The following is a 55,663-nucleotide window of genomic DNA, read 5'->3' on the forward strand; positions in this document are numbered from 1 at the left end:
GAGGCAGCGGTGCGCGGCGTGCGCCAGAACGGCGCCGTCAAATGGCGGGGCACCGAGATCTATGTCTCGGCCACGTTGGCCGGCGAACCGATTGCCATTGAAGAGACCGAGGATGGCGAGTGGACGATGCGCTTCCACACCCATCCGCTCGGCTTCATCGATGAGAAGCACATGAAACTGGTTCGCCGCAGCGCCGCGCCAAGACGACCGCTTGGCGCTGCGGCGACCGCATCATAGGGGGAGAAAACTGTTACCTATGTATCCGGTTCAAAGTGTTACCCATCTATCCCCTGGACACACCCTCACCCACCCTTTCTTAAGGTGTTTCGGATAGACCCGAACGCTGGAAAAAGGCGGAAAACGGAGGGTTTTGGGTGCGCTTTTCCGCGGCAACGACTGCCGGGCGGATCTTGCCGCAGCGCTGGGCGCTGCGCATGCGGCCGTTGCTTGGCCGCGTCGATGCCATCCTCTTCACCGCCGATGCGCGCGGCGAGGCCGGGCGCATGTCGCTGATTGCCTTTTCCATCCGCATCATCAGCGCCTTCATCGCCTTTGTCAGCCAGGTGCTGATGGCGCGCTGGATGGGGTCGTTCGAGTACGGCATCTCGGTGCTGGTCTGGGTGACGATGGTCATCGTCGGCAATCTCGCCTGCCTTGGCTTCCACACCTCCGTCATCCGTTTCATTCCGGAGTATCGCGAGCGCGGCATGCTGGCCGAGCTGCGCGGCATCGTGCTTGCCAGCCGCCTGTTCGTGCTCGTCGCCTCGACGCTGATCGCCGGCCTCGGCGCCCTTGGCGTATGGCTGGCCTCGGACTGGATTGAGAGTTACTACGTCATCCCTTTCATCCTCGGCGTCATCTGCCTGCCGATGATCGCGCTCGGCGATCTCCTGCAAGGGCTGGCGCGTGCCAATTCCTGGGCGCTGCTGGCGCTGTCGCCGACCTATCTGGTGCGCCCGGTGCTGATCCTGGCGTTCATGGCGCTGTTGCTTGGCCTGCACTATTTGCCGGACGCCAAGACCGCCATCTTCGCCTCGATCGCCGCGACCTATGTCACGACGCTCGGCCAGTTGATGGCCGTCACCTCGCGCATGGACAAGAAAGTCCCGCCCGGGCCGATGACGGTGCATTTCGGCCAGTGGATCCTCGTCTCGCTGCCGATCTTCCTGGTCGAGAGCTTCTTCTTCCTGCTGACCAATGCCGACGTGCTGATGGTGGGCGCCTACCTCCCGCCCAACGACGTCGCCGTCTATTTCGCTACGGTGAAGACGCTGGCGCTGGTGCATTTCGTCTATTTCGCCGTCAAGGCCGGCGTTGCCCAGCGCTATGCGCAATTCACCCATGGCGAGCCGGACAGGCTTGCCGCCTTTGCCCGCGAAACCGTCTCCTGGACCTTCTGGCCTTCGCTTTTGATGGCGCTGCTGGTGCTGGCGCTGGGCGAACCGATGCTGGTGCTGTTCGGTCCCGAATTCACCGCAGGCTATCCACTGCTCTTCCTGCTTGTGCTGGGCGTCGTGGCGCGCGCCGCCGTCGGCCCCTGCGAAAGCCTGCTCACCATGAGCGGCAACCAGAACATCTGCGCTGCCGTCTATGCCATGACGCTCGCCCTTAACATCGGCCTCAACGTGCTGCTGATCCCGCTGTTCGGCCTCTGGGGCGCGGCGATGGCAACGAGCCTTGCCATGGTCTTTGAGGCCAGCGCGCTCTCCTTCACCGTCTGGCGCAAGCTCGGCATAGTGATGGCGATCTTCGTGCCCGCAAGAAAGGAAGTCGCCTGATGGCCGCCGTCCCGTTGCTTGAAGAGACCAGCGGCGGCCCCGCCGGTGCCATGGTCTCCAACCTTGCCGGCCTGGCTCGCGAGGCCGACCCGGCCCATATCGAGCTCTTCGCCAGCAACAGGCCGGAACGCAAGCTCGCCATCTACCCTGCCTCGGCCGGCTTCGACCTCGTCGAGGAACTCGACTACCTCAGCGCCCGCACGGTCGAGCCGAATGTCTTCTTCAACCCGCGCTTCCTGGCGCCGGCGATGCCCCGGCTGGAGGACCGCGAGGTACGCCTGGCCGTCATCCGCGACGGCGACGAATACCGCAACCGGCTGCGCCTTCTGGTGCCGTTCTCGGTCGAGCGGCCGGCGATCCCGCTCGGCGTTCCCGTGATGCGCACATGGTCAAGCCCGTTCGGCCCGCTCGGCACGCCGCTGGTCGACCGCGACGATCCCATCGGCGTCATCGAGGATTTCTTCTCGATGCTGTCGCGGCCGCATCTCAAGCTGCCAAAAGTCTTCGTGCTGCCCGACATGCGCCTCGACGGTCCGGTGGCGAGCCTGCTCACCTCCTTCGCCGACAGCCGCAGCCTGACGCTGGTGACCACCGGGAAGGTCGAGCGTCCGGTGCTTGAAAGCGATGCCGACGGCGAGGATTACCTCAAGGCGTCGCTGCGTTCGCATCACTATCGCGAATTTCGTCGGCTGAAGCGGCGCCTTGCCGACCTCGGCAAGCTCGAGCACATCGTGGCCCGCGGGCCGGACGAGATCCGCCATGCCATCGAAAGCTTCCTGACGTTGGAGGCCGCCGGCTGGAAGGGTCGCGAGCGCACTGCCATGGCGATCGACCGCTACCGCGCCGCCTTCGCCCGCGAGGCCGTGCACCGGCTGGCCGAGCAGGACATGTGCCGCATCCACATGCTGACGCTCGACGGCCGCGCCATCGCCTGCCTGGTGGTTTTCGTCGAGGCCGGCGTCGCCTACACCTGGAAGACAGCCTATGACGAGACGCTTTCCGCGTATTCGCCGGGTACGCTGCTGATGATCGAGGTGACCAAGCAGCATCTCGACGATCCCAACATCGTCATGACCGATTCCTGCGCGGTTCCGGACCATCCAGTGATGAGCCGCCTGTGGAGCGAGCGCAAGCCGATGGGCACGCTGGTGGTCGGGGTGACGCCGGACGCAGACCGGCTGGCCCGCCAGGCGGCCTCGCAGCTGCACCTCTATCGCGAGACCCGCAACATGGCGCGCATCCTGCGCAATCGCATGCGGAGCCTGCTGAAGCGTCGCTAGGGCAATCCCGGGAAAAGTGCATATGCTTGTCGAGATCGGAAGGGGCGCGCTGCGGCGCATCTTGGCTGGTGCCGGGGTGCTGCTGTTCTTGCAGGCCGCTAGCCCGGCCTGCGCTTCGGTCTTCCTGGAAGACCAGACCTGGACCGAGCTGCGCGACCTCGTCGCGGCGGGGACGACCACGATCATCATTCCGATCGGCGGCACCGAGCAGAGCGGTCCGGCGGTGGCTCTGGGCAAGCACAATGTGCGAGTGAAGTTCCTTGCTGAAAAAATCGCCGGGAAACTGGGCAATACGCTTGTCGCTCCGGTCATTTCCTATGTGCCGGAAGGCAACATCGATCCGCCGACCTCGCATATGCGTTTTCCGGGAACCATCTCCATCGGCGACAAGGTTTTCGAGCAATTGCTCGAATCTGCGGCGCGCAGCTTCAGGCATGCCGGCTTCACGACCATCGTGCTGATCGGCGACCACGGCGGCTATCAGGGCGACGAACGGCAAATGGCCGACCGGCTCAATGCCGAATGGAAAAGGACACCGGTGCGGGTCTTTGCCGATGTTGATTACTATCAGCTCTCGCGAAGGCCCTACACCGACAAGCTGCTGGCCGCCGGTGCCAGCCGCGCTGAAATCGGATCGCATGCCGGCTTGGCCGATACCTCGCTGATGCTCGCCGTCGACCCATCCCTGGTGCGCAAGGATCGTCTTGCAGGACCGCCAAAGCTTGGTGCCGGGGATGGCGTCTACGGCGGCGATCCGGCAAGGTCTTCCGCACAATTCGGGCAACTCGGCGTGGATCTCATCGTCAACGGGACGACGGATGCGATCCGCGCATTCATCGCAAGTCAGCCAAAATGATCGGGACTTTTCTGCGCTTCATCCGTCTTTGCGTGCCGCTTGCGCTGCTCGCGCCGCTGCAGGCCGGCGCGGCGTATGCCGACTCCTGTCCCGAAGACTGCAGCGAGCCCCCGCCGCCCGCCGTCAACATCTACAAACACACCGCCGCCGGTCATCTGAGCCCGGTGACGACCGGGACACTGCCGCGCGTCTATGTGCCCAATCGCTCCTCCAACAGCGTCTCGGTGATCGACAGCGTAACGCTCAAGGAAGTCGACCGCTTCAACGTCGGCAGCAAGCCGCAGCATGTCGTGCCGTCCTGGGATTTGAAGACGCTGTGGGTCGCCAACAACGGCACCGGCAAAAACGGCAGCCTGACGCCGATCGACCCGATGACGGCCAAACCCGGCCAGCAGGTCCCGGTCGACGACCCCTACAACCTCTATTTCATGCCGGACGGCAGCGCCGCCATCGTCGTCGACGAAGCATTGCAGCAGCTCGATTTCCGCGACCCGCACACCATGGCGCTGAAATCGAGCCTGCCGACGCCGACCTGTCCCGGCATCAACCATGCCGATTTTGCGGTCGACGGCTCCTATGCGATCTTCACCTGCGAATATGGCGATGGCGGCCTGGCCAAGATCGACCTGAAGAACCAGAAGGTGCTCGGCCATCTCGACCTCTCCAGGATGGGCATGCCGCAGGACGTCCGCCTCTCGCCCGACGGCAAGGTCTTTTACGTGGCCGACATGATGAATGACGGCGTGTTCCTGATCGACGGCGACAGTTTCAAGGAAATCGGCTTCATCCCGACCGGCATCGGCACGCATGGTTTCGTCGTCAGCCGCGACGGCAAGCGGCTCTACGTCTCGAACCGGGGCTCGCACAAGATGGAGCAGGGCAAGGCCAAGGGTCCGGGCAGCGTGACAGTGATCGACTTCGCCACCCGCGCCGTGGTCGCGCAATGGCCGATTCCCGGCGGCGGCAGTCCCGACATGGGCAATGTCAGCGCCGACGGCAGGCAGCTGTGGCTCTCCGGCCGCTTCGACAGCGAGGTCTACATGATCGACACGGCGAACGGCGCCGTGACGAAAATCCGCGTCGGCGTCGAGCCGCACGGCCTCACCGTGTGGCCGCAGCCCGGGCGATATTCGCAGGGGCATACCGGGAATATGCGGTAGGATCGTTTGGAATGGCCCGCCATGGGAAGCTCGCGAAGGATGGCCTGCCACCCGAAGCTCGCAGAGCGAAGGGTGGTGCCCCTAGCCGGGATCGAACCAGCACTCCTTGCGGAACTCGATTTTGAGTCGAGCGCGTCTACCAATTCCGCCATAGGGGCTCAGGCCGGGCGGCCTGGATGGGCGCGGACTATACGGGCGGATGGGTGTTCGTCAACTGGCCTGTTGCGGATTTGCCCGCTCAAACGCCGGCATTGCCCCACCCTTCGGCCTCCTGGCAACGCAGACATTGTGCGTCGCGGAAAATCTTTCTAGACAGGCGAAACGTAGAGCGCCGCGCATCCGCAAGCTGGATGCGGCGCTTTGGGTCCTTGTCTTCCTGCCAGCCGTTGCCCAAAACCGCAAAGCGTCTCGGGTGACATTGATCAGAGCAATTCCAGGAAAAGTGCGCTGCGGTTTTCCGCCCGGAATTGCGTCGACTGCATTAGGAGAGCCGATGCTTCGCGGACTTTACGACTGGACGCTGTCGCTGGCGGCGCGCAAATCCGCCGAATGGTGGCTGGCCTTCATCGCCTTCGTCGAAAGCTCGGTGTTCTTCATACCCGCCGACGTGCTGTTCCTGCCCATGGCGCTGTCGCGGCCCGAGCGCAGCTATCGCTACGCGCTGACCGCCACTGTCGCGTCCGTGCTGGGCGGCATTGCCGGCTGGCTGATCGGCTACTATGCCTACGACACGATAGCGCGGCCGATCCTGGAGCATTTCGGCGGCCTTGATACGTTCGAGAGGTGGCAGTCGTCGGGCGCCGAGCTGATGCTGCTGCTGCTCGTCACATCCGGCGCGGCGCACTTGCCGCCGATCAAGGTGGTCACCATTCTGGCCGGCGCGCTTCACGTCAACATTCTTGTCTTCATCGTCTCGGCCATCGTGGCGCGCGGCGCGCGCTTCCTGCTGCTTGCCTGGCTGCTGCGTCGCTATGGTGAAGAGATCCGGGAGTTCATCGAAAAGCGCTTGGGATTGATTGTCGGCGCAGGCGCGGCTGCCCTGATTTTGCTCTATATCCTCGTCAGATACGCCCACGGATAGCGACGCAACGAACGGACCCGATCGATGACAGCGACCATGAATACCGATGCCGGACGCCAGCGCACGCGCGCGGCGCTGTTTCTCGCCGTCGCCATGGCGGCGACCGTCGGCTCGGCACTCGCCTTCCAATATATCGGCGGCTACATCCCTTGCCATCTCTGCCTCGAGCAACGCACGCCCTATTATATCGGCGTGCCGCTGATGGTGCTGGCGGCGATCGCTTCGATGCTGCGCGCGCCGGCCTGGGTGACGCGCGGGCTGCTGGCAATCGGCGGGCTGTTGATGCTCTACGGCCTCTATCTCGGCGTCTACCATTCCGGCGTCGAATGGCATTGGTGGGCCGGCCCGACCGACTGCACCGCCGGCGCCGGTCCGGTCGACACCGGCGGCAAGGGCGTGCTCGACGCGCTCGACAAATTCGTGCCGCCGTCCTGCGACAAGGCAGCGCTGCGCATCCTCGGCCTGTCGCTCGCCGGCTGGAACGCCATCGCCAGCCTCGTTCTGGCCGCCGTCGCCTTCCGCAGCGCGCTCGCACGGGATTGAGCCAAGTTCGCTTGAGCGGCACGGCGCAGAGTTCGGACAAAAAATTCGGCAGGCTGAGTCGAATGGTGCGGTTTTCGAGAACCGGAGCGGAGCGTACTTAAGTACGTGAGTACCGGAAGCGCAGAAAACCGCGGCAGTCGGCCAGCATGGCGGATTTGTGCCGAACTCTACGGTTCCAGTTCGACATCCCAGTACAGGTAATCCATCCAGCTTTCATGCAGATGGTTGGGTGGGAACAGCCGTCCGTTGTTGTGCAGGTCGTGCACCGTCGGCTGGTAGGGTTTCTGCAGCGGCCACATCTTGGCCTGCGCCGGCATCATGCCGCCCTTGCGAAGATTGCAAGGCGAGCAGGCGGCGACGACATTCTCCCAAGTCGTCGCCCCGCCGCGATGGCGCGGGATGACGTGGTCGAAGGTCAAATCCTCCGGCGTGCCGCAATATTGGCACTGGAAGCGATCGCGCAGGAACACGTTGAAGCGGGTGAAGGCGGGATGCCTCGACGGCTTCACATAAGCCTTGAGGCTGACCACGCTCGGCAGCTTCATCGAGAAGGTCGGCGAGGAGACCGCGTGCTCGTATTCGGCGACGATGTTGACACGGTCGAGGAACACAGCCTTGATGGCGTCCTGCCACGACCAGAGCGACAGGGGATAATAGCTGAGCGGGCGGTAGTCCGCATTCAGCACCAGCGCGGGAAGCCCATCCGGAGATACGGCAACCGTCACGTCCTTCGCCTCCTTCGTTCCAAACCGAACGGCGCGGATACTGTAAGCCCGACATGACAGGGATGTGAAGCGGATTGTCTCTCGTCGAAACTCTCAAAAACGCATGATTTTCATGCTTTTTTGGCGATTTCGACCGGGGGCGCCGCGTCCCTGCCCTTCAGTTCACGATAGTAGGCCCAAAAAAGCCGCGACGCGACACCCCGCCAGGGGCTCCATGATTCGGCCAGCCGGATAAGCATTTTCTCCGGCGGACGCGGGTCTATGCCGAGCGCATGGCCGACCGCCGTCTGCAGCGCGACGTCGCGCGCGGGGAACACATCGGGGTGGCCGGCGGCAAACAGCAGGTAGCATTCGGCCGTCCATGGGCCGATGCCGGGCACGGCCGTCATCGCCGCGATCGCCTCGCCGGCGTCCAGCGTGCACAGGTGATCGAGATCGAGCCCGCCGGCCACCGCTTCAGCAACGGCGAGCAGTCCGCGCTGCTTCGGCCGCGACAGCCCGGCCTCGCGGAATATGCCCTCGCCGGCAGCCAGGATTGCCTGCGGCGTCAGCGGATCAACCAACTTGACCAGCCGCCCGAAGATGGCGTCGGCGCTGGCGCGGGAAACCTGCTGCGAAACGATAATCGAGGCCAGGCTTTGAAAGCCTGGCTCCGATAGCCGAAGCGGCACTTCACCCGCCTTGCCGCGCACCGCCTCCAGCCGTGGATCGATCCGGCAGAGGGCGTCGAGCCCAGCCGCAATGTCGTCGAGCGAGGCGATGCGTTGCACGTTCTTTGTTCCCAGGGCGCCCGCGAAATGGCAATGGATGGCTAAATACCAACCGGCAAAAGCGCCTTTCAACCCGAATGCCGTCTCCAAGATGACGCTCCTGACATTCCGCTTCGCGCCGAGCCCCAACGGCGAACTGCATCTCGGCCATGCCTACTCGGCGCTGCTCAACCAACGGATGTCGGCGCAGGCGGGCGGACGGCTGCTGCTGCGCATCGAGGATATCGACATCACCCGCTGCACGCCGCAATTCGAGGCCGGCATTTTTCGCGACCTCGACTGGCTGGGATTGCGCTGGGAAGAACCGGTGCGCCGGCAGTCGGAACATTTTGCCGAATACCGGGTGGTGCTCGACCGGCTGATCGCCGAGGACCTGGTCTATCCGGCCTTCATGAGCCGCGGTGAGATCCGTGCCTTCATCGCCGAGAGAGGCGGCCGCGACTGGCCGCGCGATCCCGACGGCGTGCCGCTCTACCCGCCGCTCGACAAGGCCTTGCCGGCCAGGGAGCGCAAGCGGCGGATCGCTGACAACATGCCCTTTGCCTGGCGGCTCGACGTCGAGGCGGCCATGGCGCGCGTCTCAAGCGCCATGTCATGGGCCGAATTCACCGACGAGACGATGTCGGTGACGCGAACCGTCGAAGCGCAACCGCAGGCCTGGGGCGACGTCATCGTCGCCCGCCGCGACATCCCGACCAGCTACCATCTCGCCGTCGTCGTCGATGACGGGCTGCAGGGCGTTAGCCATGTCGTACGCGGACAGGACCTCTATGCGGCGACCGGCGTGCAGTGCCTGCTGCAGGAACTGCTCGGCCTGCCCCAGCCGCGCTATTTCCACCACCGCCTGATCCTTGGTCCGGACGGCCGTAAACTATCCAAGAGTTACAAGGACACCGGTCTGGCCGCGCTTCGCGAGGCGGGCATGTCACCGCAAGACGTCGCGCGGTTGCTCGGGCTTTGATTACAGACGCGCCATCCCGGCCTTGATCAGCGCCAGCGCGCTTATGAAGGCAAAGGCGCCGCCCAGCCCCCAGGCAACCGCCAGCTTGAGATCGCTCAAGCTGATGCCATGCTTGTTGGCTATCACCACCGCGGCAAAAAAACCGAAGATGAACAGCAGCGTGTTGCCGGTCGGGCCGAATCCGCTCTCCCTCATGATCGCGTCGAGCGCCGTGCCGAAGAAGAAGCCGAAGCCGGCGATGACCAAGAAGGCGAACAACAGCCAGGTCGTGTCGAGATGCAAAAACATGCCTGCCCATGGCGCGCCCACGCGCCATGCCCCTCTTGGCACGGTTTGTTGAATTCGATTTAGCTTATGGATCAATCGTTTCGTTTTGCTTGCCGGATTGATCGGCATTAGAGCAATTGCCGTCATCAACCGTTCACCCCGGCAGCCTCCCACCCATGCAGAGCATCAAGCGGTTCATTCCCGCCTCCTTCGTCGTTCTGTGGGCGACAGGCTTCATCGGCGCGCGCTACGCCATGCCCTGGGCGGAGCCCTTTACCTTCCTTGCCATCCGCTTCGTGATAGCGGCGATCCTGTTTGCCGGCCTCGCCATGCTGCTCGGCTCACGCAAGGCGACGCGCGACGAGGCGCTGCACGCCACGGGGGCGGGCGTCCTCATGCACGGCATCTATCTTGGCGCCGTCTTCTGGGCGATCCACCGGGGCATGCCGGCAGGGTTTTCGGCATTGATCGTCGGCCTGCAGCCGCTGATCACCGCCGTGCTTGCGGGCAAGTTCCTCGGCGAGGCCATCCTGCCCCGCCATTGGGCCGGGCTCGCTGTCGGGCTTGTGGGCGTCGTCATTGTGCTGTGGCCGAAGCTCGGAGCCGTCGGCGGCGGGGTGACCGCGGCAACATTGACCGCCTCGCTCGTCTCGGTGCTCGGCATGAGCGCCGGCACCATCTGGCAGAAGCGCTACGCCTCCGGCGGCGATCTGGTGTCGGCGACGATGTGGCAGTATGTCGGCGGCTCCATCGTGATGATCCTGGGCTCGCTCGCCTTCGAGACCCGCGCCGTCACCGTCAATGGCGAGTTGATCTTTGCCATGGCCTGGCTGGTGCTGGTGCTGTCGGTCGGCGCCATCTTCCTGTTGATGGTGATGATCAGGGACGGCGAGATGTCGAAGGTAGCCTCGCTCTTCTACCTGGTGCCCGCCGTGACCGCGGTCATCGCCTGGATGCTTTTCGACGAGCAGCTCAACCTGCTGCAGATCGCCGGCATGGCGATCGCCACGCTCGGCGTCGCCCTGGCGACGGCGGGGCAGCGAGGGAAAGAGGAACTGAGGAACTGAGGAACTGGAGAACTGAAGAAAACACAGCGCCAGTTATTGCCGCCTTTTCCTCAGTTCCTCAGTTCTTCAGTTCCCCAGTTCCCGCCGCCATCTCAGCCGACGCGCGCCCGCGCCTCCAGATACCGGCTGATCGCGGCATTGAGCTCGCCGCCGAGGATGAAGATCGCCGAGATGATGTAGAGGAAAACCACCGCGATCATGATCGAGGCGAGCCCCGCATAGGTCGTCACGTAGGACGAGAAATGATCGAGATAGGTGGCGAAGATGGTCGAGCCGGCGAGCCAGGCGATCAGCGTGAAGACGATGCCCGGTATGATCGAGACGAAGCGTCGCTTGCCGGCCGGCAGCCAGATATGCACGGAGAACAGCCCAATGACGATGACGGTGGAAGCGACGACGTAACGCCACAGCGTGATGGTGCCCATATAAGGCTTGATCCATTCGAGATGCGCCTCCGCCAGCCTGGCCAACAGAGGGGCGAACACCAGAAGCACGCTGACGGCCAGGAAGCAGGCCGTGGCGATCAGCACGAAAATGATGCTTTGCACCCTGCGGTGGATGATGCCGCGCGTTTCGGTGACACGATAGGCACGGTTGAGCGAGGTGCGCAGCGCCTCGATGCCGTTCGACGCGAAATAGGCGGCAAGCACGACGCCGTAGGTCAAAAGGTCGGTTCGCCTGACGGTGAGAACATTCTGCACCTCGCGCGCGATGGGCTTGGCGATCTGCTCCGGCCAGGTGTCGAAGACGAGATGCACCGCCGTATCCGAGAACGCCTGCGCGCCGAGGAAGCTGGCCAGTGTCGTGGCGAAGATCAGGAACGGAAACAGCGCCATCAGCGAGGTGATGGCGAGATGGCTGGCCATCGCCCAGCCGTCGTCATTGGTGAAATGGCCGATCGCATCGTAGAGCACGCGCTTGACGGCGACGATATTCCTGAGCAAGGACCCGCGCTCCGCTCGATTGTGTCGACGCCGCGAATATGGGAAGTGATTGCGGCAAATGGCAACCCCAGGTCAGACAACGTCCACCGTCGCGAAAGAGTTGCGCACCGTCATCGTCACCGGGGCCTCCTCCGGCATCGGCGCCTATTGCGCGCGGGCGCTGAAGGCGGAGGGCTGGCGGGTCTTTGCGACGGCGCGCAAGCCGGCAGACATCGCCGTGCTCGAGGCCGACGGCCTGGAGGCCTTCTATCTCGACTATCGTGAGCCCGAATCCATCGCCGCGCTGGTCGAGGCGGTGCTGGAGCGCACCGGCGGCACGCTTGACGCGCTGTTCAACAACGGCGCCTATGCCCAGCCCGGCGCCGTCGAGGACCTGCCGGTCGCAGCGTTGCGCGAGCAGTTCGAGGCCAATTTCTTCGGCTGGCACGATCTCACCCGCCGCGTCATGCCGGTCATGCGCCGCCAGGGGCACGGCCGTCTCGTCCATTGCTCCTCGATCCTCGGACTGGCGCCTGTCCGCTTCCGCGGCGCCTATTCGGCATCCAAGCATGCCATCGAAGGCCTGATGCTGTGCATGCGCCAGGAACTCGAAGGCAGCGGCATCCACCTCTCACTGATCGAACCTGGACCGGTGACCTCGAAGATCGCCAGCAATGGCTTGTCCTGGTTTTTGAAGAACATCGACGTCGAGAATTCCGTCCATCGCGCCGACTATCAGGCGCAGCTCGCCCGGCTGCAGGCCGGCGGCAGCGTGTCGAAACTGAAGCCCGGGCCGGAGATCGTCCACAAGGCGCTCCGCCACGCGCTTCTGTCACAGCGCCCGCGCCCGCACTATGTGGTAACGGTGCCGGCCAGGATCGGCGCAGCACTCAAACGCATCCTGCCGGCATCCCTGCTCTACCGCCTGCTTGCCAGGCGCGCCTGACTGAAACTGAACCGGAGCCAGCCAGATGGTCATCCTCTTGAAGATACTCGCCGTCATCGCGATGGCGGCCGTGCTGATCGTTCTGGTCCGCGGCCTGATCAACATGATGCGTGGTGGCTCCGGCGTCACCTCGAACAAGCTGATGCAGGCCCGCGTCATGCTGCAGGCCGTTGCCTTGGCGCTGCTGTTGCTGGTGGTCTATTTCACGCGCAAATAGCGCGGTCGGGCAATTCCAGGAAGATGCGGTTTTCCGCCCGGAATTGCGTAAGAAGTCGCTCGAGAGGGGAACGGCGTGGTCAAGCTCAACAAGATCTATACCCGCACCGGCGATGACGGCACCACCGGGCTCGGCACCGGCGAGCGGCGGCTGAAATCCGACCTGCGCGTCGATGCCTATGGCACCGTCGACGAGGCCAATGCCTGCATCGGCATGGCTCGCATCCATACCGCTGGCGATCATCCCTTAATTGACGCCATGCTGTCGCGCATCCAGAACGATCTGTTCGATCTGGGGGCCGACCTTGCCGTGCCCGACGACGGCAAGCCGCTGGACTACGAGCCGCTGCGTATCGTCGCCGCCCAGACCAGCCGCGTCGAACAGGACATCGACCTCCTCAACAAGGAACTGCAGCCGCTGAAATCCTTCGTGCTGAACGGCGGCACGCCTGCCGCCGCCGCGCTCCATCTGGCCCGCACCGTGGCGCGCCGGGCCGAGCGCCTGATGGTGGCGCTGGCGCAGGATCCGGCCGAGCATGTCAACCGCGAGGCGCTCAAATACATCAACCGCGTCTCGGATTTCCTGTTCGTCGCCGCCCGTGCCGTCAATGACAATGGAAAGGCCGACGTGCTATGGGTTCCCGGCAAGAACCGCTGAATGAACCGCTGAATTCGGGGGCGGGAGGGTCCGATGTTCATCCCGCTTTACGACACCAACAGGCTGCGCCACATCCGCCTGCAATATGTCACCATCGGTCTGATCGTGGCGAATGCGCTGGTCTATCTGGCGACCACGCTTGGCGGTGAGAACTTCACCAATGCCGCGGTTCTCGGTCTCGGCTTCATCCCCTCGGTGGTCCACGACAAGGTCGAGCTGTCGCCTGAATTCGTCGTCATCCCCGAAAGCCTCAGCTACCTCACCTATTCCTTCCTGCACGCCGACATTTTCCATCTCGGCGGCAACATGCTGTTCCTGTGGGTGTTCGGCGACAATGTCGAGGATGCGCTCGGCCACATACGCTACCTGATCTTCTACCTCGCCTGCGCGGTCGCCGGCGCTTTCTTCCAAGGGCTGGTGGCCTGGGATTCGCAGGTGCCGCTGATCGGCGCCTCCGGCGCCATTGCCGGCGTCGTCACAGCCTATTTGATTCTCTACCCTCGCGTGAAAGTCTGGGTTCTGGCCTTTGCCCGCATCCCCTTGCGCATTCCGGCCTTCATCCCGCTGATCCTCTGGATCCTTTTCCAGATCGTGATGTTTGCCGCCGGCGGCGAGGACCAGATTTCCTGGGCCTGCCATATCGGCGGCATCATCGCCGGATCGGTCCTGGTCCTGGTGCTGCGCAGCCGCGGCGTGCCGCTGCTGGCCGGTACCGACGGCGAGCCGGACCCGACGCCGAACATCCAGCAGCCGCCCGTCCCCGTCGAGCCCGCCGCGAGCGACGGCACTCCGGCGCAGCCGGCGCCGCAATGGGGCCGTGGAGCAGCGACACCTCGCGACTGAACCGATTTGGGTGCGTCGTGGGATATTGACGCGCGGATTTGCCGCCACTACGGAAACGGCACCGCTGGGCGGATATTCCGCCCGTAATGTCGGCTTTCGACAACTCTGACAGGGTGTACGCTGCTATAGCGCCCCGACTATCTCAGGAGAGGTGACAGGAAAATGAAGATCCTTGTGCCCGTGAAGCGGGTTGTGGATGCCAACGTCAAGGTCCGGGTGAAAGCCGACGGATTGGGCGTCGAGCTTGCCAACGTCAAGATGGCGATGAACCCGTTCGACGAGATCGCGGTCGAGGAAGCGATCCGCATCAAGGAAGCCGGCAAGGCGGAAGAGATCATCGTCGTCTCTGTCGGCCCGCAGCAGGCGCAGGAAACGCTGCGCACCGCGCTCGCCATGGGCGCCGACCGGGCCATCCTGGTCAAGACCGACGAGCAGACCGAGCCGCTGGGCGTCGCCAAGGTGCTGAAGGGCGTGGTCGAGGCGGAGAAGCCCGGCCTCGTCATCCTCGGCAAGCAGGCGATCGACGACGATTCCAACCAGACCGGCCAGATGCTGGCCGCACTCCTCGGCTGGTCGCAGGGCACCTTCGCCTCCAAGATCGAGCTTGCCGGCGACAAGGCCAAGGTGACGCGTGAAGTCGACGGCGGCCTGCAGACGGTCGAGCTGAAGATGCCGGCGATCGTCACCGCCGACCTTCGCCTCAACCAGCCGCGCTATGCCTCGCTGCCCAACATCATGAAGGCCAAGAAGAAGCCGCTCGACGAGAAGAGCCCGGCCGACTACGGCGCCGACGTCAAGCCGCGCCTCAAGGTGATCAAGACCGAAGAGCCGGGCGGCCGCAAGGCGGGCGTCAAGGTGAAGTCGGTGGCCGAGCTCGTCGAGAAGCTCAAGAACGAAGCCGGCGTGCTCTAAGCGGTCAGGAAAGGACAAAGAAAATGGCAATTCTCCTCATCGCCGAACACGACAATGCGAGCCTTTCCGACCAGACCGCCAAGGCGCTGTCGGCGGCCTTGCAGATTGGCGCGGAAGTCGACGTGCTGGTCGCCGGCAAGGGCGCCAAGGGCGCTGCCGACGCCGCCGCCAAGCTGAAGGGCGTGCGCAAGGTGCTGCTCGCCGAGGCCGACGAGCTTGCCGAGCGTCTCGCCGAGCCGACGGCGGCTCTCGTGGTGTCGCTTGCCGGTGGTTACGACACGATCATCGCGCCGGCGACCTCCGCCGGCAAGAACATCGCGCCGCGCGTGGCAGCACTCCTCGACGTCGCCCAGGTGTCGGAAATCATCGAAGTGGTCTCGCCGGACACCTTCAAGCGGCCGATCTATGCCGGCAACGCCATCCAGACTGTCCAGTCCACCGACGCCAAGAAGGTCATCACGGTGCGCACCGCCTCCTTCGCGGCAGCGCCGGAAGCTGGCTCCGCCCCGGTCGAGACGGTCGGCGCCGCCGCCAACCCCGGCCTGTCGTCTTTCGTCGAGAACAAGCTTTCGGAGAACGACCGTCCGGAACTGACCTCGGCCAAGATCATCATCTCGGGCGGCCGCGCGCTCGGCTCCTCGGAGAAGTTCCAGGAAGTCATCCTGCCGGTTGCCGACAAGCTCGGCGCGGCCGTGGGCGCCTCGCGCGCCGCTGTCGACGCCGGCTACGCGCCGAACGACTGGCAGGTCGGCCAGACCGGCAAGGTGGTCGCGCCCGACCTCTACATCGCCGTCGGCATTTCCGGCGCCATCCAGCACCTCGCCGGCATGAAGGACTCGAAGGTCATCGTCGCCATCAACAAGGACGAGGAGGCGCCGATCTTCCAGGTTGCCGACTACGGCCTGGTCGGCGATCTCTTCGTCATCCTGCCGGAGCTGCAAAAGGCACTTTGACGCCGTCCGTTCCGGCATATTAAAATCCAAAGGGTGGGGTAGACGAAGTCGCCCCGCCCTTTTAGTTTGCACTGCACAAAAAGCGGGCCATCAAGGCCCGAAGCCAATCCGGCGTTCGCATCCGGATTGCGGGAAACAAACAAGCAGGAGCGTCTTTGTACTTCAAGGAAGTGCAGGCGTTCCGGACGGGATCGGGGTCATGAGCAAGATCGAGACGATCGGCATTGTCGGCGCGGGTCAGATGGGTGGCGGTATTGCCCATGTCTCGGCGCTGGGTGGCTACAAGGTCCTGATCCACGACATATCGGCCGACCGGATCGAGAAGGGCATCGCCACCATCAGCGGCAACATGGCCCGCCAGGTCGGTTCCGGCAAGCTCGAGGAAAAGGCGCGCAACGAAGCGATGGCGCGCATCTCCGCCGCCCCGGCCATGGCCGACCTCGCCGCCGCCGACCTCGTGATCGAAGCGGCGACCGAGGACGAGACGGTCAAGCGCAAGATCTACGCGCAGCTCTGCCCGCAGCTCAATCCGGAAGCGATTTTGGCCACCAACACCTCGTCCATCTCGATCACCCGGCTCGCCGCCCAGACCGATCGTCCCGAGCGCTTCATCGGCATACATTTCATGAACCCGGTGCCGGTGATGAAGCTGGTCGAGCTGGTGCGCGGCATCGCCACCGAGGACCAGACCTTCGAGGCGGCCAAGAATTACGTGAAGCACCTCGACAAGACCGTCACCGTCTCGGAGGATTTCCCCGCCTTCATCGTCAACCGCATCCTTTTGCCGATGATCAACGAGGCGATCTACACGCTCTATGAGGGAGTCGGCACGGTCGACGCCATCGACACCGCCATGCGGCTCGGCGCCAACCATCCGATGGGACCATTGCAGCTCGCCGACTTCATCGGCCTCGACACCTGTCTTTCGATCATGCAGGTGCTGCATGAGGGCCTGTCGGACTCGAAATACCGCCCCTGCCCGCTGCTGGTCAAATATGTCGAGGCGGGCTGGCTCGGCCGCAAGACCGGTCGCGGTTTCTATGACTATCGCGGCGACCATCCGGTACCGACACGCTGATCTTCCGCGGCTGAACCCTTTCGACGCGGCTCAGGACGCCTCGGCGAGCGGCATAGGCGGCACATCTCTCGACGCTTCGTCCGGCGCGGCGGAAACGCAACCGCGGCCGGCCGCCTTGGCGGCGTAGCAGGCGGCGTCGGCACGCGCGATGATCTCGTCCACCTCGCCGCAGCCGGCGCGGATCGGCGCAAGCCCGATGCTGGCGCCGATCGAATGCGGGCGACCGTCCCAGCTGAAATTGAGGTTGCGGATGGCATCGATGATAGAGCGCGCCGCGATCGGCCCGCGCGTCGCGCCGCCCGATTGAAGGATGACGGCGAACTCGTCGCCGCCAAGCCGCGCGACGATGTCTCCCGGGCCCAGCACATCGCGCAAGGTGTCGGCCACGCGCCTGAGCAGCGCATCGCCCGCGGCGTGGCCGCCGGTGTCGTTGACCGCCTTGAAGTGGTCGAGGTCGACGAACATGAACTGGTGCTCGCCGCCATTGAGCCGGCATTGGTCGACCAGTTCCTCCATGGTGCGCATGAAGCTCGAACGGTTTGCGAGCCCGGTTAGCGCGTCGTGGGCGGCGGCATAGGCCAGCTGGCGCTGCAGGGCGCGCGCATCGGTGAAGTCCTGGAAGACGATGACCAGGCCGCAGAACTGCTCGCGGTCGTTCATGATCGGCGACACCACCTGGCGGATGCTGCAGCGCGTATCGTCGCGCCGCACGAGGACCGCGCGTGTGTTCTGGTCGCAACGGGGCCGTTCGCTCGCCGAAGGGCGAGTCAAGCCGATTCTCTGCCCGCTTTCCTCGTCGACCGCCCAATAGACATGGCCGAGCACCTTTCCAAGGGCTTCGCCGACGTCAACGCCGGTGAGCTTTTCCGCGACCGGGTTCATGAAGGTGATGCGGTTGGCGGCATCGGTGCAGATCACCGCGTCGCCGATCGACTGCAGCGTCACCCTTAGGCGCTCCTTCTCGTCGGCCAGCATCGCGGCCGAAACCATCAGCCGCGCTTCGGCCTCCTTGCGCTGCGTGATATCGGTCAGGCTGCCGATGGCACGGATCACCCGGCCCTCGGCGTCGCGCTCGATCGTCTTGCCGCGGTCGAGGATCCAGACCCAGTGGCCGTTCTTGTGCCGCATCCGGAACTCGGCTTCGAAAAAGGGCGTCTCGCCGGCAAGGTGCGCGCGATCCGCCTCGGCGACGCGTGCTTGGTCGTCCGGATGGATCATGGTCCGCCAGCGGTCGGGGTCGCCGTCGAGCTCGCCATCGGCATAGCCCAGCATTTTCACCCAGGTTTCGGAATAGGTTGTGCCGCCCTTGCGCATGTCGAGGCTCCAGACGCCCTGTCCGGTGCTGGTGAGCGCGAAGTTCCAACGCGTCTCCGCCTCGGCGATGCGTGCCTCGGCCTGCTTGCGGGCGTCGATGTCCTCGATCTGCGACACCAGATAAAGCGGCTTGCCGGTATCCTCGTCCCGGATGACCGAACCGGCGAGTTGTGCCCAGACCGGGGTCCCGTCCTTCCTGAGGTAGCGCTTTTCGAAATGGTAGGAGCTGATCTTGCCTTCCCGCACGTTTATCATCGTCTCGCGGCCGATCAGAAGATCGTCCGGATGCGTGATCTGCGGGAAGGTCAGTGCCTCGATCTCGGCGCGACTATAGCCCAGCATCGCGGCAAAGGCCGGGTTGGCCTGCTGGATGCGCCCGTCGAGTCCGACAATGGCAACGCCGATCGCCGAATCCTCCATGGCGCGACGGAAGCGCTGCTCGCTCTCGGCGATCTGCCGGCGGTCATCGACGATGCGGTTGATGAACAGCGCCGACAAGAACAGCGTCGCGGCGATGATGGCGATTGAAATCTGCAGGCAGAGTTTCAGCGCGTCCGCACCAAATTCAAAGCGTGGAGACAGGACCGAAGCGGCGGTGGCAACCAAGCCGACCGCCAGCAGCCCCTGCGCGGCGTGCCTGTCGGCACGGAGCCCTTTCCAGTTCAACCACGCCACGATGCGATCCACCCCAACACGCAACAGCACGTTGCCGCAACCCTGGCGGATCGGTTTTAAGGAATGGTTGCGCGGATGATGGCGATCGTTCCGCTAACCGGCAAACAATTTCCGGCATGATTAAAGGACTGTTTCGAAACAGCCCCGGCGGGCTACCAGCGCACGAAAAGCCGGCCGCCGATGGCCCCGAGCAGCGTCAGGAAGGCGATGGCGATCGTATACCAGGTGGCGACGAAAAGCGGCGAATCGTCGAAGCAATGCGCGGCATAGAAGGTTGCCGCCAGCCCCCCCGCGAGCAGCCCGGCGGTGGCACCCGCGAGCACCGGCCGCGTCGGCGCGCCGTAGCGCAGCATGCCGAGAAAGACCGCCAGCGGACCAACGCCGATCAGCGGGATGAAAGTCATGCAGATCATCATGTTCGAGCCGACGAGCCGCTTGCCCCAATCGGCCTGCGGTACGGCGAAAAGCTCCAGGATCACCGCCAGCACGACCAGAAGCGGCGCGGCAACCATCCAGGTCATCGCCCGCCTGGTCGAGGCACCTGGCATCGACAGCACTCGGATCAGCGCGAAGGCGCTGGCCGCAAGCACCAGCGTGAACACGAATTTCGACATGAAGCGCATCGTGTGCATGGCCGGCATGATGTCGGGACGCGGCCCGATGGTGGTAAAGAACATGGCTGCCGCGATCGCCACGGCAACGCCGGCCGCCAGCCACCAGGCCTTGCCCATCGGCATTGCCTTCTTGCCGGCATCCGCGTCGAGCGCTTTGATCAGATCCTCTGTCCTCATGTCACTGTCGTCCGAATCTTTTAGCGATCGCGGCGAGGCCGCGATGCAGCGATACGCGCACCGCCGTCTCGCTGACGCCGAGCTTGGCGGCGGTCTCGCCGATCGAATGGCCGTCGACCGAGATTGACGAGACGACCGAACGCTGCGTCGGCGGCAGTCCCTCGAGCGCCCGGTTTATGTCGCGCTCGCTGACCGTCTCCGTCTCCGGCTCGGCGAAGGTCTCTGCGATCTCGTCGATCTCGACCTCGATGCGCCGCCCTCGCCGGCGAAACGCGTCGATAAGCTTGAAGCGGGCGATCGCGTAGACCCAGGGCAGCACCGGCGCGTCCGACCGCCAGGTGTGGCGTTTCACATGAATGGCCAGCAAGGTTTCCTGCACGACATCCTCGGGGTCGACTCCGCCCTGAACGATCTTGCGCCGGACAAAACCGCGAACGAGGGCGGCGATGCGGTGCAGAAAGTCGGCATAAGCCCTTTCATCTCCCGCGATCGCGGCCCTGAGCAGCCGGGAGAGCTCTGCCTCGTCCTTGCCGGTCACAAGAGTTTACCCCCGAAGTTCGCATCTCGGCCCTGGTTTGTTACGTGGCCGGCGAAATAATGTCCAAGCCAAACTGCCGCAAAATCACGAAAGTTTGCGGCCGGCGACCGATTGAAGCAGGCCACAATCTTGACTACAACAATCAGGTATTGGTAGGTGCAGCCGTGCCCGAACCCCTGTCTCCAGATTTTGAGGACGATGCCCATGAAAATTGCCCTTTCCACGCTCGCCGGCGCCGCGATGGCGCTCGGCCTGATCGCCGGCCCGGCCATGGCAGAGGATCAAGGCATCGTCGTCTACAATGCCCAGCATGAGAGCCTCGCCAAGGAATGGGCGAAAGGCTTCACCAAGGAGACCGGCATCAAGGTCACGCTGCGCAATGGCGGCGACAGCGATTTCTCCAACCAGATCGTCGCCGAGGGCGCGGCCTCATCGGCCGACGTGTTCCTGACCGAGAATTCGCCGGCCATGGCGCTGGTCGAGGCGGCCGGCCTGTTCGCTCCGGTCGACGCCGACACCCTCGCCCAGGTGCCGCAGGAATATCAGCCCTCGACCGGCAAATGGGTGGGCGTCGCAGCGCGCAGCACTGTCTTTGTCTACAACAAGGCCAAGCTCAAGGAAGACCAGTTACCCAAATCGCTGCTCGATCTCGCCGATCCGAGCTGGAAGGGCCGCTGGGCCGCCTCGCCCTCAGGAGCCGACTTCCAGGCCATCGTCAGCGCCCTGCTCCAGCTCAAGGGCGAGACCGCGACCGCCGACTGGCTGAAGGCGATGAAGGACAATTTCACCGCCTACAAGGGCAACAGCACTGTCATGAAGGCGGTCAATGCCGGCGAGATCGATGGCGGCGTGATCTACCACTATTACTGGTTCGGCGATCAGGCCAAGACCGGCGAGAACAGCAAGAATGTCGGCCTGCATTATTTCAAGAACCAGGACCCGGGCGCCTTCGTTTCGGTGTCGGGCGGCGGCGTGCTGGCTTCCAGCAAGCACCAGAAGGAAGCCCAGGCGTTCCTGAAGTGGGTGACCGGCAAGGGCGGGCAGGACGTGTTGAAGACGGGCACGTCGTATGAATATGCGGTCGGCAAGGATGCCCAGTCCAACCCGAAGCTGGTGCCGCTGGCCGATCTGCAGGCGCCGAAAATCGATCCGGCGACGCTGAATTCCAAGAAGGTCATCGACCTGATGACGCAAGCCGGCTTGCTTTAGTTCGCGTTCGTCCTAAAAGGGCAAACGACCGTGCTCCCGCGGGAACTCGCTTCCGTGGGAGCGCTTTTGTTTTGGAGATGGCCTCGTCGATGACGATCATCTGCGTTTGCGGCCGCGGCCGCGGTTCATCACGTCGCTTCAAGGCGGCCTATTCCGGCTGATGGCGTCCGCGATCCACCTCACGCCTTCCACGCTGCCGGCGGCCGGGATGAAGAAGCGCCGGGCCATGTCGTGGATCACGCTCGCCGCGGCTTTGATCTCGCTCATCGCGCTGCTGCCTCTCGCCTTTATCGTCTGGATCGCGGTCCAGACCGGCTGGGATACGGTGGTGGCGCTGGTCTTCCGCCCACGCGTCGGCGAACTGCTGGTCAACACCGTGCTCCTCGTCATCATCACCGTGCCGATCGCCATCACGCTGTCGGTGGCGCTGGCCTGGCTGACCGAGCGCAGCGACCTGCCTGGCAATCGGCTGTGGTCGTGGCTGTCGGTGGCGCCGCTCGCCATCCCTGCTTTCGTGCACTCCTATGCCTGGATCAGCTTTGTCCCTGGCCTGCACGGGCTCTGGGCCGGCGTGCTGGTTTCCGTCATCGCCTATTTCCCGTTCCTCTACCTGCCGATCTCCGCGGCATTGCGCCGTCTCGATCCGGCGTTGGAGGATGCGGCGGCGGCGCTTGGCCTTGGCCCCTGGCGGGTTTTCGCGCGCGTCGTGCTGCCGCAGCTGAGGCTCGCCATCTGCGGCGGCTCGCTGTTGGTCGGCCTGCATCTTCTGGCCGAGTACGGCCTCTATGTCTTCATCCGCTTCGACACGTTCACCACCGCGATCGTCGACCAGTTCCAGTCGACCTTCAACGGCCCTGCCGCCAACATGCTGGGCGCTGTGCTGGTGGTCTGCTGCCTTTTCCTGCTGGCTCTCGAGGTGACGATACGCGGCGAGGAGCGCTATGCGCGCGTCGGTTCAGGCGCCGCGCGCAAGCAGCAGCGCGCCCGGCTTGGCCGCGCCACGCCAGCCTGCCTGTTCTTGCCGGCGGCCGTCGCGCTGCTGTCGCTCGGCGTGCCCTTCGTCACTGTCGGCCGCTGGCTGCTGGCGGGAGGCGCCGATGTCTGGCGCTGGGACGAGATCAGCCTGGCGCTCGGCCAGACGCTGTTCCTTGCCATCGTCGGCGCCGTGCTTGCGACGGTTGCCGCCATGCCGATGGCCTGGATCTCGATCCGCGCGCCGGGACGGCTGCAGCGCCTGCTCGAGGGCTGCAACTACATCGTCGGCGCTTTGCCCGGCGTGGTCATTGCGCTGGCCCTGGTGACCATCACCGTGCGCGTCGCGTTGCCGCTCTACCAGACGCTGTTCACCATCCTGTTTGGCTATGCGCTGATGTTCCTGCCGCGCGCGCTGATAAGCCTGCGCGCTTCGATCGCGCAGGCTCCGGTGGAGCTGGAACGCGCCGCTTCCAGCCTCGGCCGGCCGCCGGTCAAGGCACTGTGGGCAACGACCATCCGTCTGTCGGCGCCGGGCGCGGCGGCCGGCATGGCGATGGTGGCGCTCGGCATCACCAATGAGCTTACCGCCACCCAGATGCTGGCGCCCAACGGCACCCGCACCCTGGCAATGGCCTTCTGGTCCTACAGCGGTGAGATCGACTACGCCTCCGCCGCTCCCTACGCGCTGATCATGGTGGCGATGTCGTTGCCGATGACCTGGTGGCTCTACGTCCAGTCGAAGCGGATGGCCGGACGATGAGCTTTCTCGAACTCAGCGATGTCGCCAAGAACTACGGTCCGGTGACGGCGTTGGCCGGCGTCGACCTTCGGGTCGAAAGCGGCAGCCGCACCGCGATCGTTGGACCGTCCGGCTGCGGCAAGACCACCTTGCTCAGGCTGATCGCCGGTTTCGAGGCGCCGGACCGCGGCCGCATCGCGCTTGATGGCAAGGTGCTCGCCAACGGCGGCGCGGCCGTGCCGGCGCATCGCCGCGGCATCGGCGTGGTGGCCCAGGATGGCGCCCTGTTCCCACATCTCAGCATCGCCGACAATATCGGTTTCGGCATCGCGCGGAATGCCGACAAACGGGCCGACCATATCGTCGAGCTCGCCTATATCGTCGGGCTGGACAAGGCTGTCCTGAAGCGCCGGCCGCACGAGCTGTCGGGCGGCCAGCAGCAGCGTGTCGCGCTTGCGCGCGCCATGGCGATGAAGCCGAGGCTGATGCTGCTGGACGAACCCTTCTCGGCGCTCGACACCGGGCTTCGCGCTTCGATGCGCAAGGCGGTCGCCGAGCTTCTTGAAGAGGCGGGCATCACCACCATCCTGGTCACGCACGACCAGGCCGAGGCGCTGTCCTTCGCCAACCAGGTGGCGGTGATGCGCGACGGCCTGTTCTCGCAGGTCGGCACGCCGCGCGAGCTCTATTTCCAGCCCAGGGACAGGATGGTCGCCGAATTCCTCGGCGACGCCATCATCGTGCCCGCCAGGATCGCGGACGGCTTCGCCGTGTCGCGGCTCGGCCGCATCGCCGTCGACACGAAGGAACGGCGCGATGTCGCGCGCATCATGCTGCGGCCCGAGCAGATCCTGCTCAAGCGGACCTCGCGCGAAGGCATGTCGGGCACGCCGGACATGCTGTTCGGCGAGGTGACGGACTGCGAGTTCGCGGGCGCCGTCTGCACCGTGGCGGTACGGCTGCTCAACAGCCCGGATCCGCCGGACGCGGCCGCGATCGGCAACACGCCGCTCACCTTGCGCAGGACAGGCATGGACGCGCCGGAGGTCGGCGAGATCGTGCGGCTGACCGTCACCGGCAAGGCGCACGTCTTTGCTTGAATGCTAGCGTGGCATCAGCGAACTCGTTCGCCGGTGGCCGGCGACCAGAGCGGCCATTGCTCCAGGAAATCGCAGCTGTGGATGACGACGCGGGCGCCGTCGATCAGGATGATCGAATAGGCGGGCGGCGCCTGCTCGACCATCTCGTCGCCGACCACGTCGAGCATGAAGCGGGCATGCAGGCCGCGCTGGACCGAGAACGGAATGCCGGCAACGGTGCCGGCTATATCGCGGTGGACATGGCCGAAGAAGATGTAGCGGACATTGCCGTGACGCGTCAGCACGTCGATGAGCCGTTGCGGCTGCTCGAGGCCGAGCGGGTCGAGCAGCGTTAGCCCGAGCTCGACCGGCGGATGATGCAGGAAGATATAGGCGGCCTTGCCCGCCGCCGCCTCGGCGAGCCTGGCACCGAGCCAGCCAAGCCGCTCGTCGCACAACTCGCCGGTAACGCGGCCTTCCGCCAGGCTGTCGAGGAAAATGAGCCGCCCTTCCGGCGTGTCGAAAACCGACTGTACGAAACCGTTGCCGTCGGTCGCGTTTTCAGGGAAGGCGGCGATGAGGTTGGCGCGCCGGTCATGGTTTCCGGGCAGCAGCCGGTAAGGCACGGTGAGCCGGCTCAGCGCCGCCTTCAGGTCTGCATAGCTCTCGGCCTCGCCGTCATCGGTCAGGTCGCCGGTAAAGACGCAAAGCGTCGCATCGCCGTGGCGCTGATTGATATGGTCGATGCAATGATCGAGCCGCTCATTCAGGTTCGCGCCATATCGTATCTCGCGCAGACGGCCGAGATGGACGTCGGTAACCTGGATGATCTTCATGCCCTGAACTCTCAATCAAATTTTCGCAAAACAGACGGGAAGGGATCACCCTTGGAGCGCCGGCTCCGGCACCGAGACCTTGAACACGTCGAGCCTGCCGCCTGTCTCAGAGGAGAAGAAGTGCAGATCCGCTTCGGCGAACTGCAGGCCGATCGTGCTGCCCGGTTCGGGGTGGACGGTCTCCGACGTCACGACGGAGAACGGCGCGCCGTCAAGATCGACATAGATGACGCGGCCGGCGCCCAATTCCTCGATGAGGTCGACTGTCGCCGCGAGCGCCCCCGGCGTGCCCGGCGCCACCATGCGCACCGACTCCGGCCGGATGCCGACCGCGACTTTCGCGCCCACGGCAAGGCCCGTGCGCGATACGTTGAGCTTGCGGCTGCCGCCGAGCAGCGAAATGCCGTCGAGCGTCACTTCGCCTTCGAGCATGTTCATCGCCGGCGCGCCGACGAAGGTCGCAACGAAGCGGCTTGCCGGCCGGCTGTAGACCTCCGCCGGTGTGCCGACCTGCTCGACGCGGCCGCCATTCATCACCACCAGCCGATCGGCCAGCGTCATTGCCTCGACCTGATCATGCGTGACGAAGACCGACGTCGCGTTGAGCCGCCGGTGCAGCTTGCGGATTTCCGAGCGCATCTGCACGCGCAGCTTGGCGTCGAGGTTGGAAAGCGGTTCGTCGAACAGGAACACTTTCGGCTCGCGGATCATGGCGCGGCCCATGGCGACGCGCTGGCGCTGGCCGCCGGACAGCGCCATCGGCTTGCGGTCGAGCAGGTGCTCCAGTTCCAGGACGCGCGCGACCGCCTGGATGCGCTGGGTCCTCTCTGCCGCCGGAACGCCGGCCACCTTCAGCGAATAGCCGATGTTCTGCGCCACGCTCATATGCGGGTAGAGCGCGTAGTTCTGGAACACCATGGCGCAGCCGCGCTCGCGCGGCTCGAGCTTGTTGACCACCATGCCGTCGATGGCGATCGTGCCGTCGGAAATCTCTTCCAGCCCCGCGATCATTCTGAGCAGCGTGGACTTGCCGCAGCCCGACGGCCCGAGGATGACGACGAATTCGCCCGAGGCGAAGTCGAGGTCGACACCGTGCACGACCTGCGTCTTGGCGTAGTTCTTCTTGACGCCGCGAATGGTGATGGAGGCCATTTCCTGTCTCCTTATTTTTCGGTGGCGATCAGGCCGCGCACGAACCAGCGCTGCATCAGCACAACGACGATCAGCGGCGGCAGCATGACGATCAGCGTGCCGGCCATGGCGATATGCCATTCGGGCGCGCCGCCGACATTGGGGATGAGCTGCTTCAGCTCGGTCACCGCCATCGCATGCGACTGGTCCGTGGTGATGAGCAGCGGCCACAGATACTGGTTCCAGGCCCACAGGAACATGATGGTGCCGAGCGCCGCCATGTTGTTGCGCGACAGCGGCAACAGGATATCGGCAAAGAAGCGCAGCGCGCCGGCGCCGTCCATGCGCGCCGCCTCGGTCAATTCGTCGGGCACGGTCAGGAAGAACTGGCGGTAAAGGAATGTGCCGGTGGCGGTCGCGACCAGCGGCAGGATCAGGCCGCTATAGGAATTGAGCAGCCCCAGGCTGAGCTGGACCTGAACCCCTGACACCTTTTCGATCAGCCAGGAGAGGCCGGTCAGATCCAGGATCGCCTGGTAGGGTTCGAGAACATTGGCGACCACCGCATAGGTCGGCACGATGCGCACTTCGAGCGGCAGCATCAGTGTGATGAAGATCAGCCAGAAGATCAGCATGCGTCCGGGATAGCGGAAATAGACGATCGAGAAGGCGGTGAGCGCCGAGATGATCACTTTGCCGGCGGCGACGCCGAACGCCATGATGAAGGAATTGAGCAGCTTCGGACCGAGATCGGCCGTCGTCCACGCCGTCTGGATGTTGACCCAGAAATCGCTGCCCGGCAGCAGTGACATCGGCACATCGTTGACGTCCTTCAGATTGTGCGAGGCGGCGATGGCCACGATGACGAACGGCGCCACGCAGAATATGAAGCCGGCGAACAGGATCAGATGCGTGAAGAAGTTGAGGATCGGGGTGCGCTCGACCATGGCCCGCCTCAACGATAATGCACGCGCCGCTCGATGAAGCGGAACTGGACGATGGTGAGCGCGATGATCAAGAGCATCAGGATGATGCTCTGCGCGGCGGCGCCCGAATAATCCAGGCCTTTGAAGCCATCGGAATAGATCTTGTAGACCATCAGATTGGTGGCGTTCGCCGGGCCGCCCGCGGTCATGATGTCGACGATGCCGAAGGAGTCCTGGAAACTCTCGGTGATGTTGATGACCAGCAGGAAGAAGATCGTCGGCGTGATCAGCGGGAACTGGATGTCCCGGAAACGCCTGATGACGCCGGACCCGTCCATCGCCGCCGCCTCGATCAGCGAACGTGGGATCGCCTGGAAGGCGGCGAGGAAGAAGATGAAGTTGTAGCCGACATATTTCCAGGAGAAGGCGATGATGACGGACGCCATCGCGTCGGCGCCGTCGAGGCCTGGGTCCCAGAAGCCCGGCCAGAACTTGTTGACGACGGCCATGAAGCCGGCTTCCGGCGCCAGGATGAAGCGGAAGGCCATCGCCAGCGCGGGTGCGGCGATGCCGTAGGGCCAGATCAGCACGACCCGGTAGAGCCGCGAGCCGGCAAGCTGCCGGTCGGTCAGGGCGGCGAGCACCAGCGCGATGACCATCGCCAGACCGGTGCTGATCGCCGCGAAGACAAGGCTGGCGGTGATCGAGTTCCAGTAGTCGGCGTTGGACAGGATCGAACGGAAATTGTCGAGTCCGACCCAGATGTTGCCGCCGCCCCAGGGCTGCTGCAGCGTCAGCGACCAGTAGACCGCCTGGCCGGCAGGCCAGTAGAAGAAGGTGAAGATCAGAAGGAGCTGCGGTACCGCGAACAGGATACCGATCGTCCATCTGCCGAAAGTGACGCGCTTTTCCATCGATCCGCCGATGTCGTTGAACCGCCAGCCCGCTTTCTTGGCGCAAGACTAGATATGAAATGGCCGCCCGTCGAATCCTCGCGGGCGGCCGTTCCTCTATCCGGATCAGGGCAGGGTCTTACCCGGATAGGTCTGCTGGAAGCGCTCGAGGATGGCGTCGCCGTTCTTGACCAGCGCGTCGAGGCCCTCCTGCACGCTGACCTTGTTGGCGAAGATCGCCTGCATCTGCGTGCCGAACTCGGCGCGGATCTGGGTGAAGTTGCCGAGGCGGACGCCGCGGGTGATCTCGGTCGGCTCCGACGCGGTCAGGCTGGCGATGGCCACCTCGCGGCCCTTATAGGGCGCCTTGTCGTAGAAGCCGTTGGACTTCATGAATTCGAAGCCCGACTTCGCCACCGGGATATAGCCGGTGTTGGTCGACCAGAACAAAGCGGTCTTGGGGTCGTGGATGAAGTTGAGGAAGGCGGCCGCGCCCTTGTATTCGGCGTCCGACTTGCCCGACAGCACCCACAGCGAGGCGCCGCCGACCAGGGAGTTCTTGCGCTCGGTGCCGGCATAGACCGGCAGTTCGGCGACATCCCAGTTCATGCCTTCCTTCTGGGTGCGTCCGACCGTGCCGTGGTCGCCGACCGAGGTCAGGATGACCTGGCAGGTGCCGGTGGCGAAGGCCTGCACCATGTCCTGGCCGAGATCCTTCGACTTGATCTTGATCAGGCCGGCGTCATACCACTTCTTGAGATCGGTGACATACTGGACGAACTTGGTCTTGTTGACTTCCAGCCGCGCGTCGAGACCGTCATAGCCGTTGTTCTTGGTGGCGATCGGCTGGTTGTGGATGGCCGAGAACTGCTCCATCAACTGCCAGCTTTCATTGGCCGAGATGTTGATCGCCATCGGGCAATCATAGCCGGCGTCCTTCAGCGCCTTGAGATCGGCGCCGACATCTTCCCAGGTCTTCGGCGCCTCGGTCTTGCCGATCTTGGCGAAGGCGTCCTTGTTCCAGTACATCAGCGCCGTCGACGAGTTGAACGGGAAGGACAGCATCTCGCCCTTCGAGGTCGCGTAATAGCGGGCGATGCCGGGGAAATAGTCGCTGTAGTCGATCTTGTAGCCGTTCTCTTCCATCAGCTTGTCGGCGGGCTTGTAGGCGCCCGACAGCATCATGGTGGCGGTGCCGACGTCATAGACCTGGACGACGGTGGGCTGCTTGCCGGCGCGGAAGGCAGCGATCGTGTTCTGCAGCGTGGCGTCGTAGTTGCCCTGGCTGGTGCAGACGACCTCGTAGTCCTTCTGGGAAGCGTTGAAGTTCTTGCACAGCGTGTCGACGACGCGGGCGAGGTCGCCCGAAAGACCGAACCAGAAATCGAATTTGACCGGCTCTGCAAAAGCAGGAACCGCAAGCGCGGTGCTGAGCGCGCCGGCGGCAAGGGCAGCGAAGCCCCGCTTGATGATCGTCATGGTTTTTCCCTCTTGAGTGGCAGTGTGACAAGGGTTTTGCGCAAGTCCTTGCCCGCTCTCATAGAGAAGGTATGTGACAGTTCTGTTGTGGGCTCGAAGGCCCTGTGGACAGCCAGTCTCTCCTCCCCTGGCAGCGGTCGCGCCGGCATGAAAACGTCACATCGGCGCTCTAGAGCATGATCCCGAAAAGTGGGAACCGGTTTTCGGACAAGATCATGCTCCAACAAAGATTGGATCAGGATGGCGATTCAACCAAACGTCATCCTGACCCAGGAAGCTAGGGCGCCGTTAGGCAGCGAAAAGACCTCTTTGATTAACCGGCTAACTGGATGACAAGAGACATGCTGGTTCCGCAGCTCACGCACGTGCCCGTCGCCGTCCGCAACGCCATGCGGGACGGGCCGCGCGACAGCGCCACCCATCTGCGCCACGCCGCCGCCATTCCCGCACTGGGGGAGATCGAGATTGGCGGCAAGGCCTCGCGTAAAAGCGCCGGCGAGAGCTTGACCGTCATGGCCTGGAACGTCGAGCGGCTGCGTCACGTCGATGCCATCGCCGCAACGATCGCCGGCCAGGCGCCCGATGTCGTGCTGCTGTCCGAGGTCGACAAAGGCATGGCGCGCTCCGGCAACGGCCATCTTTTAAGCCGGCTTGCCGATCGCCTGGGCCATGCTTTCGCCTATGGCGTCGAGTTCCTCGAACTCGGCACCGGAAACGAGGCGGAGCAGGCGGCTAATGGCGGCGCCGAGAATGCCGAGGGCTTCCATGGCAACGCCATAACCAGCGCCGTTCCGCTGCAGCGGCCTTTTCTCATTCGGCTGGACGCCGCCGGCGCATGGTTCCTGCCGGAGCACGGCCAGCCGCGTGTCGGCGGCCGCATGGCGCTCGGAGGCCAGGTGATGGCCGGCGACCGCCGTGTCACCGTCGTTTCGGTGCATCTCGAAAACCGCACCACGCCGGCCGGCCGCGCCGACCAGACCCGCCATCTGCTCGACGCCATCGACAGATATGATGCGGAAGCGCCTGTCCTGATCGGCGGCGACTTCAACACGCTGACCGCCACCTATCCGGAACGCAATGACGACCCGGCCGCATGGCGAAAGCGCATCGCCGCCGAACCGGACCGGCTGATGTGCCCGGATCGCCACGAGCCCCTCTTCGCGATCATGGCCGAACGCGGCTACGACTGGCGCGACGCCAACGCGTTCGACAAGCCGACGCAGCGGCGCGCGGCCGGCGACCTGACGCCCGCCGGCCATATCGACTGGTTCTTCACCCGCGGCCTTTCGGCAAGCGCGCCGGCGACGCTGCCGGCGGTCTTGCCGGACGGCAGCCCGAGCGCCGACCACGAGGCGCTGGTGGTCACCGTGCGACTGAAGTGACGGCCTTTTCGGATTGATACAAGGCCATCGGCGCAATCGATCAAACGCATAACCTCCCTGAGGAATACAACCTGGGAAGCACGCAGGGGTTGCAGGCGGCATAATCGATTCTTCAGGCGTCCGGCCCTACTCAATCCCGTTGCCTTGATTGATGCGGGAAGATCAGGTGAAGCAAGATGCTGACCGTCTATAATTGTATCGTGAACGAGCACGATCTGAGACTGGTCGCACTGGCCGCGCTCATTTGCGGAATTTCCTGTTTCTCCGCCGTCAACCTGCTTCGTCATGTCGTGCAATCGACCAGCCGGAACCGTTATGCGTGGCTGCTGATTGCCGCTGCTTCGACCGGATTTGGCATCTGGGCGACGCATTTCATTGCTATGATTGCCTTCACCCCGGGAATACCCAACGCCTACAACGCGGAGCTGTCGGTCGCTTCGCTGGCGATATCCGTTCTTCTGACGGCCGCCGGCATGTGGATCGCAACCGTCCGCGGCGGCATCGACCACTATCTCGTCGGCGGCGCCGTGCTCGGCATCGGCATCGCGGCGATGCACTATACCGGCATGGCGGCTTTCGAGGTCGAAGGCCGGATCGTCTGGAACCAGCTGCTGGTCGCCGCCTCGCTGGTCTCGGGCATAGTGCTTGCCGCGCTCTCGCTGCTTGTCGTGCTTCGCCGGCCATCGACCCTGGCGACGGTCGCCGGCGCTGTCCTGCTGACGCTGGCGATCTGCACGCTGCATTTCATCGCCATGGCCGCCGTCTCGATCTATCCGGACTCCTCGATCGAGATCTCGATATTCACGATCGCGCCGATGTCGCAGGCCTTCGCCGCCGCCACGGCAAGCCTGATCATCCTGGTGCTGGCCGCCACGGCGCTGTGGATCGATCTGCGCTTCCGCCGGCACAAGATCGAGGCCGAGCGCATGCATGGCCTCGCCAACGCCGCCGTCGAAGGCCTCATCGTCTGCGACGGCAACCGCATCGTCAGCGCCAATGACAGCATCGCGGCGCTGAGCGGCATCGCCTCCGCCACGTTGAACACGATGACGCTGGGCGAATTGTTCGGCGAACGGATTGCCTCCGCCGTCGCTGCCGGCAACGGACAGGCGCAGGAAGCCGATCTCCGCGGCCACGGCGACAACCCGATCCCGGTGGAGCTGATCGCCAGGAACATCGACTATTGCGGCAAGCCGCATCTGGTCGTTGCTGTCCGCGATATCCGCGAACGCAGGAAGGCCGAGCAGGAGATCATGCGGCTTGCGCATTACGACCCGCTCACCGGGCTTGCCAACCGGCGCAGCTTCACCAGCCGCCTGGAAGCCGAGATCGCCGTCTCCGCGGAAGGCGGGAAGGGCAACGGCAAGGGTGGCCAGTTGGCGCTCATGCTGCTCGACCTCGACAGGTTCAAGGAAGTGAACGACCTCTTCGGCCACGCCGCCGGCGACGCCGTGTTGCAGAAGGTGGCGCACTGTGCCTCCAGCGTGCTGCGCCACGGCCAGATGCTGGCCAGGCTCGGCGGCGACGAATTCGCCATCATCGCCCCCAACCTTCCCGATCCGCAGGCGGCCGGCCGTATTGCCGAAGCGGTGCTTTCGGCGCTGCGCCAGGAAAACCGGCTGTCGCCCGGGGGCATGGTATCGGCCAGCATCGGCATCGCGCTCTACCCGCTCGACGCCGACGAACAGGCGGCTCTGGTCAGCCATGCCGACACCGCGCTCTATCGCGCCAAGGCCGAAGGCAAGGATACCTTCCGCTATTTCGAGGCCTCGATGGGAGCGCAGGCGCGCGACCGGCGCATCCTGGAGCAGGACCTGCGCCAGGCCGTGGCGCGCGGCGAATTCCGGCTCGTCTACCAGCCGCAGAAGGAAATCAGCAGCGGCAGGATGATCGGCTTCGAAGCCTTGCTTCGCTGGCAGCATCCCGAACGCGGCGAGGTCCCGCCTTCGGTGTTTATCCCGGTGGCCGAGGATAGCGGTTCGATCGCCCAGATCGGCGAGTGGGTGCTGGCGACCGCCTGCAAGGAAGCCGCAACTTGGAAGAACCCGCTGATGGTCGCCGTCAACGTCTCTGCGGTGCAGCTCCACAATCCCGATTTCAGCCGCAAGGTCCATGAGGTGTTGCTGCGCACCGGCCTGGCGGCGGGCAGGCTCGAGCTCGAGATCACCGAGACGGCGCTGGTGAAGGACATGCCGCGCGCGCTGGCCACCCTGCGCCAGATTAAGGCGCTCGGCGTGCGCGTGGCGATGGACGATTTCGGCACCGGCTATTCCTCGCTGTCCAACCTGCGCGCCTTCCCCTTCGACAAGATCAAGATCGACGGGTCCTTCATCAAGCAGGTCGACAGGAACGATCAGGTCGCGACCATCGTGCGCGCCGTGCTCGGCCTGGGGCGCGGCCTCGGCCTGCCGGTTCTGGCCGAAGGCGTCGAGACGCTCGACGAGCTGCGCTTCCTCGATGCCGAGGATTGCGACATCGGCCAGGGATATTTTCTGGGCAGGCCTGGCCCGATCGAGGCGTTCGGCGAGCTCACCGGTGTTTCCAGTGCCGGTGACGGCGTCAAGGAAGACGACGGGGCAACCGCCAAGGTCGAAAATGTCCGCGGCGGCAGCATCCTGATGCTGCAACCGGCCGCCGCCGCGCGTTCGGTCTAAGCAACTCCAGCAAAAGTGCGTAGCGGTTTTCCGTCTGGAATTGCGTCAATACAAAGAGACTACACGATCACGGCGTTAGCGCCGCTTCCACCAGCCGCTTGGCGTCCGGGCTCGACCATTCGGCCGGACCGTTCATATGCGCGATCAGGCAGCCTTCGCCATCGATCAGCATTGTGACCGGAAGCCCGAGCGCCAGGCCGCGCGTCTTGGCTTCGTTGAACAGCGCAATCGTCGGATCACGATAGAAGCCGAGCGTCTCGACGCCGATCTCCTTGAGGAACTTCTTCGGCTTCGCATCGTCGCCCGTGTCGACATTGACCGCGACGACCTCGAAGGCATTGCTGCCCTTCTCCTTCTGCAGCGCGTCGAGCGCCGGCATCTCGGCCCGGCACGGCGCGCACCACGTCGCCCACAGATTGAGCAGCACTGTCTTGCCGGCATGGTCGGCGATCGTCATCGGCTTGCCGTCGGGCCCGTTGAAGGCAAGAGCTTTCAGCGATTGCGGCGGATCGGCCGGCTGCAGCGCCGCGACCTGGCCGACGGCTTTCGCGGCGACCTGCTTGGCGCGCGCGGCCTTGGTCGCGCAGGCGGCGTCGTCCTTGCCGGCGGTCTCGGCGACCTTCTCCGGAGCGTTGTTGCCAGAACCGCTCTCGCTGACATATACCGCGACCGCGCCGGCCAGCACGCCCGCCACCAGGGCGGCCAGGATGAGGCGCGGGGCCGGGAAGAATCTACTGCCGTCTGCCATTTTCAAAACTGCTCCGGAGCACGGGTTATAGCGATGAGCGACAAGAAGGCCAGCAACCAGATGTGGGGCGGACGTTTTGCCTCGGGTCCGGCCGCGATCATGGAAGCGATCAACGCGTCGATCGGCTTCGACCGCAAGCTGTATGCGCAGGACATAAGCGGATCGATCGCCCATAGCGAGATGTTGGCTGAAACGGGCATTATTTCGGCGGCCGATCAAGAAAAAATCGCTCACGGGCTGAACACGATCCTGAAAGAGATCGAGGCCGGCACGTTCGAATTCTCGACCAGGCTCGAAGACATCCACATGAATGTCGAGGCCCGCCTTGCCGACCTGATCGGCCCTGCGGCCGGACGCCTGCACACCGCACGCTCGCGCAACGATCAGGTGGCGGTCGATCTGAGGCTCTGGGTCAAGCAGGAATGCCAGCGCGTCGCCGGGGCATTGAAGGACTTGATCGCCGCGTTCCTCGAACGCGCCGAGGAGCATGCGGCGACCGTCATGCCCGGCTTCACCCATATGCAGGCCGCGCAGCCGGTGACCTTCGGACACCATTGCATGGCCTATGTCGAGATGTTCGGCCGCGACCTGTCGCGCGTCCGCGACGCCATCGAGCGCATGGATGAAAGCCCACTGGGCGCGGCGGCGCTGGCCGGCACCAGCTTTTCCATCGACCGCCACATGACGGCCAAAGCGCTCGGCTTCCGCGAGCCGACTCGCAATTCCCTCGACAGCGTCTCGGATCGCGACTTCGCGCTCGAATTCCTCAGCCTCGCCGCGATCTGCGCGACGCATTTGTCCAGGCTCGCCGAGGAGATCATCATCTGGTCGACGCCGCAATTCGGCTTCATCCGCCTGTCGGATTCCTTCTCCACCGGCTCCTCGATCATGCCGCAGAAGAAGAACCCCGACGCCGCCGAGCTGGTGCGCGGCAAGACCGGCCGCGTCAACGGCCATCTCGTCGGCCTGCTGACCGTTATGAAGGGCATGCCGCTGACCTACGGCAAGGACATGCAAGAAGACAAGGAAGCGGTCTTCGACGCCGCCGAGACGCTCGACCTGATGCTGGCGGCGACCACCGGCATGGTGCGCGACATGACCGTCAACGCCGCCGCCATGAAGAAGGCCGCCGGCGCCGGTCACGCCACCGCGACCGACCTTGCCGACTGGCTGGTGCGCAATCTCGGCCTGCCTTTCCGCGAGGCGCATCATGTCACCGGCCGCGCCGTGGCGCTCGCCGAGGAAAAGAAGGTAGGCCTGGAGAAGCTCTCGCTGGAGGACCTGCGCTCCATTCATCCCGGCATCACCGACGATATCTTCTCGGTGCTTGCCGTGCAGAATTCGGTGAAGAGCCGCACGAGCTTCGGCGGCACGGCGCCGTCGGAAGTGCGGAAGCAGATCCGCTACTGGAAAAAGCGGCTTTCCAAGGCTTAATGCATGTCGCCCAGACGTGTGTAGCGGTTCTGGGACCACGACATGCATCAAAACAATTGCCCGGATGCAAAGCGCCGAAAACTCGGCTAAAAGCGGCGGCACAGGAAACAGTTTCGAACGGATGGATCGATGACCCGTAGCAGGATTTTGGTGACGCTGGCACTGCTGGCGGCGGTTGTCACCGTCACCGCCTGCGGCAGGAAGACCGGGCTCGACACGCCCTATGAGGCGGCGGAGCAGGCGCGCAAGGATGCCGAACGCGCCAAGCAGCCGGTCCCGCCCGAGCCGGAGAAACCGGTCAAGGACAGGAAGTTCATCCTCGATCCCCTGCTCTAGAGCCAACGGGATCGCTCGATCTCACCACGCTCCAACTTTCCGGGACCAACCTCGTGAACCATTTCGACTACCGCGACGGCGTGCTCCATGCCGAGGACGTCGCGATCCCCGATATAGCAGCCGAGGTCGGCACGCCCTTCTACTGCTATTCGACGGCGACGCTGACCCGGCATTTCCGCGTCTTCAGAGAAGCCTTCGCCGGCCTCGATGCACTGGTCTGCTACGCCATGAAGGCGAACTCCAACCAGGCCGTGCTGAGGACGCTGGCAAGACAAGGCGCGGGCGCCGACGTCGTCTCGGAAGGCGAATTGCGCCGCGCCTTGGCCGCCGGCATCCCGGCCGGCAAGATCCTGTTTTCCGGCGTCGGCAAGACCGCGCGCGAGATGGACTTCGCGCTCTCCGCCGGCATTCTTTGCTTCAACGTCGAATCCGAGCCTGAACTCGAACTGCTGTCGGCCCGCGCCGTGGCGCTCGGCAAGGTGGCGCCGATCTCGCTGCGCATCAATCCGGATGTCGATGCCAGGACGCATAAGAAGATCTCGACCGGCAAGGCCGAGAACAAGTTCGGCATCCCGTGGCAGCGCGCGCGACAGGTCTACGCCCGCGCGGCCGAATTGCCCGGCATCAAGGTGACCGGCATCGACACCCATATCGGCAGCCAGATAACCGAATTGCAGCCCTTCGACGACGCCTTCGCGCTGCTTGTCGAACTGGTCGGCGTGCTGCGCGCCGATGGCCATTCGATCGAGCATGTCGATCTTGGCGGCGGCCTCGGCATTCCCTACCGCGTCGACAACAGCCCGCCGCCGCTGCCCGACGCCTATGCCGAGATCGTCAGGAAACATGTCACCAGGCTCGGCCTCAAGGTGATGTTCGAGCCTGGCCGCCTGATCGTCGGCAATGCCGGCATCCTGGTGTCCGAGGTCATCTATGTGAAGGAAGGCGACGCCAAGAACTTCCTCGTCGTCGACGCCGCCATGAACGATCTGATCCGGCCGACGCTCTATGACGCCTTCCACGACATCAGGCCGGTGGTGCAGCCGCCCGCCTCGACGCCGCGCATCAAGGTCGACGTCGTCGGCCCGGTCTGCGAGACCGGGGACTTCATCGGCCTCGACCGCGACCTGCCGAGGCTGAAGGCCGGCGACCTGATCGCCGTTTCCACCGCCGGCGCCTATGGCGCGGTGCAGGCGGGCACCTACAACACCAGGCTCCTGGTGCCGGAAGTGCTGGTTGACGGCGACCGCTTCCATGTCGTGCGGCCGCGCCAGACCTATGAAGACCTGATCGGACTGGATTCGGTCCCCGACTGGCTGAAGTAGCGCGCTCGAAGCGTTAGATTTTTTGCTGGATGAGCGCCTTGGCCTCGGCGATCCGCCCTTCGTCGCGCCGATAAAAGATCCATTGCTTCACCCGCTTTGTGCTGAGCAGGCCGGCTTGGGTGAGCACACGCATATGCTCGCTGAGCGTCGCCTGGGTGATGCCGAGCTTTTCGGCGATCAGCAGCGCGCAGACGCCGTCCTCGACCAGGTCGCCATCGGCCTGGCGCGGGAAATGCGCGCGCGGATCCTTGAGCCAATCGAGGATCTGCAGCCGGCGCTCGTTGGCAAATGCCTTGAAGATGTCGACCTCTTGCATTTGGCCATTTTGCTAAGTTACTAATTGAAGTCAATCCCGAGGAGCAGGCCATGTCGAGCACCAGAACGATCACGCGCGAGCGCATCAGCGCCGTGGAGCCGCGCATCCGCCCCTATGTGCGCCACACGCCGGTCATGCGCGTCGACATGGCGGATTTCGGCCGTCCCGCCTTTCCGGTCGACCTGAAACTCGAATGCCTGCAGCATTCCGGTTCCTTCAAGGCGCGCGGCGCCTTCACCAACCTGCTTACGCGGCCGGTGCCAAAAGCCGGTGTGGTCGCGGCGTCGGGCGGCAACCACGGTGCGGCCGTCGCCTACGCCGCCATGAAGCTCGGGCACAAGGCCACCATCTTCGTGCCCGAGGTCAGCCCCCCAGCCAAGCTCGCGCGCATTCGCGGCTACGGCGCGGATCTGGTCGTCGGCGGCGCCCGCTATGCCGAGGCGCTGGCCGCCAGCGAGGACTTCGCGGCCCGGACCGGCGCCCTGCAGATCCACGCCTTCAACCAGGAGGAAACGCTGCTCGGCCAGGGCACGCTCGGCCTGGAGATCGAGGCCGATCTGCCCGAAATCGACACGCTGCTGGTTGCCGTCGGTGGCGGCGGCCTGATCGGGGGCATCGCCGCCTGGTTCGCTGGGCGCATCCGCATCGTCGCCATCGAGCCCGAGGGCGCGCCAACGCTTTATCGCGCTTTGGAGGCGGGAGAGCCGGTCGACGCCCCGGCCGAAGGCATCGCCGCCGATTCGCTGGCGCCGAAGCGGGTCGGCGAAATGATGTTCCCGATCGCCGAGGCTTTCGTCGAGCGCTCGATCCTGGTCAGCGACGATGACATCGTCGCCGCGCAGAAAGCGCTATGGGACCGTGTGCGAATCATCGCCGAACCGGGCGGCGCCGCGGCCTTCGCCGCAGTGCTTTCCGGACGTTATGAGCCCGCTGAGGGCGAGCGCGTGGCGGTCCTGGTCTGCGGTTCCAACACGAATCCCGCCAATTTCTGAACATAACCCGGGCAAACTGCTTCACGTTTTTGGAACCCGCCTCGCCTTTGCCGTGTTTGCTGGTATCCTTCTGGTGATGACGTCCGGGCTATCCTGCCCGGGCAGGAAGGGCCGATGACGGAACGACCCACTTCCAGCGGCGAGCGCAGCCTGGCCGGGCGCCTGGCGCTCAGCCGTTTGGCAACGCGGGCCTCGATGGTCTTCGAGCGCGGCTGGCCGCTCGTGCTGCCGCTGCTGGTCGTCGCCAGCCTGTTCCTCAGCTTCTCATGGTTCGGCCTGTTCCCGCGTCTGCCGGATGCGGCGCGCATCGGCTTCCTGATCCTGTTCGCGCTGGCGGGCATCGCGGCGCTCTATCCGCTTCGCTTCTTCCGCATGCCTTCAGCCGCCGAGATCGACCGGCGCATCGAGGCGGCGAACCAATTGCTGCACAGCCCGGTGCAGGTGCAGACCGACCGGCCGAGCGGCGCCGACAGCATCTTCTCGCAGGCGCTGTGGCGCGAGCACCAGAAGCGCATGGCCGAGCGGCTTTCGAGCCTCGGCGCCGACCGGCCGCGCACCGGCGTGCCGGACCACGACCGCTGGGGCCTGCGCGCTGTGGCGGGGCTGCTGTTCGTCACGGCGCTTGCCTTCTCCTTCGGTCCCTTCGGCGGCAGGGTCAGCGACGCTTTCGTCGCCCGAGCCACGCGCGACAGCGTGCCGCCGCGCATCGACGCCTGGGTTACGCCGCCCGCCTATACCGGCAAGGCGCCGCTGTTCCTCACCGCCGACGCCAATCAGGCGGTCCAGACCTTCTCCGTTCCGCAGGGCAGCGACGTCTCGTTGCGCGTCACCGGCGGCTCGGGCGAGGAAACGCTGAGCTATGCCGATCAAGGCGGCAATGCGCGCGCCATCGAGCCCGCGGCGCCCAAAACCCCCGCGCCCGCAAGCCAGGCCGCGCCCAAAGTGCGCCAGTTCTCCGGCAAACTGGATTCGAACGGCACGCTGACGCTTAGATCCGCCGAGGGCGATCTCGGCCACTGGGCCTTTGCCGTTATTCCCGACAAGCCGCCGGCGATCCGCTTCGTCGGCGAGCCGAAGCGCGCCGTCAACGGCGCCATCGAGCTGAACTACGAGATCGATGACGATTACGGCGCCGCCTCCGCCAAGGCCGTTTTCGAGCTGTCGGACCCGCCGGCCGCCCATGCGCATCCCCTCTACGGCCCACCGGACCTGCCGCTGACCCTGCCTCGCCGCGGCGGCAAGACGAACGCCGCCAAGACGACCAAGGACCTGACCGAGCATGTCTGGGCCGGCAGCGGCATCAAGCTGACGCTGAGCGTCACCGACGATGCCGGCCACACCGCGACCAGCGAAACCAAGACGCTTGTGATGCCTGAGCGGCCTTTCGCCAACCCGCTGGCCCGTGCGGTGATCGAGCAGCGCCGGCTGCTGGCGCTCGACACCAACGCCAAGCCGCGCGTTCTGGACCTGATGGACGCGATCACGCTACGGCCCGAGGACACGTTCGACAACATGTCGAATTATCTGGCCATCATGAGCGCAAGGAGCCGGCTGAAACTCTCCGAGAGTGACGACCAGCTGCGCAACGTCGTGTCATATCTCTGGGAGATCGCGCTCGGCATCGAGGAGGGCAATCTGTCTGCCGCCGAGCGGCGGCTGCGCCAGGCGCAGCAGGCCTTGCAGGACGCCATCAAGAACGGCGCCAGCGATCAGGAGATCGAAAAGGCGATGAAGGAACTGCGCGAGGCGATGAACCAGTTCCTGCAGGAATTCGCCCAGCGCGCGCAGCAGAACCCGAAGGCGCCGCAAATGCAGCAGAACGGCCGCGAGCTGCGCCAGAGCGACATCGACCGCATGATGGACGAGATCGAGAACCTGGCCAAATCGGGCGATCGCGACAAGGCCCAGCAGCTTCTGTCCGAACTGCAGGACATGATGAACAACCTGCAGGCCGGCCGTCAGCAGCCGGGCGGCGAGCAGGACAGCGAGATGCGCCAGCAGATGGATAAGCTCGGCGACATCATGCGCCGCCAACAGGAGATGATGAACGACACCTTCCGGCTGGACCAGATGCAGCGCGGGCAGCGTGGCCAGGACGGCGATCAACGGATGGGCGAGGATGGCGAGCCGCAGCAAGGCCAGGACGAACAGCGGCCTGGTCCCGGCCAGGACCGCGATCCGCTGGGACGGCCGAAAATGTCGCCCAAGGACCTGGCCGATGCGCTGAAGCAGCTGCAGGAAGGCCAGGGCCAGCTGCAAAGCGAGCTCGAGCAGTTGAAGAAGGGCCTCGAGGGCCTTGGCATGGAGCCGAATGAGGGTTTTGGCGAGGCCGGCAAATCGATGGGCGATGCCGAACGGTCGCTCGGCCAGGGCGACGGCGACCAGGCCGTCGGCCATCAGGGCCGCGCGCTGGAGGCGCTGCGCCGTGGCGCCAAGGACATGATGAAGCAGATGCAGGCCATGCAGGGCGACCAGGGCGGCAGCGAGCAGGGTGGGCGCCAGCAGGGCGCCGACCGCGATCCGCTCGGACGGCCGCGCGCCACCAATGGCCCGGATGACGGCACCTCGGTCAAGGTTCCCGACGAGATCGACGTCCAGCGCGCGCGCCAGATCCTCGACGCGATCCGCAAGCGGCTCGGCAACGCGCTGAGCCCCGACATCGAGCGCAGCTATCTCGAACGGCTCCTGGAGCTGAAATAGCCTTAAATGGCCGCCTTTAGCGTCCCGCCATACCGACCGTCGCACCCATCTGTCTGGTCAGCATGAACGCCTCGCGAATGGCGCTTTCCATGCCGTCGATCGCTTCGCCGGTCGCCAGCGGATTGCGATGCAGGACGACGTTGGAGGAATCGATGTCGCCGAAGCCGTCGGCCGCGGTCAGTTCCCGGCAATCAGGCGGGATGTTGCTGCGCGAGATCGGCGCGATCGCCAGACCTGAAGTCACCGCGAGCGTCAGGCCGCCATTGGTGTCGCTGGTGTAGGCGACGCGGTAGTCGAGGCCGCGCTGCTGCAGCGACTTGATGGCGAAGTCGCGGCACCAGCCGTTGCGGCTGTAAAGCGCGATCGGCACCGGCCGTTCCTCATGCATGTGGTGCAGCGTCGAGGTCACCCAAACCGTCGGGTCGTGCATCAGCACCTCGCCGCCGGAAGAGCCCTCCCATTCGAATACCACCGCGAGGTCGAGCTCGCCGGCCGCGAGCGCCCTGACCTGCGAGTCCGAATGCGCGTAGCGCACCGTGACCTCGACGCGCGGATGGCGCTTCGCGAATTCGCCGAGCGCCCGCGACAGGATCGACCGGCCGTATTCGGCCGGGATGCCGATGCGCACCAGCCCGCCGAGCGGCGGCGCCACCAGCGAGGCCGCCGTCTCGTCGAGCAGCGAGACGATCCGGCGCGCGTTGGCGATCAATTCGCCGCCGCGGCGCGTCAGCGCCACGCCGCGCGAGCCGCGCTCGAACAGATTGTCGCCGACCATGTCCTCCAGCTTCTTCATCTGCATCGACACGGCAGATTGCGTGCGTCCTGCCTTTTCCGCCGCGCGCGTGAAATTGCCGGTTTCGGCCACCGCCACGAAGGTGCGCAGGAGGTCGCTGTCGAGGACTGGTCTCATCGGAATCGCCATAAGAGAATTTGATTGCTGGCATCATTCCAATTCGTTTGCAACATGTCAAACGCCGCAGGATAGTCGCGATACCCATTGGATATGCGACTGCGAAATCGGTCGCGGACCAATCGAAGAGTCCTCACTCGTACCCGCTGCCTGAAAACGGTAGCGGGTTCTTTTTGCTGATACATTACGGCTTGCGGGGGGCCGAGACTGATGCAGAACCGGATGGTGCTTGGCATTCTGAGCCTCTGCCTCGGCGTGCTGGTCTTTTCGCTGCAGGATCCGCTGGTGAAGGCGGTGTCGGGCGGCTATCCGGTGACCGAGGTGATGGCGATCCGTGCCATGGTCGCGCTGCCGATCCTGATCGTCGTCGTCCGGGCCGATGTCGGCCTGAGAGCGGTGCTGTCGAAGCGCTTCGGCATGCTGACACTGCGCGCCTTCATCCAGTTCTCATCCTACACGGTCTATTATCTCGCGATCGCCGCCTTGCCGCTGGCCGACGCGGTGGCGCTCTATTTCATGGCGCCGTTGTTCATCATGGCGATGGCCGGCCCCTATCTCGGCGAGCGCGTCTCGTGGAAAACGCTGGCGACGGTGCTGATCGGCCTGGTCGGCGTGCTGGTGATGGTGCGTCCCGGAGCCGGCGTGTTCGACTGGGCGGCGCTGCTGTCGCTCGGCTCGGCCTTCCTCTACGGTTTTTCACAGTTGATGGCGCGTCGTATCGGCGACACCGAATCATCGACGGTGATGGCCTTCTACCAGAACGGCGCCTATCTCAGCGGCGCCGTTGCCGTCGCGGCAGTGTTCCACCTCGCCGGCATCACCCATGCGGCGCATCCGAGCGTCGATTTCCTGGTGCGGCCATGGGTGTGGCCGACGATGCCGGATTTCCTCAAAATGGCCGCCTGCGGTTTCGTCGCCTCCGCCGGCATGATCCTTTTGTCGCAGGCCTACCGCATGGCGCCGGCCAACCGCGTCGCCACGTTCGAATACACCGGCATCCTGTGGTCGCCGCTGTGGGGCTTCCTGTTCTTCGCCGAAGTGCCGCGCGAGACGACGGTGCTGGGCGCGGCGCTGATCATCGGAGCCGGCCTGCTGGCGCTCAACGGCGAGCGCCGGCGAAGTGCCGCGCCGGCGGCCGGCGCGGTGTCAAGCGAAGCAGCTTAACGCCTTGCCGACACGGGCGCGGATCTCGGCAAGCGTGAACGGCTTTTGCACGACATCGAGGATGATGCCGTTGAGTTCCTCGGCGCGTTCGCGCTGGTCGGCATAGCCGGTCATCAGCATGATCTTCATCGTCGGGAACTCTCTTGCGGCGGCAGTCGCCATCTCGATCCCGTCCATCTCCGGCATGCGGATATCGGACACCACCAGATCGTAGCTGCCACGGGCCTGCCGGATCGTGTCCAGCCCCTGCGCGCCGTCGGTGGCGACAGTGATATTATGGCCGTCGCGCTCCAGCGCGCGGGCTGCGAGGGTGCGGACGGACTCATCGTCCTCGACGATCAGAAGCTTTGCCATGCCGAGATTGATGCCGCCGAAACGTTGACGTTTTCTGAAAATTCTAACGATCGGCGGCTTTTCGGGATGACTTCGTCGCCCCCTCAGGCGTCGCCCTTCACCACCCCGACAAACGGCAGTTCGCGGAACGCGTGGGCGACATCCATGCCGTAGCCGACGACGAAATAGTCCGGGCAGTCGAAGCCGACATAATCGGCGTTGAGCGCGGTCTGGCGGCGCATCCGCTTGTCGAGCAGCACCGCGATGGCGCAGCTCTTGGCGCCGCGCGAAAGCATCAGGTCGCGGGTGTAGGAAAGCGTCTTGCCGGATTCCAGTATGTCGTCGATCAACAGCACGTCGCGGCCGGCGACCTCGTTGTCGATGTCGCGCAGCACCCTCACCTCGCCGCTCGTGGTGCCGGCGCCATAGCTGGAGATGAAGATGAATTCGACCTCCGGCGACAGTCCGACATCGTGCATGGCGCGGATGAGATCGGCGGCGAAGACGAACGAGCCCTTGAGGATCGAGATCACCAAAAGGTCGTGGTAGTCGCGCCCGGCGATTTCCTTGGCGAGTTCGAGATTGCGGCGTGCGATCGCCGACGCCGAAAACAGAACCTCGATGTCCTTGCCGCGTACAACTGGCATTCTTTCGTCCTTCAAAAAATCCGCAGCGGTGTCGATAGACGGTTGAGATTCAGGTTAGGCCGAGCCGAAAATAGCGGCTTCCGAGAACCGGAGCGGAGCGTACGTTTCAGTACGTGAGCACCGGAAGCCCAGGAAGCCGCTACTTGCAGGCCGGCCTCACCTGAATATCGACCCGTCTAGCCGGCGAAGATGACCGCGACAGTCCTGACCCCGTCTTTAGGCACATCGAGGCGGCTGGAAAAGCCGAATCTTTCGCCGGGTGCCAGTGAGCGATTGGATGTCCCCAGCCTGTAGCGGATGATATTGCTGTCGTTGTCGGTGACGCGGATTTCGAGCGGCGGCAATGCTTGCGATGTCACACCGTCATTGGCTGCCTCGCCATCCACGAACAACACCGGTTTCAGGCCCGACGCATCGATGCGCGACGTCACGCCGGAAATGGTGAGCGCGCTCGCCGGCGCAGCGGTCACCCAGAACGGACTATGCCGGACCAGCGCATGACCGCCCGACACCCAGAAAGAGGCGAGTGCTATGCCGACGCCTGTGACCCAGAACATCGGGCCGCCGCGTGAGGACCGCGACGGCGCGGCATCCGGCTTGCGCAGCATGCCCATGCCTTCGATGGACGGCGTCGGCGGAATCTGCGGCTGCGGCGGTGAAGGCGGCTCCGGATGCGCGGCAAAACGCGGCAGCACCACATACTCGGCATCGACGATGTCGGTTGCATCGAACGCGACGCGCTCCGGGGCGGCATTTGTTGCCGGGCCGGTCATGATTTCGCCGGAAACGGGGCGCGCGGTTCTATTCTCAGCCATTACGGCACCAGTGCAGTCTTCGTTTCTTTTGCGTAAACGCAATTGGTTAACGCTTCCCCACCGGAACCGCTTTGAGACGTCAAAATCGAGCCGAAATTAACCGACCGTTAACCATGCCGGCCGATGGTCTGCTAGAGTTAGATTGTGGCGCGTCGCCGCCGAGAGTTTCAGGTCGCCGAACGTGATCCGCTTCGAAAATGTCGGCCTCCGCTATGGCATGGGTCCGGAAATCCTCCGCGACATCTCCCTGCACATTCCGGAGCGCTCCTTTCAGTTCCTGAGCGGCCCCTCGGGCGCCGGCAAGACGACGTTGCTGCGCCTTTTGTTCATGTCGCTGAAGCCGACGCGCGGCCTGATCACCATCTTCGGCAAGGACCGCTCGCGCATTTCGCGCAGCGAATTGCCGCTGCTGCGCCGCCGCATCGGCGTGGTGTTCCAGGATTTCCGCCTGCTCGACCACATGACGACCTACGAGAATGTCGCGCTGCCACTGCGCGTGCGCGGGCGCGAGGAGGCTGGCTATCGCACCGACGTCACCGAGCTTCTGAAATGGGTCGGCCTCGGCGACCGCATGCATGTGCTGCCGCCGGTGCTGTCGGGCGGCGAGAAGCAGCGCGCCGCGATCGCGCGCGCCTTGATCGAGCAGCCGGAGATCCTTCTGGCCGACGAGCCGACCGGCAATGTCGATCCGCCGCTGGCGCGCCGGCTGCTGAGACTCTTCATCGAATTGAACCGGCTGGGCACCGCCGTGGTCATCGCCACCCACGACCTTGGCCTGATGGAGCAGGTCGATGCGCGCCGCATGATTCTGGCCGGTGGAAGGTTGGACGTCTATGACTGACTTTCCGGCCGATCACCTCGAGGATGAAGCCGAGGCGCCGGTGACGGTCCGGCGCGTCCAGCGCAAGACGGCGCCGATCGTGCCGGCGCAGAACATCGCCGGGCGGGCGCTGGTGCTGGTCATCGCCATCATGACCTTCCTGTCCTGCCTCACCTTCGGCGCGGTGACGCTGGTGCGCGACACCGCCTCGGTCTGGGAGAACCAGATCTCGCGCGAGGCGACGATCCAGATCAAGCCGGCCGACGGGCTCGACATGGAGGCGGCGCTGGCGCAGGCCTCGCAGATCGCCAGCGAGTTCCCCGGCGTGAAGGGCACCAAGATCATCGACCGCGACGCGACGGCGCGTCTTCTCGAGCCGTGGCTGGGCAGCGGCCTCAACATCGACGAGTTGCCGGTGCCGCGCCTCATCATCGTCACCATCGACGAGGCCAGCCCGCCTGACTTTGCCGCCATGCGCGCGGCCATCACGCCCAAGATCCCGACCGCGGCACTCGACGATCACCGCACCTGGGTCGACCGCCTCGTCGCCATGGCGCACACCACGGTGACGATCGGCATCGCCGTTCTGGCGCTTATGCTCTCGGCAACGGTACTGACGGTGGTGTTCGCCACGCGCGGCGCCATGGCCGGCAACGGCCATATCATCGAGGTGCTGCATTTCGTCGGCGCCGAGGCGCGCTTCATCGCGCGCGAATTTCGCTGGCATTTCCTGGTCACCGGCATGAAGGGCGCTGCCGCCGGCGGTGCGCTCGCGATCGTCGTCTTCATCGTCTTTTCCTGGTGGTCGTCGCGCAACATGGCCACGCCCCAGGCCGACCAGGCGACCGCCTTGTTCGGCAATTTCGCCATCGGCTCCGCCGGCTATTTCGGCGTCGGCCTGATGGTGCTGGTGATCGGCGCGCTGACCGCGGCCACCTCGCACGCGACCGTTGTCGCCTATCTCAGCGACATCGACGTTCGCCAGCCGGATGCGGGCTGACCGATGAACTCCAACCGAAAGCCCGCGCAAGGCATTGAATACAAACAAGGCAACGATCACGGGTTGGGCAGGTGCCGTAACGCAAAGTGCGCCGCCCTACCTATCAAAGGCCGCATTTCGGAGTTAACCATTAGAAGCTTTCAGGATTAACCTGGGGATGATGGAAGCGCGGGATTCGATCGAGACGGCTGGACGGATGCCGGCGGTGCGTGCCCGCGCTGCTGCCCCCGCCGGGTTTGGTCGTCTGCGGCTCGTCCTGCGCATCTGCGGTTTCGTCGCTCTCGCCGCGCTGGTGCTTTTTGCCGGCGGCTTCGGCTGGTTTGCCGACAAGGTCAGCCATATGACGACTCCGCTCAATCCGGCCAGGGCCGACGCAATCATCGTGCTCACCGGCGGGCAGTCGCGGCTCGACGCCGCCATGGACCTGCTGGCTTCCGGCAAGGGTGAACGCCTGCTGGTCAGCGGCGTCCATCCGTCGGCCACCAAACGTCAGCTGCAGGCGGCGATGGGAGGAGACAAGCGGCTCTTCTCCTGCTGTGTCGATATCGATCGTGCCGCGCTAGACACCATCGGCAACGCCGAGGAAAGCGCCAAATGGGTGGAGAACCACGCCTATGGCAGCATCATCATCGTCACCAACAATTACCACATGCCGCGCAGCCTGCTCGAGATGGGTCGGCTGCTGCATGGCGCGCGCCTCGAGCCCTATCCGGTGGTCAACACCAATCTCGGCAATGGCGGCTGGCTGACCAAGCCGGAAGCGCTGCGCGTGCTGCTTACCGAATACAGCAAATATGTGCTTTCGCTGGCGCGCGGCTTCCTGCCGCTTCGCGCAACGCCCGAGCGCGTCACGCTGGCGGAAGCATCGACTGTGGTGAAGAACTAAAGCTTGGATGCCGCACTCTCGCGCAAGCGGGCAATCTCCTGCTCCAGGCCGGCGATGCGGCGGTCGCGTTCGGCCAACGCCGCCGCGACATCCGCCGCCTCGAAACGCTGCGGTATGTGCTGCGGGCAATTGGCATCCCAGGCCGCGACCGTGAACAGGATCGCCTGCTCCGGCCGCGCCTTGTAATCCGCCGGCATCAGCTGCGCTATCAGCTCCGGATCATTTTCGACGACCCGTGCCCTGCCCCAGACCTTGATCCGCTGCCGCAGCATGTAATCGATGAGGAACAGGAACGCCTGGTCGTTATCCTGCAGGTTGCCCTGGGTGATGAACTGCCGGTTTCCAGAAAAATCGGCGAAGCCGATCGTGTGCTCGTCGAGTACCTTGAGAAAGCCGGCCGGCCCGCCGCGATGCTGGATGTAGGGCTGGCCCTCGGCATTGGCCGTCGCCAGGAACACGCTGGTCTGCGCCTCGATGAAGGCGGCGAGATCTGGTGTGATCGCGGCGCGCCAGCCGCCGCGCTGCTCGACGCGCGCATAGGAAACGCGCGACCCCTTGCGTGACTGGATCGCCTTGACCGTGGGGGTGAAGGCGACATCGCTGGTGAAGGCATCCATATCAATGTCCTCCAAGTCTGAGGCCAGAAAACGAACTGCGTCAGGCCAAGTCGAATCAAGCGGCCTGACGGGCTTGCACGACCGGGAAGTCGACCTCGGTATCGGCAACCTTGTTGATGTAGTTTGTCCAGACGTTGAGAGCGACATGTTGCACGATCTCGATGATCTGCGCGTCGTCATAGCCGGCGCGCCTCACCGCCTCGAGGTCAGCTTCGCCGACATGGCCACGCTCGCGCGCGACCTTGGCCGCGAAGTGGACGGCCGCTGCGGCCATGCTGTCGTTGGAACGACCTTCCCGGTTGGCAACTATCTCCGCATCGTCGAGACCGGCCAGATTCTTGCCCAGATAGGTGTGGGCGGAAAGACAATAGGTGCACTGGTTGATTTCCGCGACAGCCAGCGCGATGCGCTCTCGGGTTGGCGCCGGCAGTCGGCCTTTGGATAGTGCCGCCGACATTCCAAGATAACCCTCCAACGCCGCCGGGCTGTTGGAGATCAACCTGAAGAGATTGGGCGCGACGCCGAGTTGTTTCTCGACAGCCCTGAGCATCGGCTGCGAGGGGCCGGGTGCGGCAGAGATGGTCTCGGGGGTGGGGATACGAGGCATGTGAACTCCTGTTGAGTCGATGACCTCAGGAACATGGATCCTTCCAAATTGAAACAATAGATGGCATACCTGCAATCTATCCTTTCAATATATGGAAATATCGATGGACCGCCTCGACGCCATGTCCCTGTTCGTCGCCACCGTGGAGGCCGGCAGCCTTTCCGCTGCCGCGCGGCGCGTAGGCGTGCCGCTGGCGACCGTCAGCAGAAAACTCTCCGACCTGGAGAAGCATTTGAAGACGCGCCTGCTCAACCGCTCGACGCGGCGCCTGACGCTGACCGATGCCGGCCAGTCCTACCTCATCGCCTGCCGCCGCATTCTCGACGAGGTGAACGAGGCCGAGCGTACCGCTGCCGGCGAATATTCGAGCCCCACCGGCGAGCTGGTCATCACGGCGCCGGTCGTCTTCGGCCGCCTGCATGTGCTGCCCGTGATCACCGACTTCCTCGCCCTCTACCCGCAGGTCGACGTCCGCCTGACCTTGTCCGACCGGATCACCCAGCTGGTCGAGGAGCATATCGATCTCGCCCTGCGCATCGGCGAGCTGCCGGATTCGGCCATGGTCGCGATCCGCGTCGGCTCGATCCGCCGCATCGTCTGCGCAAGCCCCGCTTATCTCGCCATGCATGGCACGCCGACGCGACCGCCGGAGCTTGCGGGCCACAACTGCGTCACCTTCGAGGGCCTTGCCGCGCCCGCGACATGGAGTTTCGGAGCGGGCAAGGCGGAAACCACGGTCCCGGTCCGCTCCCGCCTGCAGGTCAACACCGCCGAGGCGGCGATCGATGCGGCGATTGCCGGGCTCGGCCTGACGAGGGTGCTCTCCTACCAGGCGGATGCCGCGGCGCGCGCCGGCGCGTTGCGGGTCGTGTTGGAGCCGTTCGAGCCCCCTCCGTGGCCGGTGAGCCTGGTTCATGCCGGCCGGGGCCGGCTGCCGGTGAAACTGCGCGCTTTCCTCGATTTTGCCGCGCCGCGCCTCACAGAGCGGCTGGCGCGGTCACTTTAGGCAATTCCAGGAAAAGTGCATCGCGGTTAGGTTCGGCGACTTCGCCGTAACCGTCGGTCCGGAATTGCGGCAACACCGGAGCGGGCAGATTCGACCACTGCGCCGTTTCCTTTTTGCCGCCGCTTGGTGTAACCAACGCACACTTCCTCACGGGCCCCTTGCATGCTCATCATCCGCTCGCTGGCGTTCAACCTCGTCTTCTATCTCAGCCTGATCGTCCAGATGATCTTCTGGACGCCTTTCTATTTCCTCTCGCCGCGCCACCGCGCCTGGTTCGTGCCGAAATTCTGGTCGCGCACCTCGATGTGGCTCTATGAGAAGATCGCCGCGACAAAGAGCGAGATTACGGGTGTCGAGAACCTGCCGGAAGGATCCTTCATCCTGGCGCCGAAGCACCAGTCCTTCTGGGACGCGATCGCTTTCTTCCCCTATCTCGACGACGCGCTCTACATCCTCAAGCGCGAGCTGACCTGGATCCCCTTTTTCGGCTGGTACATCATAAAGATGCGTATGATCCCGGTCGACCGCGGCAGCCGTTCGAAAGCGCTGAAGGCGGTCGTCGTCGCAACCAGACAGGAGATGAACCGCAATCCGCGCCAGCTCATCATCTATCCTGAAGGCACGCGTCGCCCGCCGGGCGCCGAGCCCTCCTACAAATACGGCATCGTCGAGATCTACTCGCAACTTGGCGTGCCCGTGGTGCCGGTCGCCCATGTCGCCGGCCTCTACTGGCCGCGCCGCAAGTTCCTGCGCTATCCCGGCACCATCAAGGCCCGCTTCCTGCCGTCGATCCCGCCGGGGCTCGGCAAGGAGGAGTTCATGCGGCGGCTGATCGGCGAGACCGAAGCCGCCTGCGATCAGCTTTTGGTCGAGGCCGCGCAGGCGCCGGACCCGCCGCCCATGCCGCCGACTGCAGTCAAGCGGTTGGCGGAGCTCGGCGTAACCGCCAAGAGCTGATCGGCCAGAGCAATTCCAGGAAAAGTGTAAGCGTCTTCCGTCCGGAATTGCGTAAAAACAAAGAGATGGGGCATTTCACCGGTTCCGTGAAACGGCGAAATGCCCTATCGCAGCGCCGCCAGCAGCGTCATCAGCACCAGCGTTGCGGCAAACAGCAGATTGATGATCCGCGACGCCAGCGGATGGCGCAGGAAGCGCGCGAAAGCCGTTCCTGCGAGCAGCCACGCGACGTGGATGGTGACGATCATCGCGGCAAGCACCAGCAGCCTGGTGGAAACGCCGAGCGGATCGGCCTGCGACGCCGTGCCGGCGAAAACCGCGGCGATCGCCACATAGGCCTTCGGGTTGGCGACGGCGAGCGTGAAGCCGCCGAGAAAATCGGGCTTCGTCGCCGTGCTCCCGCGCTCGGCCAAAGGCGGCGCGGTCGCTATTTTGAAGGCGAGATAGAGGATGTACGCGGCCGACAGGATTGCCAGCACCGGCGCCACTCCTGGCACCGAGGTCAACATGCCGAAAATTCCGGCCGCCACCGCCAGAAGCACCGCGATCGTGCCGAGCACGACGCCAGACGTGTAACCCAGGGAAGGGCGCAGGCCGAAAGCCGCGCCGACGGCGGTCACGCTGATCGTCGCCGGTCCGGGGCTGCCCATGACGACCGTCGCGGCCACGACAAGCGCCAGCACTTGCTGCCAGGGCTGCGCATCGCCCAAGATACTACCAGCCATGCCGAACCTCCTCCTGCCACGATGCGACAGGATTTAGGAGGGATCGTCATGGCCGTCTTGGACGATCGTGCGAGCGACTGCGTTAAGGCTTGTTGAGATTTGGGTCAGGCCGAGTCGAAGATCAACACGCCTTACGAGCTGGCCCGGTCCAAAGCCGCAATATCGTCCGCCGAAAGCTTGAGCGATGCAGCGCGGATCAGGCTGTCCATCTGGGCGGGCGTGGTGGCGCTGGCGATCGGCGCGGTGATGCCCGGCCGCGCGATGATCCAGGCCAGCGCCACTTCCGCCTGCTTGGCCGAATGGCGCTCCGCCACGGCATCGAGCGCGGAAAGGATGCGCATGCCGCGCTCGTTGAGATAGCCGGCCACGCCCTCGCCGCGCGCGCTTTGCCCGAGATCGGCCTTGCTCCGGTATTTGCCGCTCAAGAATCCCTTGGCCAGGCTGAAATAGGTGATGACGCCGATATCCTCGGCCTTGCAGAGGTCGAGCAGCGGTCCGTCGAGCGACGAGCGGTCGTACAAATTGTATTCAGGCTGCAGCACCTCGTAGCGCGGCAGGCTGCGCAGGCTGGCCACGTCGAGCGCCGCGCGCAACTGGCCGGCATCGAGATTGGAGCAGCCGGGATAACGGATCTTGCCCTTTTCGAGCAGGCGCTGATAGGCGCCGAGCGTTTCCTCGTAAGGCGTGGCCGGGTCGGGCCAGTGCGACAGGTAGAGGTCGATGACATCGACCTGCAGCCGCTTCAGCGAAGCGTCGACCGCCTTTTCGATATAGGCGGCGGAGAGGTCCCGCTTGCCTTGCCCCATGTCGGAGCCGACCTTGGTGATGACGATGACCTTGTCCCGGTTGCCGCGGCTCTTCATCCAGTTGCCGATGATGGTTTCCGATTCGCCGCCCTTGTTGCCGGGCACCCAGCGCGAATAGGCGTCGGCCGTATCGATGGCGTTCAGGCCCGCCCCCGCGAACCGGTCGAGCAGGTCGAAGGAGGTCTTCTCGTCGGCGGTCCAGCCGAAGACGTTGCCGCCCAGAACCAGGGGCGCGATGGAAAGGTCGGTGCGACCGAGACGACGTTTCTGCAAGACTGATCTCCGTGATGCTGGGACGGGCCTGACGCCCAGGGATGGGATGCCGCTAAGCTAGGTCGTGGCCGGCCGGGGTCAAAGGCATGGTTTTGCTTTTTGATCGGACCAGGGCAGTTCCAGCAAAAATGCGTCGCGGTCAGGCTCGGCGGCTTCGCCGTAGCCTTGCGTCCGGAATTGCGCAAAAACAAAGAGACAGAGCAGTGAGGGACGAAGTCATTTTCGCCGGAAATGCTGCTCACGAAGGCGCGAGCTGCCGGCCCACCTCCTCCAGCCAGTGATCGCGGATGCCGAGCGCCTCGAGATGCTCGAGTGTGCTCAGGACATAATCCTCATTCCGGCCCGACTGACCGACGGCGCCGCGAACGATCCTTGCCGCGTGATCGGCATCGAGCGCGCCGGCATATTGCTCATGCTGCCGGTCGACGATGTAGGCGACCGCCTCGACCAAACCGCCCTCTCCCTCCCCGTCCTTGCCCAGCCGGACATCGAGCATGCGTTCGAGATAGACGCTGGTCACCAGCTCGCGTTCGCGCAGATAGGAAAGCACCTCGTCGCGCAGATTGCCGGGAACGCGGTAGGCGAGGCCGATGCAGGAGCCGCCTCGGTCGAGGCCGAGCACGAGGCCGGGCCGCTCCCGCGTGCCGCGATGCACGAAGGAATAGACGCAAAGCGAGCGCCGGTAGCCGTAAAGCCAGGCGCGGCGCGTCTCGACATGGGCGAATCCGGGCCGCCAGATCAGCGACCCATAGCCAAAAACCCAAAAATCGCCCATATCGCCAAGCCTGATCGCATTCCAGTGAACGACATCGCACCGACAAGGTGCTTCTTCTGTCCCCCGCTTGTTTGCGTGAGCAAACGCCCGCTCGCCGGGGTTAACGAGAGCCGCAGCATGACGTCAAGTGACGAGCGATCGCCCAAACCCCGCCGCCGGCTGCTTTGGCTCGCGGCGTTCATCGTCGTGCTGTTCGCCCTCTACAGCGGCGGCTGGTTCTATCTCGCCGAAAGGCTCAAGAGCGAAGCCGACCAGGCCGTGGCGCGGCTGGGCAGCAAGGGCATCGCCGCCGGCTGCGCCAATCTCACCGTCAGCGGCTATCCGATGAGCTTCACGGTCTCCTGCGACAACATCGCCTATGAGGACGACGCCCGAAAGGTTGCGGCCTCCACGGGCAGCTTCAATGCCGTCGCCGGAATCACCGGGCCTTTGTCGCCAGTCGCCGACCTGCGCGGGCCGCTGCGGACGATGGCGCCCGGCATGCCGCCGCTGTGGATCGACTGGGACCAGCTGCAGGCCAATGTCAAAGTGTGGTGGCCGCTGCCGCGCAGTGTCTCGCTGCAGGCTGAAGGCCTGAACGGTCAGACCGACCCGCAGGACGACGCGGATCCGATGCAATTGTTCAGCGCCGGCAAGGCGGCCGGGCAATTGCAGCCGGCCGGCCAGGACATCAACTATGTTGGCAGCTTCGGCGATCTTGAGATCAACGCGGATGCAATCGACGGACGCGTGCTGCCGGCGCTGGACGGCAGCGGCGACGTGACGCTGAAGAACGGCGTGGCGTTGATCGCGACACCTCCGAAGAGCCTGCGCGGCCAGTCGATCGACATCGCCAGGCTCGACCTGTCGTCGGGTACGGCGCGCATCACCGTGTCCGGACCGGTCTCCGTCGACGCGGAAGGTCTGGTCGACGCAAGCCTGATGATCAAGCTCAAGGATCCCAAGGCGGTGGCAGCCATCCTCGCCGGCGCGGTTCCCGAGCATAAAAGCGAAATCGAGCAGGGCTTTGCCGCCATTGCCATGCTTGGCAAGGAACCGTCCTTGCCGCTGAAGATCGTCAAGGGCAAGGCCTCGCTCGGCTTCATCCCGCTCGGCAAGATCAAGCCGTTAGAATAACGCAACAATGGCGAAAACGGTCAGACTGCTCAGCGTCGGCGCCTTCACCCTCGACACGATCCTACGTGTCGAGACGCTGCCCACGCATCAGGGCAAGTTCATCGCCAGCGACGGCGTCCAGATCGCCTCCGGCATGGCGACGAGCGCCGCCTGCGCCGCGCATCGCCTCGGCGCCGAGGTCTCGCTTTGGGCAAGCGCGGGTGACGATCCGGTCGGCGACCAGTTGATCGCCGATATTCAAGCAGAAGGCGTCGACTGCAGCCTCATCCGCCGCGTCGCCGGCGCGCGTTCGGCGCTGGCCGCGATCGTGGTGGATGCGCATGGCGAGCGCATCATCGTTCCCTTCTACGACAAAAAGGCGCAGGCCGATCCCGAGGCTCTGCCGCTTGCCGACCTCTCCGGCTTCGACGCCGTGCTGGTGGATGTCCGCTGGCCGGGTGCCGCGGCGCTCGCCTTGAGCGCGGCGAGATCGATCGGCCGCCCGGCGATCCTGGACGCCGACACAGCGCCCGTCGACGTGCTGGAGCGGCTCTTGCCGTTGGCCTCTCATATCGTCGCGTCCGAACCGGCGGCGCGCATCGTCTGCGGCCACGCGCTGGACCCCGAAAGCGCCTGCGCCGACCTTGCCTCGCGCACCGACGCCTTTGTCGCCGTCACCGGCGGCGCGGCAGGGACGTGGTGGCACGATCGGGCAACCGGGCGCGTGCGCCATGTCGAGGC

Annotated in this window: 56 protein-coding genes, 1 tRNA gene and 1 pseudogene (1 of these 58 cut by a window edge); 34 read left to right on the forward strand and 24 right to left on the reverse strand. The window is 64.7% G+C overall.

The window, feature by feature from the left end; genetic code table 11:
- The 5 genes and pseudogenes from DPM35_RS22570 to DPM35_RS22590 all read left to right on the forward strand — a co-directional run.
- Nucleotides 1-237, forward strand: a pseudogene (locus DPM35_RS22570) (integrase); the annotation flags it as partial.
- Between the two features lie 137 nt (nt 238-374).
- On the forward strand, nt 375-1,778 hold the full coding sequence (locus DPM35_RS22575) for a lipopolysaccharide biosynthesis protein (RefSeq protein WP_112129456.1): 1,404 nt from the start codon (nt 375-377) through the stop codon (nt 1,776-1,778).
- Nucleotides 1,778-3,058 (forward strand): GNAT family N-acetyltransferase, encoded by a 1,281-nt coding sequence (locus DPM35_RS22580; RefSeq protein ID WP_112129457.1) that lies wholly within the window; start codon nt 1,778-1,780, stop codon nt 3,056-3,058. The genes DPM35_RS22575 and DPM35_RS22580 overlap by 1 nt, the downstream gene beginning before the upstream one ends.
- A gap of 22 nt (nt 3,059-3,080) precedes the next feature.
- Nucleotides 3,081-3,914 (forward strand): creatininase family protein, encoded by an 834-nt coding sequence (locus DPM35_RS22585; RefSeq protein WP_112129458.1) that lies wholly within the window; start codon nt 3,081-3,083, stop codon nt 3,912-3,914.
- Entirely contained in the window at nt 3,911-5,074 is a 1,164-nt protein-coding gene (locus DPM35_RS22590) for a YncE family protein (RefSeq protein ID WP_112129459.1), read from the forward strand. Before DPM35_RS22585 ends, DPM35_RS22590 begins: the two co-directional genes overlap by 4 nt.
- Before the next feature lie 73 nt (nt 5,075-5,147).
- Here DPM35_RS22590 and DPM35_RS22595 read toward each other — a convergent pair.
- A tRNA-Leu gene (locus DPM35_RS22595) sits at nt 5,148-5,232 on the reverse strand.
- A 335-nt stretch (nt 5,233-5,567) separates the two neighbouring features.
- On the opposite strand from DPM35_RS22595, the gene DPM35_RS22600 reads away from it, so the two are divergent.
- Complete coding sequence (locus DPM35_RS22600; protein WP_112129460.1) at nt 5,568-6,155, forward strand: YqaA family protein; 588 nt, start codon at nt 5,568-5,570, stop codon at nt 6,153-6,155.
- Nucleotides 6,156-6,179: 24 nt separating this feature from the next.
- Nucleotides 6,180-6,698, forward strand: coding sequence for a disulfide bond formation protein B (locus DPM35_RS22605; protein WP_112129461.1), 519 nt, complete (start codon nt 6,180-6,182; stop codon nt 6,696-6,698).
- 167 nt (nt 6,699-6,865) lie between these two features.
- Here the strand turns inward: DPM35_RS22605 and DPM35_RS22610 are convergent, their stop codons facing one another.
- Both DPM35_RS22610 and DPM35_RS22615 read right to left on the reverse strand, forming a co-directional pair.
- Nucleotides 6,866-7,423 carry an HNH endonuclease gene (locus tag DPM35_RS22610; RefSeq protein WP_027167440.1) on the reverse strand — a complete coding sequence of 186 codons (558 nt, stop codon included), beginning with the start codon at nt 7,421-7,423 and terminating at the stop codon, nt 6,866-6,868.
- A 110-nt stretch (nt 7,424-7,533) separates the two neighbouring features.
- Nucleotides 7,534-8,193 (reverse strand): DNA-3-methyladenine glycosylase family protein, encoded by a 660-nt coding sequence (locus tag DPM35_RS22615; RefSeq protein ID WP_112129462.1) that lies wholly within the window; start codon nt 8,191-8,193, stop codon nt 7,534-7,536.
- A 91-nt stretch (nt 8,194-8,284) separates the two neighbouring features.
- Here DPM35_RS22615 and gluQRS point away from each other — a divergent pair, with 91 nt between their 5' ends.
- Complete coding sequence (gene gluQRS, locus DPM35_RS22620) at nt 8,285-9,154, forward strand: tRNA glutamyl-Q(34) synthetase GluQRS (RefSeq protein ID WP_112129747.1); 870 nt, start codon at nt 8,285-8,287, stop codon at nt 9,152-9,154.
- On the opposite strand, the gene DPM35_RS22625 is transcribed toward gluQRS, so the two are convergent.
- Nucleotides 9,155-9,568 (reverse strand): hypothetical protein, encoded by a 414-nt coding sequence (locus tag DPM35_RS22625; protein WP_245431612.1) that lies wholly within the window; start codon nt 9,566-9,568, stop codon nt 9,155-9,157.
- A gap of 29 nt (nt 9,569-9,597) precedes the next feature.
- Between DPM35_RS22625 and DPM35_RS22630 the strand changes: the two genes are divergently transcribed.
- A complete protein-coding gene (locus DPM35_RS22630; protein WP_112129464.1) occupies nt 9,598-10,488 on the forward strand; it encodes a DMT family transporter in 891 nt (296 codons plus the stop codon).
- 92 nt (nt 10,489-10,580) lie between these two features.
- On the opposite strand, the gene DPM35_RS22635 is transcribed toward DPM35_RS22630, so the two are convergent.
- A complete protein-coding gene (locus DPM35_RS22635; RefSeq protein WP_112129465.1) occupies nt 10,581-11,432 on the reverse strand; it encodes a YihY/virulence factor BrkB family protein in 852 nt (283 codons plus the stop codon).
- Between the two features lie 58 nt (nt 11,433-11,490).
- Between DPM35_RS22635 and DPM35_RS22640 the strand changes: the two genes are divergently transcribed.
- From DPM35_RS22640 to DPM35_RS22670, 7 genes are all read left to right on the forward strand, one after another.
- Nucleotides 11,491-12,357 (forward strand): SDR family oxidoreductase, encoded by an 867-nt coding sequence (locus DPM35_RS22640; RefSeq protein ID WP_112129466.1) that lies wholly within the window; start codon nt 11,491-11,493, stop codon nt 12,355-12,357.
- 25 nt (nt 12,358-12,382) lie between these two features.
- Nucleotides 12,383-12,574 (forward strand): twin transmembrane helix small protein, encoded by a 192-nt coding sequence (locus tag DPM35_RS22645; RefSeq protein ID WP_112129467.1) that lies wholly within the window; start codon nt 12,383-12,385, stop codon nt 12,572-12,574.
- Between the two features lie 75 nt (nt 12,575-12,649).
- On the forward strand, nt 12,650-13,231 hold the full coding sequence (locus tag DPM35_RS22650; protein ID WP_112129468.1) for a cob(I)yrinic acid a,c-diamide adenosyltransferase: 582 nt from the start codon (nt 12,650-12,652) through the stop codon (nt 13,229-13,231).
- Nucleotides 13,232-13,264: 33 nt separating this feature from the next.
- Nucleotides 13,265-14,074 carry a rhomboid family intramembrane serine protease gene (locus DPM35_RS22655; RefSeq protein WP_112129469.1) on the forward strand — a complete coding sequence of 270 codons (810 nt, stop codon included), beginning with the start codon at nt 13,265-13,267 and terminating at the stop codon, nt 14,072-14,074.
- Nucleotides 14,075-14,236: 162 nt separating this feature from the next.
- Nucleotides 14,237-14,986, forward strand: a complete 750-nt coding sequence (locus DPM35_RS22660) for an electron transfer flavoprotein subunit beta/FixA family protein (RefSeq protein WP_112129470.1) — start codon at nt 14,237-14,239, stop codon at nt 14,984-14,986.
- Nucleotides 14,987-15,009: 23 nt separating this feature from the next.
- Nucleotides 15,010-15,939: an electron transfer flavoprotein subunit alpha/FixB family protein gene (locus tag DPM35_RS22665; RefSeq protein ID WP_112129471.1), complete on the forward strand. Its 930-nt coding sequence runs from the start codon at nt 15,010-15,012 to the stop codon at nt 15,937-15,939.
- Nucleotides 15,940-16,138: 199 nt separating this feature from the next.
- Entirely contained in the window at nt 16,139-17,017 is an 879-nt protein-coding gene (locus DPM35_RS22670; RefSeq protein WP_112129472.1) for a 3-hydroxybutyryl-CoA dehydrogenase, read from the forward strand.
- A gap of 30 nt (nt 17,018-17,047) precedes the next feature.
- Here the strand turns inward: DPM35_RS22670 and DPM35_RS22675 are convergent, their stop codons facing one another.
- From DPM35_RS22675 to DPM35_RS22685, 3 genes are all read right to left on the reverse strand, one after another.
- Nucleotides 17,048-19,006 (reverse strand): PAS domain S-box protein, encoded by a 1,959-nt coding sequence (locus DPM35_RS22675; protein ID WP_245431613.1) that lies wholly within the window; start codon nt 19,004-19,006, stop codon nt 17,048-17,050.
- Between the two features lie 152 nt (nt 19,007-19,158).
- Nucleotides 19,159-19,797, reverse strand: a complete 639-nt coding sequence (locus DPM35_RS22680) for an NrsF family protein (RefSeq protein ID WP_112129474.1) — start codon at nt 19,795-19,797, stop codon at nt 19,159-19,161.
- A 1-nt stretch (nt 19,798) separates the two neighbouring features.
- Nucleotides 19,799-20,335 (reverse strand): sigma-70 family RNA polymerase sigma factor, encoded by a 537-nt coding sequence (locus tag DPM35_RS22685; protein ID WP_112129475.1) that lies wholly within the window; start codon nt 20,333-20,335, stop codon nt 19,799-19,801.
- 204 nt (nt 20,336-20,539) lie between these two features.
- Here DPM35_RS22685 and DPM35_RS22695 point away from each other — a divergent pair, with 204 nt between their 5' ends.
- The 3 genes from DPM35_RS22695 (at nt 20,540) to DPM35_RS22705 (ending at nt 24,358) form a co-directional block, all read left to right on the forward strand.
- Nucleotides 20,540-21,544 carry an iron ABC transporter substrate-binding protein gene (locus tag DPM35_RS22695; RefSeq protein WP_112129477.1) on the forward strand — a complete coding sequence of 335 codons (1,005 nt, stop codon included), beginning with the start codon at nt 20,540-20,542 and terminating at the stop codon, nt 21,542-21,544.
- Between the two features lie 160 nt (nt 21,545-21,704).
- Nucleotides 21,705-23,279, forward strand: a complete 1,575-nt coding sequence (locus tag DPM35_RS22700) for an ABC transporter permease (protein WP_112129478.1) — start codon at nt 21,705-21,707, stop codon at nt 23,277-23,279.
- Nucleotides 23,276-24,358 carry an ABC transporter ATP-binding protein gene (locus tag DPM35_RS22705; RefSeq protein ID WP_112129479.1) on the forward strand — a complete coding sequence of 361 codons (1,083 nt, stop codon included), beginning with the start codon at nt 23,276-23,278 and terminating at the stop codon, nt 24,356-24,358. Before DPM35_RS22700 ends, DPM35_RS22705 begins: the two co-directional genes overlap by 4 nt.
- A 14-nt stretch (nt 24,359-24,372) precedes the next feature.
- Here the strand turns inward: DPM35_RS22705 and DPM35_RS22710 are convergent, their stop codons facing one another.
- The 5 genes from DPM35_RS22710 to DPM35_RS22730 form a co-directional block, all read right to left on the reverse strand.
- On the reverse strand, nt 24,373-25,173 hold the full coding sequence (locus tag DPM35_RS22710) for a phosphodiesterase (protein WP_112129480.1): 801 nt from the start codon (nt 25,171-25,173) through the stop codon (nt 24,373-24,375).
- Nucleotides 25,174-25,218: 45 nt separating this feature from the next.
- Nucleotides 25,219-26,325, reverse strand: coding sequence for a sn-glycerol-3-phosphate ABC transporter ATP-binding protein UgpC (gene ugpC, locus DPM35_RS22715; protein ID WP_112129481.1), 1,107 nt, complete (start codon nt 26,323-26,325; stop codon nt 25,219-25,221).
- Nucleotides 26,326-26,336: 11 nt separating this feature from the next.
- Complete coding sequence (locus DPM35_RS22720) at nt 26,337-27,251, reverse strand: ABC transporter permease subunit (protein WP_112129482.1); 915 nt, start codon at nt 27,249-27,251, stop codon at nt 26,337-26,339.
- An 8-nt stretch (nt 27,252-27,259) separates the two neighbouring features.
- Nucleotides 27,260-28,144 (reverse strand): carbohydrate ABC transporter permease, encoded by an 885-nt coding sequence (locus tag DPM35_RS22725; RefSeq protein WP_112129483.1) that lies wholly within the window; start codon nt 28,142-28,144, stop codon nt 27,260-27,262.
- Nucleotides 28,145-28,249: 105 nt separating this feature from the next.
- A complete protein-coding gene (locus DPM35_RS22730) occupies nt 28,250-29,602 on the reverse strand; it encodes an extracellular solute-binding protein (protein ID WP_112129484.1) in 1,353 nt (450 codons plus the stop codon).
- Between the two features lie 341 nt (nt 29,603-29,943).
- Here DPM35_RS22730 and DPM35_RS22735 point away from each other — a divergent pair, with 341 nt between their 5' ends.
- Nucleotides 29,944-30,984: an endonuclease/exonuclease/phosphatase family protein gene (locus DPM35_RS22735; protein ID WP_112129485.1), complete on the forward strand. Its 1,041-nt coding sequence runs from the start codon at nt 29,944-29,946 to the stop codon at nt 30,982-30,984.
- Nucleotides 30,985-31,160: 176 nt separating this feature from the next.
- The gene (locus tag DPM35_RS22740; RefSeq protein ID WP_112129486.1) at nt 31,161-33,638 is read left to right on the forward strand and encodes a sensor domain-containing diguanylate cyclase; all 2,478 of its coding nucleotides are present in this window, start codon (nt 31,161-31,163) and stop codon (nt 33,636-33,638) included.
- Nucleotides 33,639-33,705: 67 nt separating this feature from the next.
- Here the strand turns inward: DPM35_RS22740 and tlpA are convergent, their stop codons facing one another.
- Entirely contained in the window at nt 33,706-34,386 is a 681-nt protein-coding gene (gene tlpA, locus DPM35_RS22745) for a thiol:disulfide interchange protein TlpA (protein ID WP_112129487.1), read from the reverse strand.
- A gap of 33 nt (nt 34,387-34,419) precedes the next feature.
- Between tlpA and argH the strand changes: the two genes are divergently transcribed.
- The 3 genes from argH (at nt 34,420) to lysA (ending at nt 37,478) form a co-directional block, all read left to right on the forward strand.
- A complete protein-coding gene (gene argH, locus DPM35_RS22750; protein ID WP_112129488.1) occupies nt 34,420-35,820 on the forward strand; it encodes an argininosuccinate lyase in 1,401 nt (466 codons plus the stop codon).
- A 129-nt stretch (nt 35,821-35,949) separates the two neighbouring features.
- A complete protein-coding gene (locus DPM35_RS22755) occupies nt 35,950-36,156 on the forward strand; it encodes a lipoprotein (protein WP_095767477.1) in 207 nt (68 codons plus the stop codon).
- A 53-nt stretch (nt 36,157-36,209) separates the two neighbouring features.
- The gene (gene lysA, locus DPM35_RS22760) at nt 36,210-37,478 is read left to right on the forward strand and encodes a diaminopimelate decarboxylase (protein ID WP_112129489.1); all 1,269 of its coding nucleotides are present in this window, start codon (nt 36,210-36,212) and stop codon (nt 37,476-37,478) included.
- Nucleotides 37,479-37,491: 13 nt separating this feature from the next.
- Here lysA and DPM35_RS22765 read toward each other — a convergent pair whose 3' ends face one another.
- Nucleotides 37,492-37,794, reverse strand: a complete 303-nt coding sequence (locus DPM35_RS22765; RefSeq protein WP_112129490.1) for an ArsR/SmtB family transcription factor — start codon at nt 37,792-37,794, stop codon at nt 37,492-37,494.
- Nucleotides 37,795-37,844: 50 nt separating this feature from the next.
- Between DPM35_RS22765 and DPM35_RS22770 the strand changes: the two genes are divergently transcribed.
- Complete coding sequence (locus tag DPM35_RS22770) at nt 37,845-38,786, forward strand: threonine/serine dehydratase (RefSeq protein WP_112129491.1); 942 nt, start codon at nt 37,845-37,847, stop codon at nt 38,784-38,786.
- 114 nt (nt 38,787-38,900) lie between these two features.
- Nucleotides 38,901-41,486 carry a TIGR02302 family protein gene (locus DPM35_RS22775; protein ID WP_112129492.1) on the forward strand — a complete coding sequence of 862 codons (2,586 nt, stop codon included), beginning with the start codon at nt 38,901-38,903 and terminating at the stop codon, nt 41,484-41,486.
- A 16-nt stretch (nt 41,487-41,502) separates the two neighbouring features.
- Here the strand turns inward: DPM35_RS22775 and DPM35_RS22780 are convergent, their stop codons facing one another.
- The gene (locus DPM35_RS22780) at nt 41,503-42,396 is read right to left on the reverse strand and encodes a LysR family transcriptional regulator (RefSeq protein WP_112129748.1); all 894 of its coding nucleotides are present in this window, start codon (nt 42,394-42,396) and stop codon (nt 41,503-41,505) included.
- A 210-nt stretch (nt 42,397-42,606) separates the two neighbouring features.
- Between DPM35_RS22780 and DPM35_RS22785 the strand changes: the two genes are divergently transcribed.
- Nucleotides 42,607-43,560 carry a DMT family transporter gene (locus DPM35_RS22785; RefSeq protein WP_112129493.1) on the forward strand — a complete coding sequence of 318 codons (954 nt, stop codon included), beginning with the start codon at nt 42,607-42,609 and terminating at the stop codon, nt 43,558-43,560.
- Here the strand turns inward: DPM35_RS22785 and DPM35_RS22790 are convergent.
- The 3 genes from DPM35_RS22790 to DPM35_RS22800 all read right to left on the reverse strand — a co-directional run bounded on the left by DPM35_RS22790 (nt 43,543) and on the right by DPM35_RS22800 (nt 45,355).
- Nucleotides 43,543-43,914, reverse strand: a complete 372-nt coding sequence (locus DPM35_RS22790) for a response regulator (protein WP_112129494.1) — start codon at nt 43,912-43,914, stop codon at nt 43,543-43,545. The two genes, DPM35_RS22785 and DPM35_RS22790, sit on opposite strands and share 18 nt — an antisense overlap.
- 83 nt (nt 43,915-43,997) lie before the next feature.
- Nucleotides 43,998-44,540, reverse strand: coding sequence for a hypoxanthine phosphoribosyltransferase (hpt, locus tag DPM35_RS22795; protein ID WP_095816886.1), 543 nt, complete (start codon nt 44,538-44,540; stop codon nt 43,998-44,000).
- Between the two features lie 176 nt (nt 44,541-44,716).
- Entirely contained in the window at nt 44,717-45,355 is a 639-nt protein-coding gene (locus DPM35_RS22800) for a hypothetical protein (protein WP_112129495.1), read from the reverse strand.
- 181 nt (nt 45,356-45,536) lie between these two features.
- Between DPM35_RS22800 and ftsE the strand changes: the two genes are divergently transcribed.
- From ftsE to DPM35_RS22815, 3 genes are all read left to right on the forward strand, one after another.
- Complete coding sequence (gene ftsE / locus DPM35_RS22805; RefSeq protein ID WP_095816884.1) at nt 45,537-46,196, forward strand: cell division ATP-binding protein FtsE; 660 nt, start codon at nt 45,537-45,539, stop codon at nt 46,194-46,196.
- Complete coding sequence (locus DPM35_RS22810; RefSeq protein WP_112129496.1) at nt 46,189-47,175, forward strand: cell division protein FtsX; 987 nt, start codon at nt 46,189-46,191, stop codon at nt 47,173-47,175. The genes ftsE and DPM35_RS22810 overlap by 8 nt, the downstream gene beginning before the upstream one ends.
- Before the next feature lie 157 nt (nt 47,176-47,332).
- Nucleotides 47,333-48,061, forward strand: a complete 729-nt coding sequence (locus tag DPM35_RS22815) for a YdcF family protein (RefSeq protein WP_112129497.1) — start codon at nt 47,333-47,335, stop codon at nt 48,059-48,061.
- On the opposite strand, the gene DPM35_RS22820 is transcribed toward DPM35_RS22815, so the two are convergent.
- The gene (locus tag DPM35_RS22820; protein WP_425373401.1) at nt 48,058-48,678 is read right to left on the reverse strand and encodes a pyridoxamine 5'-phosphate oxidase family protein; all 621 of its coding nucleotides are present in this window, start codon (nt 48,676-48,678) and stop codon (nt 48,058-48,060) included. The genes DPM35_RS22815 and DPM35_RS22820 overlap by 4 nt on opposite strands.
- A 55-nt stretch (nt 48,679-48,733) precedes the next feature.
- Nucleotides 48,734-49,285 carry a carboxymuconolactone decarboxylase family protein gene (locus DPM35_RS22825; RefSeq protein WP_112129498.1) on the reverse strand — a complete coding sequence of 184 codons (552 nt, stop codon included), beginning with the start codon at nt 49,283-49,285 and terminating at the stop codon, nt 48,734-48,736.
- 103 nt (nt 49,286-49,388) lie between these two features.
- Between DPM35_RS22825 and DPM35_RS22830 the strand changes: the two genes are divergently transcribed.
- Nucleotides 49,389-50,291: a LysR family transcriptional regulator gene (locus DPM35_RS22830; RefSeq protein ID WP_112129750.1), complete on the forward strand. Its 903-nt coding sequence runs from the start codon at nt 49,389-49,391 to the stop codon at nt 50,289-50,291.
- A gap of 162 nt (nt 50,292-50,453) precedes the next feature.
- Complete coding sequence (locus tag DPM35_RS22835; protein ID WP_112129499.1) at nt 50,454-51,248, forward strand: lysophospholipid acyltransferase family protein; 795 nt, start codon at nt 50,454-50,456, stop codon at nt 51,246-51,248.
- Nucleotides 51,249-51,352: 104 nt separating this feature from the next.
- Here DPM35_RS22835 and DPM35_RS22840 read toward each other — a convergent pair whose 3' ends face one another.
- From DPM35_RS22840 to DPM35_RS22850, 3 genes are all read right to left on the reverse strand, one after another.
- Entirely contained in the window at nt 51,353-51,973 is a 621-nt protein-coding gene (locus DPM35_RS22840) for a LysE family translocator (RefSeq protein ID WP_112129500.1), read from the reverse strand.
- A gap of 131 nt (nt 51,974-52,104) precedes the next feature.
- On the reverse strand, nt 52,105-53,052 hold the full coding sequence (locus DPM35_RS22845; RefSeq protein WP_112129501.1) for an aldo/keto reductase: 948 nt from the start codon (nt 53,050-53,052) through the stop codon (nt 52,105-52,107).
- 238 nt (nt 53,053-53,290) lie between these two features.
- Entirely contained in the window at nt 53,291-53,827 is a 537-nt protein-coding gene (locus DPM35_RS22850; protein ID WP_112129502.1) for a gamma-glutamylcyclotransferase, read from the reverse strand.
- Between the two features lie 117 nt (nt 53,828-53,944).
- On the opposite strand from DPM35_RS22850, the gene DPM35_RS22855 reads away from it, so the two are divergent.
- Nucleotides 53,945-54,943, forward strand: coding sequence for a DUF2125 domain-containing protein (locus DPM35_RS22855; RefSeq protein WP_112129503.1), 999 nt, complete (start codon nt 53,945-53,947; stop codon nt 54,941-54,943).
- A gap of 7 nt (nt 54,944-54,950) precedes the next feature.
- Nucleotides 54,951-55,663: the 5' portion of a sugar kinase gene (locus DPM35_RS22860; protein ID WP_112129504.1), read on the forward strand. The gene runs 223 nt beyond the window's last position; only the first 713 of its 936 coding nucleotides appear in the window; the start codon lies at nt 54,951-54,953; the stop codon falls past the right edge of the window.

This window comes from Mesorhizobium atlanticum, assembly GCF_003289965.1.
GTDB classification, from domain to species: Bacteria; Pseudomonadota; Alphaproteobacteria; order Rhizobiales; family Rhizobiaceae; genus Mesorhizobium; species Mesorhizobium atlanticum.

Excerpts from the sequence above, each read along its gene's own strand:
- DPM35_RS22580 (WP_112129457.1), top strand. The coding sequence starts at position 1,778 with ATGGCCGCCGTCCCGTTGCTTGAAGAGACCAGCGGCGGCCCCGCCGGT.
- DPM35_RS22585 (WP_112129458.1), top strand. The coding sequence starts at position 3,081 with ATGCTTGTCGAGATCGGAAGGGGCGCGCTGCGGCGCATCTTGGCTGGT.
- DPM35_RS22590 (WP_112129459.1), top strand. The coding sequence starts at position 3,911 with ATGATCGGGACTTTTCTGCGCTTCATCCGTCTTTGCGTGCCGCTTGCG.
- DPM35_RS22600 (WP_112129460.1), top strand. The coding sequence starts at position 5,568 with ATGCTTCGCGGACTTTACGACTGGACGCTGTCGCTGGCGGCGCGCAAA.
- DPM35_RS22605 (WP_112129461.1), top strand. The coding sequence starts at position 6,180 with ATGACAGCGACCATGAATACCGATGCCGGACGCCAGCGCACGCGCGCG.
- gluQRS (WP_112129747.1), top strand. The coding sequence starts at position 8,285 with ATGACGCTCCTGACATTCCGCTTCGCGCCGAGCCCCAACGGCGAACTG.
- DPM35_RS22625 (WP_245431612.1), bottom strand. The coding sequence starts at position 9,568 with ATGACGGCAATTGCTCTAATGCCGATCAATCCGGCAAGCAAAACGAAA.
- DPM35_RS22630 (WP_112129464.1), top strand. The coding sequence starts at position 9,598 with ATGCAGAGCATCAAGCGGTTCATTCCCGCCTCCTTCGTCGTTCTGTGG.
- DPM35_RS22640 (WP_112129466.1), top strand. The coding sequence starts at position 11,491 with ATGGCAACCCCAGGTCAGACAACGTCCACCGTCGCGAAAGAGTTGCGC.
- DPM35_RS22645 (WP_112129467.1), top strand. The coding sequence starts at position 12,383 with ATGGTCATCCTCTTGAAGATACTCGCCGTCATCGCGATGGCGGCCGTG.
- DPM35_RS22655 (WP_112129469.1), top strand. The coding sequence starts at position 13,265 with ATGTTCATCCCGCTTTACGACACCAACAGGCTGCGCCACATCCGCCTG.
- DPM35_RS22660 (WP_112129470.1), top strand. The coding sequence starts at position 14,237 with ATGAAGATCCTTGTGCCCGTGAAGCGGGTTGTGGATGCCAACGTCAAG.
- DPM35_RS22665 (WP_112129471.1), top strand. The coding sequence starts at position 15,010 with ATGGCAATTCTCCTCATCGCCGAACACGACAATGCGAGCCTTTCCGAC.
- DPM35_RS22670 (WP_112129472.1), top strand. The coding sequence starts at position 16,139 with ATGAGCAAGATCGAGACGATCGGCATTGTCGGCGCGGGTCAGATGGGT.
- DPM35_RS22680 (WP_112129474.1), bottom strand. The coding sequence starts at position 19,797 with ATGAGGACAGAGGATCTGATCAAAGCGCTCGACGCGGATGCCGGCAAG.
- DPM35_RS22695 (WP_112129477.1), top strand. The coding sequence starts at position 20,540 with ATGAAAATTGCCCTTTCCACGCTCGCCGGCGCCGCGATGGCGCTCGGC.
- DPM35_RS22700 (WP_112129478.1), top strand. The coding sequence starts at position 21,705 with ATGGCGTCCGCGATCCACCTCACGCCTTCCACGCTGCCGGCGGCCGGG.
- DPM35_RS22705 (WP_112129479.1), top strand. The coding sequence starts at position 23,276 with ATGAGCTTTCTCGAACTCAGCGATGTCGCCAAGAACTACGGTCCGGTG.
- DPM35_RS22710 (WP_112129480.1), bottom strand. The coding sequence starts at position 25,173 with ATGAAGATCATCCAGGTTACCGACGTCCATCTCGGCCGTCTGCGCGAG.
- ugpC (WP_112129481.1), bottom strand. The coding sequence starts at position 26,325 with ATGGCCTCCATCACCATTCGCGGCGTCAAGAAGAACTACGCCAAGACG.
- DPM35_RS22720 (WP_112129482.1), bottom strand. The coding sequence starts at position 27,251 with ATGGTCGAGCGCACCCCGATCCTCAACTTCTTCACGCATCTGATCCTG.
- DPM35_RS22725 (WP_112129483.1), bottom strand. The coding sequence starts at position 28,144 with ATGGAAAAGCGCGTCACTTTCGGCAGATGGACGATCGGTATCCTGTTC.
- DPM35_RS22730 (WP_112129484.1), bottom strand. The coding sequence starts at position 29,602 with ATGACGATCATCAAGCGGGGCTTCGCTGCCCTTGCCGCCGGCGCGCTC.
- DPM35_RS22735 (WP_112129485.1), top strand. The coding sequence starts at position 29,944 with ATGCTGGTTCCGCAGCTCACGCACGTGCCCGTCGCCGTCCGCAACGCC.
- DPM35_RS22740 (WP_112129486.1), top strand. The coding sequence starts at position 31,161 with ATGCTGACCGTCTATAATTGTATCGTGAACGAGCACGATCTGAGACTG.
- tlpA (WP_112129487.1), bottom strand. The coding sequence starts at position 34,386 with ATGGCAGACGGCAGTAGATTCTTCCCGGCCCCGCGCCTCATCCTGGCC.
- argH (WP_112129488.1), top strand. The coding sequence starts at position 34,420 with ATGAGCGACAAGAAGGCCAGCAACCAGATGTGGGGCGGACGTTTTGCC.
- DPM35_RS22755 (WP_095767477.1), top strand. The coding sequence starts at position 35,950 with ATGACCCGTAGCAGGATTTTGGTGACGCTGGCACTGCTGGCGGCGGTT.
- DPM35_RS22765 (WP_112129490.1), bottom strand. The coding sequence starts at position 37,794 with ATGCAAGAGGTCGACATCTTCAAGGCATTTGCCAACGAGCGCCGGCTG.
- DPM35_RS22770 (WP_112129491.1), top strand. The coding sequence starts at position 37,845 with ATGTCGAGCACCAGAACGATCACGCGCGAGCGCATCAGCGCCGTGGAG.
- DPM35_RS22775 (WP_112129492.1), top strand. The coding sequence starts at position 38,901 with ATGACGGAACGACCCACTTCCAGCGGCGAGCGCAGCCTGGCCGGGCGC.
- DPM35_RS22780 (WP_112129748.1), bottom strand. The coding sequence starts at position 42,396 with ATGAGACCAGTCCTCGACAGCGACCTCCTGCGCACCTTCGTGGCGGTG.
- DPM35_RS22785 (WP_112129493.1), top strand. The coding sequence starts at position 42,607 with ATGCAGAACCGGATGGTGCTTGGCATTCTGAGCCTCTGCCTCGGCGTG.
- DPM35_RS22790 (WP_112129494.1), bottom strand. The coding sequence starts at position 43,914 with ATGGCAAAGCTTCTGATCGTCGAGGACGATGAGTCCGTCCGCACCCTC.
- hpt (WP_095816886.1), bottom strand. The coding sequence starts at position 44,540 with ATGCCAGTTGTACGCGGCAAGGACATCGAGGTTCTGTTTTCGGCGTCG.
- DPM35_RS22800 (WP_112129495.1), bottom strand. The coding sequence starts at position 45,355 with ATGGCTGAGAATAGAACCGCGCGCCCCGTTTCCGGCGAAATCATGACC.
- DPM35_RS22810 (WP_112129496.1), top strand. The coding sequence starts at position 46,189 with ATGACTGACTTTCCGGCCGATCACCTCGAGGATGAAGCCGAGGCGCCG.
- DPM35_RS22815 (WP_112129497.1), top strand. The coding sequence starts at position 47,333 with ATGATGGAAGCGCGGGATTCGATCGAGACGGCTGGACGGATGCCGGCG.
- DPM35_RS22820 (WP_425373401.1), bottom strand. The coding sequence starts at position 48,678 with ATGGATGCCTTCACCAGCGATGTCGCCTTCACCCCCACGGTCAAGGCG.
- DPM35_RS22825 (WP_112129498.1), bottom strand. The coding sequence starts at position 49,285 with ATGCCTCGTATCCCCACCCCCGAGACCATCTCTGCCGCACCCGGCCCC.
- DPM35_RS22830 (WP_112129750.1), top strand. The coding sequence starts at position 49,389 with ATGGACCGCCTCGACGCCATGTCCCTGTTCGTCGCCACCGTGGAGGCC.
- DPM35_RS22835 (WP_112129499.1), top strand. The coding sequence starts at position 50,454 with ATGCTCATCATCCGCTCGCTGGCGTTCAACCTCGTCTTCTATCTCAGC.
- DPM35_RS22840 (WP_112129500.1), bottom strand. The coding sequence starts at position 51,973 with ATGGCTGGTAGTATCTTGGGCGATGCGCAGCCCTGGCAGCAAGTGCTG.
- DPM35_RS22850 (WP_112129502.1), bottom strand. The coding sequence starts at position 53,827 with ATGGGCGATTTTTGGGTTTTTGGCTATGGGTCGCTGATCTGGCGGCCC.
- DPM35_RS22855 (WP_112129503.1), top strand. The coding sequence starts at position 53,945 with ATGACGTCAAGTGACGAGCGATCGCCCAAACCCCGCCGCCGGCTGCTT.